At 69.5% G+C, this 57,354-nt stretch carries 50 protein-coding genes (1 of these 50 cut by a window edge); 26 read left to right on the forward strand and 24 right to left on the reverse strand.

Going from position 1 to position 57,354, the window contains the following annotated elements:
* From J8M50_RS38835 to J8M50_RS38870, 8 genes are all read left to right on the forward strand, one after another.
* On the forward strand, positions 1-2,395 hold the 3' portion of the coding sequence (locus tag J8M50_RS38835) for a beta-galactosidase (RefSeq protein ID WP_010358082.1). Its footprint begins 149 nt before the window's first position; 2,395 of the gene's 2,544 nt are visible here — the last part of the coding sequence; its start codon lies beyond the left edge, outside the window; its stop codon occupies positions 2,393-2,395.
* Between the two features lie 14 nt (positions 2,396-2,409).
* Positions 2,410-3,633: an ROK family transcriptional regulator gene (locus J8M50_RS38840; RefSeq protein ID WP_100216880.1), complete on the forward strand. Its 1,224-nt coding sequence runs from the start codon at positions 2,410-2,412 to the stop codon at positions 3,631-3,633.
* A gap of 210 nt (positions 3,634-3,843) precedes the next feature.
* Positions 3,844-5,025, forward strand: a complete 1,182-nt coding sequence (locus tag J8M50_RS38845; protein WP_010358085.1) for an ATP-binding protein — start codon at positions 3,844-3,846, stop codon at positions 5,023-5,025.
* Entirely contained in the window at positions 5,022-5,423 is a 402-nt protein-coding gene (locus J8M50_RS38850) for a roadblock/LC7 domain-containing protein (RefSeq protein ID WP_010358086.1), read from the forward strand. Before J8M50_RS38845 ends, J8M50_RS38850 begins: the two co-directional genes overlap by 4 nt.
* The gene (locus tag J8M50_RS38855; protein WP_010358088.1) at positions 5,420-5,797 is read left to right on the forward strand and encodes a DUF742 domain-containing protein; all 378 of its coding nucleotides are present in this window, start codon (positions 5,420-5,422) and stop codon (positions 5,795-5,797) included. Before J8M50_RS38850 ends, J8M50_RS38855 begins: the two co-directional genes overlap by 4 nt.
* A complete protein-coding gene (locus J8M50_RS38860; RefSeq protein WP_010358089.1) occupies positions 5,772-6,365 on the forward strand; it encodes a GTP-binding protein in 594 nt (197 codons plus the stop codon). The genes J8M50_RS38855 and J8M50_RS38860 overlap by 26 nt, the downstream gene beginning before the upstream one ends.
* 112 nt (positions 6,366-6,477) lie before the next feature.
* Positions 6,478-7,824 carry a cytochrome P450 gene (locus J8M50_RS38865; protein WP_075692633.1) on the forward strand — a complete coding sequence of 449 codons (1,347 nt, stop codon included), beginning with the start codon at positions 6,478-6,480 and terminating at the stop codon, positions 7,822-7,824.
* A 306-nt stretch (positions 7,825-8,130) separates the two neighbouring features.
* On the forward strand, positions 8,131-9,279 hold the full coding sequence (locus tag J8M50_RS38870) for a tryptophan dimethylallyltransferase family protein (RefSeq protein WP_010358092.1): 1,149 nt from the start codon (positions 8,131-8,133) through the stop codon (positions 9,277-9,279).
* 100 nt (positions 9,280-9,379) lie between these two features.
* Here J8M50_RS38870 and J8M50_RS38875 read toward each other — a convergent pair whose 3' ends face one another.
* The 7 genes from J8M50_RS38875 to J8M50_RS38905 form a co-directional block, all read right to left on the reverse strand.
* Positions 9,380-10,663 carry a flavin-containing monooxygenase gene (locus tag J8M50_RS38875; protein WP_010358093.1) on the reverse strand — a complete coding sequence of 428 codons (1,284 nt, stop codon included), beginning with the start codon at positions 10,661-10,663 and terminating at the stop codon, positions 9,380-9,382.
* Between the two features lie 150 nt (positions 10,664-10,813).
* Positions 10,814-11,491, reverse strand: a complete 678-nt coding sequence (locus J8M50_RS38880) for a GntR family transcriptional regulator (RefSeq protein ID WP_029184404.1) — start codon at positions 11,489-11,491, stop codon at positions 10,814-10,816.
* Positions 11,488-12,489 (reverse strand): proline racemase family protein, encoded by a 1,002-nt coding sequence (locus J8M50_RS38885; protein ID WP_010358096.1) that lies wholly within the window; start codon positions 12,487-12,489, stop codon positions 11,488-11,490. Before J8M50_RS38885 ends, J8M50_RS38880 begins: the two co-directional genes overlap by 4 nt.
* Positions 12,490-12,692: 203 nt before the next feature.
* Positions 12,693-13,598, reverse strand: coding sequence for a dihydrodipicolinate synthase family protein (locus J8M50_RS38890; protein WP_010358098.1), 906 nt, complete (start codon positions 13,596-13,598; stop codon positions 12,693-12,695).
* A 244-nt stretch (positions 13,599-13,842) separates the two neighbouring features.
* The gene (locus tag J8M50_RS38895) at positions 13,843-15,207 is read right to left on the reverse strand and encodes an FAD/NAD(P)-dependent oxidoreductase (RefSeq protein WP_010358099.1); all 1,365 of its coding nucleotides are present in this window, start codon (positions 15,205-15,207) and stop codon (positions 13,843-13,845) included.
* The gene (locus tag J8M50_RS38900) at positions 15,200-15,496 is read right to left on the reverse strand and encodes a (2Fe-2S)-binding protein (protein WP_010358101.1); all 297 of its coding nucleotides are present in this window, start codon (positions 15,494-15,496) and stop codon (positions 15,200-15,202) included. Before J8M50_RS38900 ends, J8M50_RS38895 begins: the two co-directional genes overlap by 8 nt.
* The gene (locus J8M50_RS38905) at positions 15,493-16,647 is read right to left on the reverse strand and encodes an NAD(P)/FAD-dependent oxidoreductase (RefSeq protein WP_010358102.1); all 1,155 of its coding nucleotides are present in this window, start codon (positions 16,645-16,647) and stop codon (positions 15,493-15,495) included. The genes J8M50_RS38900 and J8M50_RS38905 overlap by 4 nt, the downstream gene beginning before the upstream one ends.
* Positions 16,648-16,762: 115 nt before the next feature.
* Between J8M50_RS38905 and J8M50_RS50295 the strand changes: the two genes are divergently transcribed.
* From J8M50_RS50295 to J8M50_RS38930, 5 genes are all read left to right on the forward strand, one after another.
* Positions 16,763-17,863, forward strand: a complete 1,101-nt coding sequence (locus J8M50_RS50295) for a TniQ family protein (RefSeq protein ID WP_075660965.1) — start codon at positions 16,763-16,765, stop codon at positions 17,861-17,863.
* Positions 17,853-18,620, forward strand: a complete 768-nt coding sequence (locus tag J8M50_RS38915; RefSeq protein ID WP_010358103.1) for a TnsA-like heteromeric transposase endonuclease subunit — start codon at positions 17,853-17,855, stop codon at positions 18,618-18,620. Before J8M50_RS50295 ends, J8M50_RS38915 begins: the two co-directional genes overlap by 11 nt.
* A complete protein-coding gene (locus tag J8M50_RS38920; RefSeq protein ID WP_010358104.1) occupies positions 18,610-20,766 on the forward strand; it encodes a TnsB C-terminal domain-containing protein in 2,157 nt (718 codons plus the stop codon). The genes J8M50_RS38915 and J8M50_RS38920 overlap by 11 nt, the downstream gene beginning before the upstream one ends.
* Entirely contained in the window at positions 20,766-21,956 is a 1,191-nt protein-coding gene (locus J8M50_RS38925; RefSeq protein ID WP_010358105.1) for a TniB family NTP-binding protein, read from the forward strand. The genes J8M50_RS38920 and J8M50_RS38925 overlap by 1 nt, the downstream gene beginning before the upstream one ends.
* Before the next feature lie 84 nt (positions 21,957-22,040).
* Positions 22,041-23,150, forward strand: a complete 1,110-nt coding sequence (locus tag J8M50_RS38930; protein ID WP_078481240.1) for a TniQ family protein — start codon at positions 22,041-22,043, stop codon at positions 23,148-23,150.
* Between the two features lie 372 nt (positions 23,151-23,522).
* Here the strand turns inward: J8M50_RS38930 and J8M50_RS38935 are convergent, their stop codons facing one another.
* Positions 23,523-25,022 carry a DUF6221 family protein gene (locus J8M50_RS38935; protein ID WP_075692628.1) on the reverse strand — a complete coding sequence of 500 codons (1,500 nt, stop codon included), beginning with the start codon at positions 25,020-25,022 and terminating at the stop codon, positions 23,523-23,525.
* A gap of 877 nt (positions 25,023-25,899) precedes the next feature.
* Positions 25,900-26,496 carry a TetR/AcrR family transcriptional regulator gene (locus J8M50_RS38940; protein ID WP_010358113.1) on the reverse strand — a complete coding sequence of 199 codons (597 nt, stop codon included), beginning with the start codon at positions 26,494-26,496 and terminating at the stop codon, positions 25,900-25,902.
* Between the two features lie 415 nt (positions 26,497-26,911).
* Between J8M50_RS38940 and J8M50_RS38945 the strand changes: the two genes are divergently transcribed.
* On the forward strand, positions 26,912-27,988 hold the full coding sequence (locus tag J8M50_RS38945) for a lipocalin-like domain-containing protein (protein WP_010358114.1): 1,077 nt from the start codon (positions 26,912-26,914) through the stop codon (positions 27,986-27,988).
* Between the two features lie 83 nt (positions 27,989-28,071).
* Here J8M50_RS38945 and J8M50_RS38950 read toward each other — a convergent pair whose 3' ends face one another.
* The 3 genes from J8M50_RS38950 to J8M50_RS38960 are packed head-to-tail and all read right to left on the reverse strand — an operon-like array spanning position 28,072 to position 30,613.
* Positions 28,072-28,719, reverse strand: coding sequence for a 3-oxoacid CoA-transferase subunit B (locus tag J8M50_RS38950; RefSeq protein ID WP_010358115.1), 648 nt, complete (start codon positions 28,717-28,719; stop codon positions 28,072-28,074).
* Entirely contained in the window at positions 28,716-29,411 is a 696-nt protein-coding gene (locus J8M50_RS38955) for a 3-oxoacid CoA-transferase subunit A (RefSeq protein ID WP_010358117.1), read from the reverse strand. The genes J8M50_RS38950 and J8M50_RS38955 overlap by 4 nt, the downstream gene beginning before the upstream one ends.
* Positions 29,408-30,613 (reverse strand): thiolase family protein, encoded by a 1,206-nt coding sequence (locus J8M50_RS38960; protein ID WP_010358118.1) that lies wholly within the window; start codon positions 30,611-30,613, stop codon positions 29,408-29,410. Before J8M50_RS38960 ends, J8M50_RS38955 begins: the two co-directional genes overlap by 4 nt.
* Before the next feature lie 71 nt (positions 30,614-30,684).
* Between J8M50_RS38960 and J8M50_RS38965 the strand changes: the two genes are divergently transcribed.
* A complete protein-coding gene (locus J8M50_RS38965) occupies positions 30,685-31,566 on the forward strand; it encodes a LysR substrate-binding domain-containing protein (RefSeq protein ID WP_075660962.1) in 882 nt (293 codons plus the stop codon).
* A 49-nt stretch (positions 31,567-31,615) separates the two neighbouring features.
* Here the strand turns inward: J8M50_RS38965 and J8M50_RS38970 are convergent, their stop codons facing one another.
* Both J8M50_RS38970 and J8M50_RS38975 read right to left on the reverse strand, forming a co-directional pair.
* Positions 31,616-32,038 (reverse strand): GlcG/HbpS family heme-binding protein, encoded by a 423-nt coding sequence (locus J8M50_RS38970; RefSeq protein WP_010356455.1) that lies wholly within the window; start codon positions 32,036-32,038, stop codon positions 31,616-31,618.
* A gap of 118 nt (positions 32,039-32,156) precedes the next feature.
* On the reverse strand, positions 32,157-32,798 hold the full coding sequence (locus tag J8M50_RS38975) for a TetR/AcrR family transcriptional regulator (RefSeq protein WP_010356454.1): 642 nt from the start codon (positions 32,796-32,798) through the stop codon (positions 32,157-32,159).
* A 210-nt stretch (positions 32,799-33,008) separates the two neighbouring features.
* Between J8M50_RS38975 and J8M50_RS38980 the strand changes: the two genes are divergently transcribed.
* The 7 genes from J8M50_RS38980 to J8M50_RS39010 all read left to right on the forward strand — a co-directional run bounded on the left by J8M50_RS38980 (position 33,009) and on the right by J8M50_RS39010 (position 40,191).
* A complete protein-coding gene (locus J8M50_RS38980; RefSeq protein ID WP_010356453.1) occupies positions 33,009-34,313 on the forward strand; it encodes a Rieske 2Fe-2S domain-containing protein in 1,305 nt (434 codons plus the stop codon).
* A gap of 9 nt (positions 34,314-34,322) precedes the next feature.
* Positions 34,323-35,288: a PDR/VanB family oxidoreductase gene (locus J8M50_RS38985; protein WP_010356452.1), complete on the forward strand. Its 966-nt coding sequence runs from the start codon at positions 34,323-34,325 to the stop codon at positions 35,286-35,288.
* A gap of 32 nt (positions 35,289-35,320) precedes the next feature.
* Complete coding sequence (locus J8M50_RS38990) at positions 35,321-35,707, forward strand: nuclear transport factor 2 family protein (RefSeq protein WP_010356451.1); 387 nt, start codon at positions 35,321-35,323, stop codon at positions 35,705-35,707.
* Positions 35,708-35,850: 143 nt separating this feature from the next.
* Complete coding sequence (locus J8M50_RS38995) at positions 35,851-37,341, forward strand: aldehyde dehydrogenase (protein ID WP_010356450.1); 1,491 nt, start codon at positions 35,851-35,853, stop codon at positions 37,339-37,341.
* 236 nt (positions 37,342-37,577) lie between these two features.
* Entirely contained in the window at positions 37,578-38,174 is a 597-nt protein-coding gene (locus tag J8M50_RS39000) for a nuclear transport factor 2 family protein (RefSeq protein WP_010356449.1), read from the forward strand.
* A complete protein-coding gene (locus tag J8M50_RS39005; RefSeq protein ID WP_010356448.1) occupies positions 38,174-39,241 on the forward strand; it encodes a maleylacetate reductase in 1,068 nt (355 codons plus the stop codon). The genes J8M50_RS39000 and J8M50_RS39005 overlap by 1 nt, the downstream gene beginning before the upstream one ends.
* An 11-nt stretch (positions 39,242-39,252) precedes the next feature.
* Complete coding sequence (locus J8M50_RS39010; RefSeq protein WP_010356447.1) at positions 39,253-40,191, forward strand: hydroxyquinol 1,2-dioxygenase; 939 nt, start codon at positions 39,253-39,255, stop codon at positions 40,189-40,191.
* Positions 40,192-40,258: 67 nt separating this feature from the next.
* Here J8M50_RS39010 and J8M50_RS39015 read toward each other — a convergent pair whose 3' ends face one another.
* The 5 genes from J8M50_RS39015 to J8M50_RS39035 form a co-directional block, all read right to left on the reverse strand.
* The gene (locus J8M50_RS39015; protein ID WP_010356446.1) at positions 40,259-40,807 is read right to left on the reverse strand and encodes a VOC family protein; all 549 of its coding nucleotides are present in this window, start codon (positions 40,805-40,807) and stop codon (positions 40,259-40,261) included.
* A gap of 14 nt (positions 40,808-40,821) precedes the next feature.
* Entirely contained in the window at positions 40,822-41,640 is an 819-nt protein-coding gene (locus J8M50_RS39020) for an SDR family NAD(P)-dependent oxidoreductase (protein WP_010356445.1), read from the reverse strand.
* 32 nt (positions 41,641-41,672) lie between these two features.
* Complete coding sequence (locus J8M50_RS39025) at positions 41,673-43,370, reverse strand: thiamine pyrophosphate-binding protein (protein WP_040837363.1); 1,698 nt, start codon at positions 43,368-43,370, stop codon at positions 41,673-41,675.
* A gap of 197 nt (positions 43,371-43,567) precedes the next feature.
* Positions 43,568-44,668: an NAD(P)-dependent alcohol dehydrogenase gene (locus J8M50_RS39030; RefSeq protein WP_010356443.1), complete on the reverse strand. Its 1,101-nt coding sequence runs from the start codon at positions 44,666-44,668 to the stop codon at positions 43,568-43,570.
* Positions 44,665-45,855, reverse strand: a complete 1,191-nt coding sequence (locus tag J8M50_RS39035; protein ID WP_029184219.1) for an FAD-dependent monooxygenase — start codon at positions 45,853-45,855, stop codon at positions 44,665-44,667. Before J8M50_RS39035 ends, J8M50_RS39030 begins: the two co-directional genes overlap by 4 nt.
* Positions 45,856-45,956: 101 nt before the next feature.
* Between J8M50_RS39035 and J8M50_RS39040 the strand changes: the two genes are divergently transcribed.
* A complete protein-coding gene (locus J8M50_RS39040) occupies positions 45,957-46,736 on the forward strand; it encodes an IclR family transcriptional regulator (protein WP_010356441.1) in 780 nt (259 codons plus the stop codon).
* A 28-nt stretch (positions 46,737-46,764) separates the two neighbouring features.
* Here the strand turns inward: J8M50_RS39040 and J8M50_RS39045 are convergent, their stop codons facing one another.
* The 3 genes from J8M50_RS39045 to J8M50_RS39055 form a co-directional block, all read right to left on the reverse strand.
* Positions 46,765-47,184 carry a nuclear transport factor 2 family protein gene (locus J8M50_RS39045; protein ID WP_010356440.1) on the reverse strand — a complete coding sequence of 140 codons (420 nt, stop codon included), beginning with the start codon at positions 47,182-47,184 and terminating at the stop codon, positions 46,765-46,767.
* 158 nt (positions 47,185-47,342) lie between these two features.
* Positions 47,343-49,052, reverse strand: coding sequence for an MFS transporter (locus J8M50_RS39050; protein ID WP_010356439.1), 1,710 nt, complete (start codon positions 49,050-49,052; stop codon positions 47,343-47,345).
* Positions 49,053-50,034: 982 nt separating this feature from the next.
* Positions 50,035-50,379: a winged helix-turn-helix transcriptional regulator gene (locus J8M50_RS39055; RefSeq protein ID WP_010356437.1), complete on the reverse strand. Its 345-nt coding sequence runs from the start codon at positions 50,377-50,379 to the stop codon at positions 50,035-50,037.
* Between the two features lie 133 nt (positions 50,380-50,512).
* Here J8M50_RS39055 and J8M50_RS39060 point away from each other — a divergent pair, with 133 nt between their 5' ends.
* Both J8M50_RS39060 and J8M50_RS39065 read left to right on the forward strand, forming a co-directional pair.
* Positions 50,513-51,415 (forward strand): NmrA family NAD(P)-binding protein, encoded by a 903-nt coding sequence (locus tag J8M50_RS39060; protein ID WP_010356436.1) that lies wholly within the window; start codon positions 50,513-50,515, stop codon positions 51,413-51,415.
* An 85-nt stretch (positions 51,416-51,500) separates the two neighbouring features.
* Positions 51,501-52,325, forward strand: a complete 825-nt coding sequence (locus tag J8M50_RS39065) for an SDR family NAD(P)-dependent oxidoreductase (protein WP_010356434.1) — start codon at positions 51,501-51,503, stop codon at positions 52,323-52,325.
* 244 nt (positions 52,326-52,569) lie between these two features.
* Here the strand turns inward: J8M50_RS39065 and J8M50_RS39070 are convergent, their stop codons facing one another.
* Both J8M50_RS39070 and J8M50_RS39075 read right to left on the reverse strand, forming a co-directional pair.
* Positions 52,570-53,001 (reverse strand): cupin domain-containing protein, encoded by a 432-nt coding sequence (locus J8M50_RS39070; RefSeq protein WP_029184218.1) that lies wholly within the window; start codon positions 52,999-53,001, stop codon positions 52,570-52,572.
* Between the two features lie 44 nt (positions 53,002-53,045).
* Complete coding sequence (locus J8M50_RS39075; RefSeq protein WP_040837360.1) at positions 53,046-54,236, reverse strand: amidohydrolase family protein; 1,191 nt, start codon at positions 54,234-54,236, stop codon at positions 53,046-53,048.
* A 695-nt stretch (positions 54,237-54,931) separates the two neighbouring features.
* Here J8M50_RS39075 and J8M50_RS39080 point away from each other — a divergent pair.
* Positions 54,932-57,229: a LuxR C-terminal-related transcriptional regulator gene (locus J8M50_RS39080; RefSeq protein ID WP_223786392.1), complete on the forward strand. Its 2,298-nt coding sequence runs from the start codon at positions 54,932-54,934 to the stop codon at positions 57,227-57,229.
* Positions 57,230-57,354: the final 125 nt, after the last annotated feature.

Consider the following 57,354-nt stretch of genomic DNA (forward strand, 5'->3'; position numbering starts at 1 on the left):
CGTCTACCTCCCGTGGAACTTCCACGAACTCGCCCCGGGCGACTGGTCGTTCGAGGGCCGTCGCGACGTCGCCGCGTTCCTCGACCTCGCCCACCAGCAGGGCCTGTACGTCATCGCCCGCCCCGGTCCCTACATCTGCTCGGAGTGGGACGGCGGCGCCCTGCCCGCCTGGCTGGGCCTGGAACCGGAGTTGAGGGTCCGTCAGAACGAGCCGCGCTATCTGGAGCAGGTCACCGCTTGGTTCGACCGGGTGCTGCCCCTGCTGGCCGAGCGTCAACTCTCGGCGGGCGGACCGGTCATCATGGTGCAGCTGGAGAACGAGCTGGACTTCTTCGACTGCGAGGACCGGGAAGGGTACGTAACCTCCCTGCGGGACACGGCACTTCGGCACGGCATCACCGTCCCGCTGATCGCCTGCTCCGGGCAGGGCGACATCGCGGGCGCCACCGGCGACGTCGAAGGGGTCGTACCGGCCTGCAACTTCTACCCCGACGACGACTCCCCGGACATCGAGCCCGAAGTCCGGCACTACGCCGACCTGTTGGCCACGAGAGACGTCCCGCTCCTCGTCACCGAGACCAACCGCCGCCACCGCACCCTGCGCCGGCTCCTCGCGAGCGGGGCCAAGCTGATCGCGCCGTATCTCCAGGCGTCCGGCTGGAACTTCGGCTACACCCCGTCCACCGGGAACTGGGGCAGCCCCGGCAACTTCATGAGCCACGGCTACGACTTCGGCGGCTACGTCTCCTCGACCGGCGTAGAACGACCCGAGTTCACCGAGGCGAAGCTCCTCGCGCGGGTCCTCGACACCTGGGGCGACCGGCTGGCCCTCGCGACGCCGGGGGCCCAACTCCCGGACGTCCACTGCGACTTCGCGACCAGTTCGACGGCCGCCACGCTGGACCTGCCGGGTGGCGGGCACCTCGTCGCCGTACCGCATCTGGGGACGACGCAGGGTACGGCCGTCGTCGGCGGCACCCCCGTCGCCGTCGCCCCCGACTCGTGCCCCCTGATGGCCGTCGGCGTACCCCTGGAACCCTGGGGGCTCGACGCCACCCTGACCCTCGCCTCGGCGGACCTCGTCGCGGCCGGGGAAGGCACCCTGGTGTTCGCCTCCACGGTCCCGGTGACCGTCGTCATCGGTGAAGCCCACGTCGTCGTCCCCGTCCCGGGGCGGACGCCGGTTGCGGGAGCGACGGTCGTCGTGCTGCCGCCGGACGAGGCGGTGCGGGTGCGCGAGGTCGGTGCGGACGGTGCCGTCGGCCTCGCCGACGCCGTACCCGCACCGGTCGTGGAAGAGCCGGCCGGTGTGGAGGAGGTGCGGGTGCGGACGGAGTCGGCGCCCGAGAAGGCGGCCGGGGTGCACGCGCTGCCGCCCGCGCTGGAGGCGCTCGGCGTGTACCGGGGGCGCGGCGCCTACCGGGCCGTCACCGACCTGACCGGCGTCGACGAACTGCTCCTGACCGGGGCCGCCGACATCGTGGACCTGACCGTCGCGGGGCGCGCCCACCCCACGCTCACCGGGTTCGGGGCCGCCCGCTCCATCGGCGTACGGGACGTGACGGGCACCGTCGCCGTCGAGGCCGTCGTCGAGATCTGGGGGCACGCCAACTTCGACGACGCCCGGCTGCCCGCGCTCCGGCTCGGCGCGCTGCGGGGGCTCGGGCGGCTGTGGAAGGTCCGGGATGCGGCCGACGTGTCCGCGGTGTGGACGGTCGACGGCCACTGGGCGGGCGGGCCCGCGCCGCTGCGGACGCTCGGCGGCTGGAGCAGTACGCGCGTCGGAGTGCCGGTCACCTATACCCGTACGGTGCACGCCGCGACCGATGCCGCGTTGCAGGTGCAAGGGGTCGTGGAGCCGCTCGTGGCGAGCGTCGACGGGGGTGAGCCGCAGGTCCTCAACGCCGAGAACCCGTGGCTGCTGCTGTCCCCCGGCACCCATGTCGTCGCCCTGACCTGGCCGCATCACCCGAGCGGCCCCGGGCTGCGGGCGCGGCTGCTCGGCCTGGACGCCGTGCGGGAGTGGTCCTGCGCCGTGCAGGACGACGTCCTGCTCACGGAGTTCGCGGGGACGCGGGGGCTCGCGGAGGTCGTGCGGCTGCCGCTGGCGCTGAAGCCGGGGGAGGAGAGGTGGATCGACCTCGATCTCCCGGACGACACAGGGCGGTTGATCCGCCTCGACGCCTCGCAGGTACGGGTCACCGGGTGGGCCGGCGGGGAGTGCCTCGGGCGGGTCTGGGCCGGGGAGCGGCCCGCGTTCTCCGGCGGGAACCCGGACGTGCTGTGGGTGCCGCGCGGCTGGCCGGGACCCGTCACCCTGCTCGCGCGGGGAATGGAGGGGCGTGGCGAGCCGGAGATCCGTACCCTGACGCTGGAGCCGGCGACAAGAGAATGAACGAGGGGGAGCGCGTGGCGCGGCACACGGCACGGGACCTGCGCGGCGAGAACCGTTTCGCGGTGCTGCACGCTCTGTTCGACCTCGGCCCCTCCTCCCGCCAGGAGCTGGCCCGGCACACCGGGCTGAGCCAGGCCACCGTCACGACCCTGGTCGGCGAGTTCCTGGCGGAGGGCGTCCTCGTCATCGCGGCGAGGGAGCGCGGCGGGGTCGGCCGCCCGTACGAGCGGCTCGCCATCGACCCCGACCGGGGGCGGATCGTCGGCGTCGACGTCGCCGAGACGTACGTCGTCGCCACGGTCTACGACCTCACCCTGGGCGTCCTCGGCCAGGGCGAGGTGGCGCTCGACGAGCACGAGAACGCGCAGGGGTACGTCGTCGACGGCATCGTCTCCGCGATCGGGATCGCCGTCGACGCGGGGGGCGTCGGACGGGAGCGGATCGTCGGCGTCGGGGTGAGCATGCCGGGCCATGTCCACCCCGAGACGGGCGTCTCGGTGTTCGCCCCGAACTGGGACTGGCACGACGTACGGATCGAGGAACTCCTCGCCGCCCGGCTGGAGTTGCCCGTCCACGTCGACAACCCGCTGAAGGCGGTCGCGCTGTCCGAGATGTGGTTCGGGGTGGGGCGCAGCGTCGACAGCATGGCCGTCGTCAACCTCGGCACGGGCGTCGGCGCCGGTATCGCCCTGGGCGGCTCGCTGATCCGGGGCACCACCAACAACGCGGGGGAGTGGGGGCACACGCTCCTGGAGCTGGACGGCCGCCCCTGCCGCTGCGGGCGGCGCGGCTGCGTCGAGGCGTACGTCGGGGCCGCCGGGCTTGAGGCGACGCTCGCCGCGATCGCGCCGGACCACCCGGCGCTGCGGCGCAGGGGGCAGCGGGACTTCGTGGTCGCCGTCGCCGACGGGCTCGCGGCGGGCGACCCCGTCGTGGAGGAACTCCTCGCGCGCACCGCGCACTATCTGGCCGCGGCGCTCGGGGACCTGGTCAATCTGCTGAACGTGCCGACGGTCACGCTCACCGGCTGGATGTCCCGCGCGCTGGCCGACCGGCTGGTTCCGGCCGTCCGTGAGGAGCTGCCCCGGCACGTCCTGCCGGGCTCGCTCCCGGGGCTGACGGTCCAGGCGTCGCCGGTGCCGGGGAACGCCGTCGCGCTGGGCATGGCCGCGTTCACGCTGGAGCGGTTCCTGGAACGGCTGGGGCTGGCGAGCCCAGCCCGCGCACGGGTTCAGTAGGGCATTGGCCGCCCCCAACTGACTGACCGTCAATGTCTGTTCAGGGCCCGGGATTGGCGATCCTTGACCGGTTCTCGCGGTGATACGATCACGGCGCTTGCAGAGCGGGCGGATGGGTGCACGACGATGCCCCCGGTGCGGGCGGTCTGCCGGTCCACCCGCGTTGACGGGAATTCAGCTACTGGCCGTCAGTCGCCTGAAGAGAGTCTTATGACGCATTACATAGAGAAACCGGCCTTCTGGGCTCTCCTCGCATTGCTGGCCTTGTTGGCCCTCGCGATCGCCCTCGTCGTCCGCCTGCGCCGGGCGGCCCGCGAATTGAGGCAGGAGGTCACCGGTCTCAAGACGCACTACGCCGAACTGGAGAACCAGTACACGGAATCCGTCGAAGCCGCCCAGGAAAGGGCGGAAGAAGCGACGAAGACGGTACTGAAATCCGCCATGCGCACCCTCCAGGGCCTCGCCCTGGAACAGCAGCTGATCGTCTCCCGGCTCCAGAACAAATACGGTGACTCGGTCATGCTCCAGGACCTCCTGGAGATCGACCACACCAACTCCCAGTTCGGCCGCCGAGCCCAGTCCATCGCGGTGCTCTGCGACGGCTGGCTCGGACGGCAGCGCGACGTCGCCTCCGTCTACGACGTCGTCCGCAGCGCCCAGGGACGCGTCCGGCACTACCGCCGCATCGAGATCCTCTCGCAGGTCGACTTCGGCATCACCAGCCGCGCCGTCGAACCCGTGGCGCTCGCCCTCGCCGAGATCCTCGACAACGCCACCAGCTATTCCAGCCCGGACACGGTCGTCGAGATCAACATCCGCACCGTGCCCAAGGGCATCTGCATCGTCGTCGACGACGCCGGTGTCGGCATGAACGACGAGGAACGCGTCAAGGCGGAGAAACTCCTCTCCAGCGAACGCGTCACCGGCGTCTCCGCGCTCGGAAATCCCCCGCAGTTCGGCTTCGCGGTCATCGGCGTGCTCAGCGAGCGCTTCGGCTTCGAGGTGTCCGTCGACTCCTCCTCCCCGTACGGCGGCGTCCGCGCCGTCCTGCTCCTGCCGCACGACCTCCTCACCGGCGCGCCCCAGCAGAAGGAGCCCGCGCCGGTCGTCACCACGGTCAGCGCGCCCGAGTACGCCGCGCCCGAGGCGACGCCGCTCGCCGCCGCCACGACCTCCGACGGCCTGCCCAAGCGGCGCCGCAAGCGGCCGATGGCGATCGTGCCGGGCAGCGGCTCCACGGAGACCGCCGCCCCGGGCCGGTCCCGCTCCGGCGCCGAGACCGCCGCGATCATGGGCGCCTTCCAGCGCGGCACCCAGTCCGGCCGCAGTGACGGGGCGGACCAGACGAGCAGCACAAGAGGTGCGAGCAGCGAAGGGCATGATGTCTCGTGAACGCCGATCTGTCATGGATGCTTGACAGCGCCCTGGAGATTCCCGGGGCCCTGCACGCCGTCCTGATCTCCGCCGACGGGCTCCTGATGGCCCGCACCAAGGAGTTCGACAAGGACAACGCGGACCGGGTGGCCGCCGCGATGAGCGGTGTCCAGTCGCTCAGCCGTTCGCTCGCGTTCTTCTGTGAGGACCGCTCCCAGCAGTGGCGCCAGACCCTCGTGGAGTTCGACGGCGGCTGGGTCTTCCTCATCTCCGCCGGGGAGGGCGCCTACCTGGGCGTCTCCGCGACGCCCGAGGTCGACATGCAGGACATCACGTTCCGTATGCAGCAGCTCGTCGGCCAGCTCGGCAAGGCGCTCACCACGCCGCCGCGCGAGAACATCGGCGTCCAGGCATGAGCGGATACGGCGAATTCGAGCCCCAGACGCCGGAGTTAGTGCGACCGTACGTCATCACCAGGGGACGCGTACTGCCCGACGAGGGCCAGCTCTCGCTCATCACCCTGGTCACGGCCGCCCCCGGCGACCGGCGCCGCCCGACCCGGCTCACCCCCGAGGAGCAGAGCCTCCTCGACCTCTGCGACGCCGGCTACCTGTCGGTCGCCGAGATCGCCGGCCACACCCAACTGCCCCTGGGCGTCGTGAAGATCCTCCTCGCCGCACTCGTCGAGGCCGGTCATCTCGTCACCCGTCCGCCCGTCCAGCGGGCTCCCCTCGCCGACCGGGAAATCCTGGAGGAGGTGCTGAATGGTCTCCGCGCAAAGTTTGGATGAGACGGCGTACGTCCGCGGCGGCGAGCAGCAGACGGCCGTCAAGATCCTCGTGGTCGGCCACTTCGCGGTGGGCAAGACCACGTTCATCGGGGCGATCTCCGAGATCGAACCGCTGACCACCGAGGAGACGATGACCCGGGCCGCCGAGTCCGTCGACGACCTCAAGGGTGTCCAGGGCAAGACCACCACCACGGTCGCCATGGACTTCGGCCGCCTCACCATCAGCGACCGCGTCGTGCTCTACCTGTTCGGCACCCCCGGACAGCAGCGCTTCGTCCAGATGTGGGAGGACATGGCACGCGGCGCCCTCGGCGCCCTCGTCCTCGTCGACCCCGAGCGGCTCGCCGACTCCTTCGAAGTCATCGACCTCATCGAGCAGTTCGGCCTCGACTACGCCATCGCCGTCAACCACTTCGACGGGACGCCCCCGCGTGACGAGTCGGCCCTGCGCGAGGCGCTCGACCTGCTGGACGACACCCCGATCGTGACCTGTGACGCGCGCGACGAGAAATCCTCGGCCGAGGCGCTGATCAGGCTGGTCGAGTTCCTGATGGCACGCTCCCACTGACACCCACTCTTCTGACGCGGGACCAACGGGGGTCCCGCCGCGGCGAGTTGCCCGGCGTATGCCGTAACACGTTCACCGAACCTGTTCACTCGAAGAGGCAGACCAAGCAGACATGGACGACGACCGATCCACCACCCCGGTGCCCCCGCCCGGGTGCCCGGCGCACAACTCGGGCGGCCGAGTGCCGCTGTACGGTCCGGAGTTCGCGGCGGACCCCCAGGCGTACTACACCTACATGCGCCACTACGGACCGACCGCGCCGGTGGAACTCGCCCCCGGCGTCGAGGCCACCCTCGTCACCGACTACGCCACCGCGCTCCAACTCCTCCAGGACACCGGCTCGTTCCGCAAGGACGCGCGCCGCTGGCGGGACTTCAACGAGGGCAAGGTGGCCCCGGACAGCCCGGTCGCCCCGCTGCTCGTGTACCGGCCCAACGTCATGTTCAGTGACGGCGCCGACCATCTGAGGCTCCGTCAGGCCGTCGCGGACAGCCTCGCCCGGATCGACTCCCGCAAGCTCGCCCAGAGCATCGAGCGGATCTCCGGCTACCTCCTCTCCCAGTTCTCCACGCGCGGTTCGGCCGACCTCCTCGGCGACTACGCCAAGCAGCTCCCGCTGTTCGTCTTCAACGAACTCTTCGGCTGCCCCGCCGACATCGGCGACCGCGTCCTGTTCGGCATCTCGGGCATGTTCGACGGGGTCAACGCGGAGAAAAGCGCCGAGGTCCTCTTCCAGGCCATCGGCGAACTCGTCGTCCTCAAGCGCTCCCGGCCCGGCGAGGACGTCACCACCTGGCTGATGCGCCATCAGTCGGCGCTCACCGACGAGGAGATGGTCCACCAGCTCGCCCTCCTCCTCGGCGCCGGCATCGAACCGCTGCGCAACCTCATCGGCAACACCCTGCACCGGCTCCTCACCCACGACCGGTACGGCGGGGGCGGCGGACTCATCGAGGAGGCGATGGACGACACCCTGTGGGAGAACCCCCCGATATCGAACTTCGCCGCCCACTACCCCTCCGCCGACCTGGAGTTCGCCGGCCACAAGGCCACCGAGGGCGACCTCATGCTCGTCAGCTTCGTCGCCGCCAACACCGGCCCCGCGCTGACCGCCGCCCGGCAGGCCGGCAGCAACCGCGCCCACCTCTCCTGGAGCGCGGGACCGCACGCCTGCCCCTCGAAGGACCCCGCGCGGCACATCGCCGTCGCCGCCATCGAGAACCTCCTCAACCAGCTCCCCGACGTCGAACTCGCCGTCCCCGAGGGCAGCTTGACCTGGCGTCCGGGTCCCTTCCACCGGGCGCTCGCCGCGCTGCCCGCGCGCTTCACGCCGGTCAAGACCGTGCACAAGCCCGCGCCGCAGCCGCGTACGCAGGCCCCGGCGCCCAGCGTCGACGCCGGGCGCAGGCCCGAACGCGGGGGTGTGTGGAGCCAGTTCCTCAACTGGCTCACCAAGTGATTCACACAACATCCACAGGGTTTTCCGTAATCGCATGAAGGTTCGTCACCGGGGGTAGTGAGCAACGCGGTATCCGTGTTGCTCATGAGACGAAGGAGGTGTCATGAACCTCAGGTTCCACGACACCACTGCGCTTCGGCGCCCCGTACGGCAAGCCCGCAGCGGGCCGTACATAACCGGGGGGCGGTCGCACGCCCCCACCCCGACGGACCAACTCCACAGCCGCGACCACGAGATACCCGCCCCACAGGGCGGGTATCTTCATGCCCAAGCTCTTTTCCGGGCCGTGCTCCCGGAGGTGGCGTGATGACCGCCACCGCGCCCAGGGTTGGCGACGGCGCGCCCACGCTCGGGGCCCTCACCGTCGGCCAGTTGCTCCGCCTCTGCGACATCTCGGGGCTCGCCCCCGCCGACGCCGAGCGCTACGCCGCCGTCCTGCTCACCGCCCTCGGACCCGTCGCCGAACGGCCGTTGGACCTGCCGCCACCCACCCGCACCTTCCTCTCCGACGACCACACCCCCGTCGAGTTCTCCCTCGCCCATCTCCCCGGCGAGCCGCCCGCCCTGCGCGTCCTGGTCGAACCCGGCTGCCTGGAACCGGACTTGGCGGGCAACGGCCGTACCGGGCTCGCCGTCGTCCACGAACTCGCCCGCGCCTGGAACTTCTCCACCGTCCAACTCGACGCGCTCACCGACCTGTTCCTCCCCGACGACCCCCACGGGCCGCTCGCTCTGTGGATCGCCCTCGAACTGCGGCCCGGCGGCGTCCCGGCCGTCAAGGTCTATCTCAACCCCTCCGCCTCGGGGCCCGCGCGAGCCGCCGCGACCGTCCGTGAGGCACTCCAACGCCTGGGCCACCCCGAGGCGTTCGACTCGTTGCCCGACGCCGACGGCTACCCGTTCCTCGCCCTCGACCTCGGGGACTGGGACACACCCCGGGCGAAGGTCTACCTCCGGCACGACGACCTCACCGCCGCCCGCGCCGGAACCCTCTCCAGGACCGTACCCGGGCCGTCCGCCGGGGAGGTCGAGGAGTTCCTTACGCTCGCGGGGGGCTTCGACGAGGCTTCGGGCGATGCTCGTCTACACGTGCCACTGGCCGGGCGGCCCGGTCTGACCTGCCACGCCTTCACCGAGAACCGGACGGGGCGGCCGAGCGGGTTCACCCTTCATGTCCCGGTCCGTGACTACGTCCGTCACGACGGGGACGCCCTCGGCCGTGCGGCCCGCGCGCTGCGGCGGCACGGTATGGATCCGGCGGGGCTGCGCCGGGCGATGGGGGCGCTCACCTCGCGGCGGCCCGAGGACGGTGCCGGGCTCATCGCCTATCTGGCGCTCGTCCATCAGCAGGGGCGGCCTACGCGGATCACCACGTATCTCTCGGCGGAGGCGTACGAGGTGCGGGCGCCGCTGGTGCGGGTGCCTGCGCATGGCAGGGTTCTGTCTGATATGTGAGGTGTCATGAGCATGGCATGAATGCCGAGGGGGGTGGGGGGACTCCCCTCGGAGCGTGGGGTGTGGGGTTTTGGGGTTGTGAGGTGTAGGGCGGCCTGTCTTACTCGGCGCGCAGTTCCTCCAGGTACTGAGCCACGCCGACCTGCGTCGACGAGCCTTCCGTCTGGCCGTACTGGCCCGCGATCCCGGCGAGGTAGTCCGCGATCTCCTTGCGCATGACCTCGGGGGCCGGGAGGGACGCCTCGCCCGTGAGGATGCGGGCGATCCAGCGGGCCTGCGCCTCGACGAGGCGGGTGATGGAGCCCAGTGGACGGACCATGCCGGCGAAGTACAGGCCCGGTCGGTCGGCCGCGACGACCCGCTTGTACAGCTCCACCGCGCCGCCCGGCCCTCTCGGGCAACCGGCGGGCAGGTACGGGAAGTCCATGCGGTAACCGGTGCAGTAGACGATCGTGTCGGCGGCCACGGAGGTGCCGTCGGTGAACACGACCCGGTCGCCGTCGATACGGTCGATCGCCGGTTTCGCGGTCACCTCGCCGTGCCGGATCCGGCTGAGGATCTCGTCGGAGATCGTGACCGCCGACGCGAACAGCGGGTGGTCGGGCTCGGGGAGGCCGTAGTCGGAGATCTTGCCGTGCACGACGAGCAACGCCTGTTCGATCAGGCGCCGTTGCTCCTCCAGGGACATCGCCGTCCACCACGGCGCGTCCGCGATCTCGTCCAGGGACATGCCGAAGAGCTGCTTCGGCAGCACGTGCAGGCCACGGCGTACCGACATCACCGTGTGCTCGGCGTGCCGGGACAGGTCGGCGGCGATGTCCACGGCCGAGGCGCCGAGGCCGACGACCACGACCCTGCGGCCGGTGAAGTCGCTGCCGTCGCGGTAGTCCAGGGCGTGCAGAATCGTTCCGTCGAAGGTGTCGGCGCCGTCGGGGAGGGCCGGCATCACCGGCTGCGTGTTGTGGCCCGAGGCGACGATGACGTGGGCGAAGCCGCGGGTGGCGGTGCCGTCCGGGCCCTTGCTGACGACGGTCCACGAACCGTCGTCCTCCTGGCGCACCGACTCGACCGTGGTGTCCAGCTCGATGTGGTCCAGCAGGCCGGCCCACTCGGCGAACGACCGCAGGTATGCGGCGACTTGGCTGTGCCGGGGGTACAGGGGGTACGAGTCCGGCATCGGGAAATCGGCGTAACCGGTGAGCTGCCTGGCCGTGTTGAGGTGCAGTGACAGGTAACCGGGGCCGCGCTCACCGGCGTCGGGCTGGCGCCACAGGCCGCCGACGTCCGGGGCCTTCTCCAGGCAGACGAACTCGACGCCGTGCTCCTTGAGTTGCCGCGCCGTCGCCAGTCCCGACAGGCCTGCGCCGATCAGGCATACTCGCATGCTGATTTCCCCACTTCCCGCACAGGAACGGCACGATCCTTTCGCTCAACGGGGATTGACATGCCCGGGCGGCACTTGTGTCACGCGTGTCACGTCAGCGACAAGGATCACAGGAGGCGGTCTTGTGCATGGGCGGAAGGCGGGGGTGTCCTATCTCCGTGCCGTCGCCCACAACCCCCGTACGTGGCCCAGGTGTTGGGTCATGATCGTGCGGACGGCCTCCTCGTCGCGGGCCAACAGGGCGTCTACCAGGGCGAGATGCTCGGCTGCGGACGCGGGGAGGTGGCCGGAGGCGGCGAGTGCTTCGAGGCCGTACAGGCGGGAGCGGCTCCGCAGGTCGCGGACCACCTCCACCAGGTGCGTGTTGCCGGCGAGAGCGAGCAGGTCCAGGTGGAAGCGGGTGTCCGCCTCGACGTATGCGACGAGGTCGCCGGCTGCCGATGCGGTGACGATCTCCTGAGCTAGGGGGCGTAGGGCTTCCAGGGACGCCGGGTCCGCCGTCTTCGTGAGACCCACCACCGTAGGGATCTCGATCAGTGCCCTGATCTGCGTGTACTCGTCGAGTTGTATGTCGGAGACTTCGGTGACCCGGAAGCCCTTGTTCGGGACCGCGTCGACCAGGCCCTCCTTCGCGAGCTCCAGCATCGCCTCGCGTACTGGGGTTACCGATACGCCGAACCGTGCCGCGATTCCTGGCGCCGAGTACACCTCACCGGGGCGGAGTTGGCCCGCGATCAGTGCGGCTCGTAGTGCGTCCACGACCTTCTGTCGGTAGCTGCTGCGTCGCCCCAGCGTGGGGAGGTTCTCCGGCACAGGGTTCTCGGTCACAGGACGAACCCCGCCGGGAAGGGGTCTGTCGGGTCCAGCAGGTACTGTGCCGTCGCCGTGATCCAGGCGCGGCCGGTGAAACTCGGGAGTACGGCGGGGAGTCCGGCCACCTCCGTCGTACCGAGGAGGCGGCCCGTGAAGCTGGTGCCGATGAAGGACTCGTTCACGAACTCGGTGTGCAGGGGGAGTTCGCCGCGCGCGTGGAGCTGCGCCATGCGCGCGCTCGTGCCCGTACCGCAGGGGGAGCGGTCGAACCAGCCGGGGTGGATCGCCATCGCGTGCCGCGAGTGACGGGCCGTCGAACCCGGCGCGATCAGGTGGACGTGATGGCAGCCCCGGATCGACGGATCCTCCGGATGCACCGGCTCCTCCTCGGAGTTGATCGCCTCCATCAACTCCAGCCCCGCGCGCAGGATGTCGTCCTTGCGGGCGCGATCGAACGGCAGCCCGAACTCGTCCAGCGGCAGGATCGCGTAGAAGTTGCCGCCGTACGCCAGGTCGTACGTCACCGTACGGCCGTTGCCGAGCGTGATCTTGCGGTCCAGGGCGACCGCGTACGACGGGACGTTCCGCAGCGTCACCGCCTTCGCCGCGCCGCCCTCCACCTCGACCTCGGCGACCACCACTCCGGCCGGGGTGTCCAGGCGGATCGTCGTGACCGGTTCCGTCACCTCCACCATGCCGGTCTCCACGAGGACGGTTGCCACGCCGATCGTGCCGTGTCCGCACATCGGGAGGTAGCCGGAGACCTCGATGTAGACCACGCCCCAGTCGCAGTCCGGGCGGGTCGGGGGCTGGAGGATCGCGCCGCTCATCGCCGCGTGGCCGCGCGGCTCGTTCATCAGCAACTGCTTGATGTCGTCGCGGTGTTCGCGGAAGTAGAGGCGCCGCTCGTTCATCGTGGCGCCGGGGATGGTGCCGATGCCGCCGGTGATCACTCGGGTGGGCATGCCCTCGGTGTGCGAGTCGACGGCGTGGAGGACCAGTTTGCTGCGCATGGCCGGGGGCCTTTCCGTGGGGTGGGGGAGGCGGGGTGGTGCGCGGGGTTGATGCGGGCGGGCGGGAGGTGGGGGTGGGTGTGTGAGGTCGATGTGGGTGTGCGGGAAGCAGGAGTGGCGCGCGGGGTCGGTGGTCGCGCGCCAATCTCCCGGCCGCTTCCGCGAGTTGGCCAAGTCGCCGGTGGGGTACGGGAGTTCGCGTGTCACGCGAGTCCGGCTGCCACCGCCTTCTCCGTCGCCGACCGTACGGCCGTCTCCTGCTCCGGCAGCAACGGGACGCGGGGCGGGCGGCATTGGCCTCCGTGGCGGCCCACGATGTCCATCGACAGCTTGATCGCCTGGACGAACTCGACGCGGGAGTCCCAGCGGAGCAGCGGGTGCAACTGGCGGTACAGCGGGAGCGCCGTGGTGAGGTCGCCGGCCACCGCCGCGCGGTACAACTCGACCGACGCGCGCGGCAATGCGTTCGGGTAGCCGGCGACCCAGCCCTTCGCCCCGGCCACGGCCAGCTCCAGCAGGACGTCGTCCGCGCCGATCAACAGGTCAAGGTCCGGGGCGAGTTCGGCCAGGCGGTAGGCCCGGCGGACGTCGCCGGAGAACTCCTTCACGCCCTGGATGTAGCCCTCGCCGTGGAGTTGGGCGAGGAGTTCCGGCACCAGGTCGACCTTGGTGTCGATGGGGTTGTTGTAGGCCACGACCGGCAGTCCCGCTTTCGCGACCTCGGCGTAGTGGCCGAGCACCGCGCGCTCGTCGGCGCGGTACGCGTTCGGCGGCAGCAGCATCACCGCGCCGCAGCCCGCCTCGGCCGCGCGCTCGGCCCAACGCCGGGACTCCGCCGCGCCGTACGCGGCCACGCCGGGCATGACCCGGTCGCCGCCGATCGCCGCGACGGCCGTCTCCATGACCTTGGTGCGCTCTTCGGGGGTGAGGACCTGGTACTCACCGAGGGAGCCGTTCGGGACGACGCCGTCGCAGCCGTTGGCGATGAGCCAGGTGCAGTGGTCGGCGTACTTGTCGTAGTCGACGGAGAGGTCGTCGTTGAGGGGGAGGGCGGTGGCGACGAGGACGCCGTGCCAGGGGCGGGTGCGAGGGGTGGGGGGCGTGGGCATGGGGGCCTCCGGGGCAGATGAGGGGGTGGTTGGTGGGTGGGGGTGCGGGTGGCGGGGCGAGGGCGGGGGTCGTGTCGGGGAGGTGGGCCGTGCGGGGGTGCGGTGTGACAGGGGGAGTGTCACGTGCTCGGCCGTTCTCGCCGGGTGGTGCGGCGTGCGGGTTGCCGTTCTCGCCGGGGGCGCGTCCGGATCGCCGTTTCTGCGGGGCGGGCGCCGTGAGGGCCGCCGCTTCGCCGGGGGCGTGTCATGTGTCGTCGGCCTCCGCGTCCTCCTCCGCCAGTACCCCAAGCGGTACGGGGCGGGCCAGCAGGCGTCGGCCGGGGACGGGTGCGCAGCCCGCGATGCCGGCCACCCCCGGCTCGCACATCCGGCCCTGGCACCAGCCCATTCCGACCCGGGTCAGCAGCTTCACGGTGCGCAGGTCGCCCGCGCCGTGAACGTTCACGGCAACGCGCACGGCGCCGGCGGTGACCTCCTCGCAGCGGCACACGACCGTGTCGTCCGTGACCTGGTCCGGCCAGTGGGCGGGCGGGGCATAGGCGCCGTCGAGCGCCGCGAAGAATGTGCGCAGGCGGGTCCGGGTCCGGGCGGCCGGCGCCCAGGCGGTGGGGTCGGGGTCGGTTCCGTGGAGGCGTGCTGCGGCCGAGCGGCCCGCGATGTGGCCCTCCGCGAGGGAGAGGGCCGCGCCGCCGATGCCGGTGGCCTCTCCGGCGGCCCAGACGCCGGGGACGTCGGTGCGCTGCTCGGCATCGACGCGTACGGCGGGGCCGTCGAGGGTGCAGCCGAGGCCGTCGGCGAGGTCGGTGTGAGGGAGGAGGCCGTGGCTGACGGCGAGGGTGTCGCAGGGGAGGGTGCGGTTCGACCGGCCGTCGGTGACGGTCACGGCCTCCAGGCGGTCGGTGCCGTGCGCCTCCAGGACGGTGTGACGCATCATCACCTTCGTTCTTTGGCGCAGGAGTTGAGCCGCGTACCCGGCCCCCTCGGCGAGCTTGGCCGGCTCCCGGACGAGGGCACCCGTACGCCGTACGAAGGCCCGGGGGTCGGCCGAGTCGACCAGTGCGACGACCCGCGTACCCGCCGACGAGAGCCCGGTCGCGACCGGCAGGAGCAGGGGGCCGGTGCCCGCGACGACGGCGGTGCGGCCGGGGACGACGAGGGCGCCCTTGAGCATGGCCTGGGCGCCGCCCGCGGTGAGGATGCCGGGGAGGGTCCAGCCGGGGAAGGGGAGGACCTTCTCGTATCCGCCGGTCGCGAGCAGGACGCCGTCGGCGCGTACCGCGACGGAGTGTTGTTGCTCGGGGCCGAGGAGCGCGTGCACGGTGAAACCCGCCGACTCCCGTTCCACGCACCAGACATGATGATCCGTCAATTGCGCGATGCCGTGGGTTTCGAGGCCCGCGCGCAGGCGTTGCCAGGTGCGCCACTGGTGGTGCAGCGCCTGGGGGCGGCGAGCGCCGAGAGCAGGCGCGGGCTGGCGGTAGAACTGGCCGCCGGGCCCCTGACCGGCGTCGACGAGCGTGACACGTACGCCGCGTGCGGCGGCGGCCAGCGCGGCGGCGAGGCCCGCCGGTCCCGCGCCGATCACCGCGAGGTGGGGAGGTTCAGTCATGGCCCGTTCCTGACTGGGTGCGGACGTCCGAGCCGGGTTCGGCGGGGATGAGGCAAGCGCGTTGGTTGGGGCGGCCGTTGACGGTGACGAGGCAGTCGTAGCAGCCCCCGATTCCGCAGAAGACGCCGCGTGCCGTGCCGCTGTCCCGGGTGGTGCGCCAGGACGTGATACCCGCCGTCCACAGGGCGGCGGCCACTGTCTGACCGGGCAGTGCCTCGATGGGGCGGCCGTCGAAGGTGAGGGTGAAGACGGGGCCGGGGCGGGCGCGGACCAGCTTCAGGGGGTTCACGTGGTGGCCTCCTCGGTGAAACGGTCCGGGCGGAACGGGGTCAGGTCGAGATCGGGCCGTTGTCCGCCCAGGAGTTGGGCGAGGAGGTGGCCGGTGCCGGTCGCGAGGCCGATGCCCGCGCCCTCGTGACCGCAGGCGTGGTAGAGGCCGGGGGCTCTCAAGTCGGCGCCGATGGCCGGGAGATGGTCGGGGAGGTAGGGGCGGAAGCCCAAGTAGGTACGCATCGCCCGGACTTGGGCGAGGAACGGGAACAGCCGGGTGGCGCCCGCCGCGAGGGACCGTACGACGGGCAGGGTGAACGAGCGGTCGAAGCCCACGCGTTCACGGCTCGCGCCGATCAGGACGGGACCGGCTGCGGTGCCCTCCACGACCGGCGAGGTCTGGAGCGCCGCCGAGTCGCTGGCGACGTCCGCGACGTAGTCGGCGGCGTACACCTTGTGCCGGATCCGGCGCGGCAACGCCTCGGTGACCAGCACGAATCCGCGCCGGGGGAGGACCGGGAGGTGGACCCCGGCGAGCGCGGCGACCTCGCCGCCCCAGGTGCCGGCCGCGTTCACGACGGCCGGTGCGTGCAGGTCGCCCCGGTCGGTGCGTACGCCGCGTACGGCGCCGTCGGGCGCGCGCAGGATCTCGGTGACGGTCCGGCCGGTCTCGACGCGGGCCCCCGATGCCCGTAGCAGGTGGGCGGTGGCGAGGGTCGGCATGACCTGGGCGTCCTGCGGGTACAGCACCCCGCCCGCGAGACCGGGCGCCAAGTAGGGCTCCAGGGAAGGGAGTTCGTCCGAGGAGACGTGGGTTGCCGTCACCCCGGCCGCGCGCTGCGCCTCGGCCAGTTCCGTGAGGGCCGTGAGGCTCTCGGGCGTGGACGCGACGACCAGGCCGCCCTTCGGTTCGTACTCGTAGGCGGGGCCGTGCTCTTGTGCCAGGTCGGTCCACAACCGGGCGGAGAGCAGGGCGAGTTCGAGTTCCGGTCCGGGCTCCTTGTCGGAGACGAGGAGGTTCCCCTCGCCCGCGCCGGTCGTACCGCCGGCCACCGGGCCCCGGTCCACCACGACGACGTCGAGTCCGGCACGGGCGGCGTACAGCGCGCAGGCGGCGCCGACCATGCCGGCACCCACGACCACGACATCACAGCTGGACTGCTTGGTCACGACAGTAATATGTCACACACTATTCAGGACCGAAATACCCCGAAGGTCAGAGTCGCGGATGAGAGTGAATACGTCAAAATGTTAGTGATGCAGGTCACTCTCAGGAGGTGGGAGCATGCTGCCACGGCGATTAGCGCTGGTCACAGCTCCGCGGGCGGATGAAGCGTTCGCGTCGTGGGTGGATCGGATGGCTCGCGTCAACAGATGTCCACTGGCCGAGGTAGCCGATCTGATGGGACTCCACCTTCGGGGTCTGTATGTGAATGCGCGGCCCCCTGTGTTCGGGGTCCAATGCGATGCGGCGGTCCGGCAGACCGTGTACGCGGCGACGGGTGTCCCTGGCGGCATGGTGGACACGATGCACCTGTCGGTTTTCGAGGGTGGGCCGCTGAGCGTGGCTGCGGTGCTCTCCGCGGCTAAGGCACACTGGCCGTCGGCAGCCCGGGAGTGGGTGGAGGTGTACGGCAGCCGCGCCTGTCCGCAGTGTCTGCTGGCGTCGGGTGGAGTGTGGCAGCTGTCGTGTGCGGCGGTGTGCCCCAAGCATCAGGTGATGCTGCTGGATCGGTGTCCAGCGTGCGGTTGGGTACTGCGATGGGGTGGGGACCGACCTCGGGTCATGCCGGCGCAGTGGGTCCGGTCGCCGACTCGCTGCGCGAATGCCGTTCGCGGGAAACCGTGCTCGCAGTGGCTGCCCGCGATTCGCGTGCGCCAGGCAGACAAACGGACTGTCGCCGCGCAGCGGCGATGGCTGGACACCGCGTACAACCGGGCCTGCCCCGCGCTGGGGGGCGTGAACGTGTCGGCAGGAGAGTGGTTCGCGGCGTTCCGAGCATGCGTGATCTTGTTACGCCTCGGACTGCCCCAGATCCTAGAGCGTCTACCGAACGTGCCTGACTGGTGCTGTCGCGCCCTTCTGGATGAACGCATCGAGCGCGATGTGTACCGGAACCAGTTTGGCTGGGGTCCCGCTTCGGCCGAAGCCGCAGCAGCATTTCTCACGGTGGTGACCCCTCTTCTGGCCGCAGCTGACATGCGGAGGCTGGCTCGGCGGTTGGCACCGTTGGTGCGGACGGCGGTTGAAGAAGGCTGCTGGACGGCCCGGCCGTTGGCGCGGCTCCCGGTGCCGGAGGTCTTCGCGGAGGCAGTGGCGGCGCAGGTGCCGGTGGGACGTTCGGCCAAGGGTCCGCGCGGAGGAGGTGCTCGCGGTGAGCGGTGATACGGAGGCACCGGAGCCATCCGTTCGGGACATCGACATGGTGCGGGTACGGTACGCCGATTCCGCCGGGCACCAGCATCTGGTGCGGCTGGAGGAGGCTGCTGACGTGCCGTTCGAGGACGGCAGGATGGTGCGGGCCATTCCCAGTCACCGAGATCAGGGGCATATGCCGGGCCAGTACTGGGTGGCGAAATGGGGTGACTTCGCCGAATACGAAAGCGTGCTGGAGTCGAGGTGGCTGACGCTGCTGGACTTCGACCCGCAAGTGACCGCATTCGTCACGCAGCCCTTGGAGTTCGTCGCGATCGACGCCCGCGGGGCCTGGCAGCACACACCAGACGTCTTCGTACGCCACCGTGACGGCAGCGTGTTGCTGCTGGACGTGAAGAACCCCGAACTGCGTGACGATCCGGACGTGCTGCTGCAGGAGGAGCGCACCCGGCGTACCTGCGAGCGACTGGACTGGGACTACGCGATGGTTTCGGAGCCGAGCGAGCAGCGTTGGGTGAACGTCGATCTGCTGTCCAGTGCCCGGCGCCCGCTGCATCTGGGTGCGGATCTGGTGCCACGCCTACTCGAACTGGCCCGTGAGCCGGTGGAGATCGGGGAGCTCATTCGGTTCATGGAATACCCGGATCTGGCACGCGCGGTGCTGTATCACCTGATGTGGCATCAGCGGATCGTCACCGATCTGGATCGCCCGTTGCGAGACACAACGCTGGTGAAGACCGCAGCGGAGGCGCAACATGACGTTTGACGGCGCGGTGCGACTGCAGCGTGGATCCAAGGTGTGGCTGGACGACGAGTTGTACACCGTGACAGGGGTGACCGACGACGGTGTGCGACTGCGTTCGGAGAGCGGTTCGTGGACCGTGATCGGCGTGGGACACCTTCTCGCAGACCCGACCTTCCGTCCCTACGAAGGCGACGCGAACCCGGAAGGCGAGGACGCTGCCGAGCACGACCCCGCGGAAAGGAAACTGTGGCTGGACGCCGCCGCCTTGTTCGACAAGCTGAGCGACAAGCAGTTGGGGGAACTGCAACGCGCCCAAGAGCACCTTCTGGAAATGACGACTGGTTTTCGCAGTGGAGATCCAGAAAACGCCGCGCCCGGAGAACCCAGGCCGGAATATGCCCCTGACGTGTCGCTGGCCCAGCGGGTACAGAGCAAAGCGCGGGAGCTGGGCTACAGCGAGCAGCAGATCTGGCGGCGTCTGCGGAAATGGCGGGACGAAGGCCCGTGGGGCCTCGTGGACCGGCGCAGTCATCGGCCGTCGGATCCCCTGGCTGGAGCGGATCCACGGTTGATCGACGCGATCGTCGCCCAATACCACGTGACCGAGGCGGTCGACTCGACCGGCAGTCTGAACCGGCTGCGCCGCCGAGTGGAGCGCCGCCTGGTTGACGCCCATGGGCCGGGCACGGTGAAGGTGCCGGTGCCCAAGACGTTCAACCGGTACGTCGCCGCTCTCCTCCCCGGCCGCTACACCACGGGGCAGGCCACGACGCGGCAGTCTGTGGAGAACCGGCCAGGCGGCCATTACCGGCCGATCACCGCCAGTCGTCCCGGTGAACTGATGATGATCGACACCAGCTGGCTGGACGTACGTGCCTATGACCCGGTCGAAGACGTCGTCTTTTCGGTGGAACTGACCATCGCGATCGACGTGTGCACCCGCAGCCTGCTGGGATGGCGTCTGGTGCCCAAGGGAACGAAGGGCGTGGATGCGGGACTCGTGATCGCGGACGCGATGATGCCGGAACCGATGCGGCCCGGATGGCCGGACGGGCTGCGACACCGCATGCTGCGCCTGCCGTGCGAGCCTAAGCTCACGCTGGACGAGCGGTTCGCGGCCGCCGCAGCCCGCCCGGTGGTGTTCCCCGAGAGGATCGTGATCGACCACGGCAAGGCGTTCGCCTCTCAGGCGGTGAAAAACGTGTGCCGCCGCTACGGGATCACCATCCAGGACACCCGTAAGTACCGGCCCACCGATAAGCCACAGGTCGAGGCCGCTTTCAAGACGATCAGAAGCCAGTTCTCCGAACACATCGCCGGCTACAAGGGCAACCACGTGGTGCACCGCGGCCGGGATGTCGACTCGACCGCCCGGTGGACGATCGAGGAACTGGAGGAGTTCTTCGCGGAGTACGTCGTCTCCGTCTACCAGCGCCGCCGGCACACAGGGCTGGTGCTGCCAGGGTTCCCGGAGATCACTCTGTCTCCGAACGACGCCTACCGACTGGCGGTGCACCGCTGCGGCTTCATCGCCGCCCCGCGCGATCCCAATCTGTTCCTGGAGCTGCTGCCGATCCACTGGTGTGGCATTCACGACCGCCGTATCCAGAAGGACTACCTGCACTACAGCGCGCCCATCACGGGCACCTACAACGAGTCCAAGTCCCCCTACGCGCACGCCATGGGCGCCTGGCCTGTCCGCTACGACCCACGAGACGTGACCCAGGTCTACCTCCATGACCCTTACACCGGAATCTGGCACACGCTGCGCTGGACACACGCGTTGACCGGGCTCGAGCCGTTCACAGACATCACTCTGCGCCAGGTCAAGCAGGAACTACGTGAACGAGGCCGCGCCCCACAGGACCAGGAGGCCGTAATGGACGCGTTGTTGGACCTGCAGAACCGCACGGACGCCGCCGAGGCGTCCACCGCACGCTCCCGCAGGGCCCGGGCCCGTGACGCCCAGCGAGCCAGGGCGGCGGCGCGAGACAAAGCTCGCACTGCACTGGTCGATTCCGCCGCCGACGTCCCTGTAAAGGATTCCCATCTGAAAGCCGTGCCGCCACTGCCCGCAGACGACGAGGAAGAGGTCACGATCGACTTCGACGCCCTGCCGTCGTACGAAGTGTGGGGCGGCCGTCCGGGGAAGGACGACACACCGTGATGGCCCCGCGACCGGAGGATTCCAAAAGCCTGCACCCGGGCCTGGCCGAACCGCGCACCAACGAGGACTGGTTCGACTACATGTTCTACGAGCCACCGTCCAGCCCCTACCTCCCGCCGTACGACACCTACCTGGCGATGGACAAGGAGGATCCTGAACGGCGTCGTCTCAACCGCAGTCGCAACCGGTATCACAGCGCGTTGGTCCTGGCCTGGACTCCTGCCGTTCAACACTTCGAATCGGAGATCATGGAACTGCTCGATGCCAACGAGGAGGCTCCGCCCGGCGCACGGCCCGGACTGCTCATCGACGGTCCGCCCACGGTCGGCAAGTCCACTCTGGTCAAGATGATCGGCCGGAAGTTCGAACAGGGACTTCGCAGGGACTTCCCCGAACGGTTTGCCCCAGAGCGGCTGGGGGTCTACGTCCCTGTCGTCTATATCTCCCTCACGGACCAGGTCACCCCCAAGCAGATCTCCCTCGCGATCGCCCGCTACCTGAGCGTCTCGACCAGCGGCACCAAGGACGCCGTCGATGATCGTGTCCTGAGCGCGCTCACGGCGTGCGGTACGCAGCTGCTCATCTTCGACGACCTGCATTTCCTGGACTGTGCCCACAAGGAAGGGCGTGCTTCCAATGACCACATCAAGTTCCTCGCCAACCATGCCCCCTGCACGATCATCGGCACCGGCGTCGACCTGGAGGAGAGCCCTCTACTCAGCGAGGGAGGTCCTACTGGACCCGTCAAGCGGAACCCCCGCGTCAAGTCTCCGCCGCGCAAGGGTCCCAGAACCCAGACAGCAGGCCGGTTCAGCCGCCAGGAACTCGCGCCCTTCGCCCTGGACAGCAAAACCGAAATCCTGCAGTGGGTTGGCGTCGTCAACTCCCTGGAGAGCGCACTGTGCTTGTACCGGCACAAAAAGAACAGCCTGACCCGTCGGCACTGGCGCTATCTTTTCGATCGCACCGACGGCAGCATCGCCGGTCTGCACGCTCTCCTCCGCCGCAGCGCCGTACGCGCCGTCACACAGGGAACCGAGGCCGTCACGCGAGAGGTCATGGACTCCATCGTCCTGTCGTACGCCCACGAACGCGCCTACGCCAAGGTCGTCGAACTGCAGTCACGCCCGTCGGTGAAGAACAGGAACAAACCGGACAAGAAGCCGACCGCAGCAGACGGAAGTGCCTGAGGAGCCGTCAGCACCTGACGTGCACCTGGTACAGGGCACTGGCATGCTCTGCGTGTGCCCCCGTCGTTGCGTCGCCTTGCGCTGGTGCCGGACCCGTACCCCGGTGAGTCCCTGCTCAGCTGGGTCGACGCGCTCGCAGGGCTCAACCGGATCAGCCGTCTGCAAGCCCTGCGTTTCGCGGCCTTCGTCCGTCCCGGTAGCTCCGCGTACCGCCCCAGCTTGCGCTTCGTCGCCCATCTGCCAACGGATGTGATGGCCCGTGTGCAGGTCACCACTGGGCTGTCCGCCGCGCAGCTGCATCGGATAACCCTCATGCACTACGCCGATGGTGTTCTGCCATCGCCGCCTTCCTCCACGCACCGACGGACTATCGCCATGTGGCTGCACCGCCTACAGCTCGCGCAGCCTGTCAGTTCGCGCGCGTGCCCGCCCTGTTTGCGGGAGAGCGGTGGGCGTTGGCTGCTGCGCTGGCGTCTGATCTGGTCTTTCGCTTGCGTACGCCACCGCGTTTTCCTGCTCAGCGTCTGCCGCGGCTGCGGCAATGGTCTGCACCAGGTGCTTCCTGGTCCGGGAAGCCCTGTGATGTGCGGCCAGTCCGACTGGAAGCGTCCGGGATACGTCTGCCGGCACTCCATCTGGCGCATGCGGCCTCCCCGGCTGTCCGACACGCACCTCCTCGAATTCCAGCGCCGCCTCGACGATCTCATCGACCATCCCCACCGTCCGGGCAGCATGGACATCCTGCGCACGCTGCACCTGGCGCTGGAGGACATCCGCGGCGGCTATGACTTCGCCCCATCGCTACCGGACACCGATGCCGTGCTCCATCGGCGGTGGCACGGCCACGGCGGCGTCTTGTCGTATCTGGACGATCCTCTGCTCACCGCAGCCCTCATCAAGATCGCCACGCTGGGCGGCATCGGTACGTCCCGAACAGCCCGCGCTCAGATCGACATGGTCTCGTGGTCGACCGACGGCTTCCCTCGGACCACCGGCGTATCGCCGGTCAATCGCTTCGGCGGAACGTGCCGAGCCATCGCCTGCCTGGCCTGGGTACCGCCCGGACAGGGCGTCGTAGCTCGTGCGAAGGACGGACCGTTGATTCTGTGCCCCGCGCACGTCGATCACGCCACGTCGGACAGATACAACCCCCTGCCCCCTGCCGTCGCCGAAGCCTTCTCCCCACGGCCGTGACTCGCTGAAGTCCAATCCGGGTCGTACGCGCGGTGCGGGCGGCGATGCATACGAGGACGGAGAGTGCGGAGACACGTCGTTGGACGTGGACAGCTTTCTCGTCCTCTGAAGGGATTGCCGGGATCTCCGGCATCCGGAACCCACACACTTTGGCCCCCATACGGCTCGTTACGACCTTTGCGCCCCCAACGGCCGAGCAGGGCCCAGATGAATTGCAACCGCCTGAATGTCGCCCAACCCGGCAGCCTCAGCTCCTGCAGCGTCGCCGCACGTGACAGCCTCAAGGTCGCCGCCAGCGTATCGACCCAGCTGAGGAACGACTCCCCGGCGAAGGGAATCGGGACGACGCCGAGCCGCCGGACTCGCTCCTGGTCAGCCACGGTCCACCATGTCTCCGCTCGTCCTGCTCGCCGTGTACTCCACGATGGGGTTCGCGGGGCTCTCCACGATGGGGTTCGCGGGGCTCTCACCCCGTCGTGGCAGCCACGCTGGTCGAAAGTCCGGGTGGGCGGAGTAGGGCAACAGCAGGCACCGTACGGCGTACCTCAGCGCCTTCCCCTCAATGGTTCGTGGATCGGTGTCCGCGCAGGCGTCCAGGATCAGCCGCTGGGATTCGATCCCCAGCACTCGCAGTTCGTGGTTTCCCTTTTGGAGGCGCTGTTCCTCATCACGGAGCCGGGCGTCGAGGAATCGTAGTCGTGGGTCGGTGCTCGTGATCGGCCCGGAGCGTTCCCGCGAACGTGCCCGGACGGTGAACTGATCCGCGTGCTGTGGACAGTGCGTGCCTCCGTCGGACGCGTCGTTCACTGTCGCGCCGTGCCCCGCCGGAACCCAGGTCCCGCAGCCAGGGTGGTGGCAGTATCCGCCGAAGCGGTTCGCCGGCAGTTGGAATTCGCCATGGCGTAGCGGGAGTCTTGGCTGGGGAGGGCCCCAGTTCGGCCGGGCCTTCACCTGTTCTGCCGCCCCGCTGTCCGTTGAGCCGAGCCCGGCCTCGGTTGCGACTTTCAGGGCGGCGGCCACGATCAATGGCCGAGGCTGCCAGCGGAAGCCGTCGGGTGCGTGGTCACTGTCCCACGCCTGGTGAACGACCTTGTCGGTATGAGGAAGGCGCACCGGCCGCTCCGCATCCCACGCATCCTGCATCGAGCGGTACAACGCTCCGAAAAGCTCGTGAATCTGTGCCTGCGTCAGATCTTCCGAACCCTCCAGAAGGCGGTCGATCCGCTGCTGGCAGTCGAGAAGCTGGAGGTCATGGACCGGCTTGGTAGGCATTCGGCGGATGTCACGGCCGCAAGGCCTACTCGGCTTATAACGTCCCCAGCCCGGCGCGGGGCCGGGACAGATCCAGGACTGCGGAGCTCCAGGCCGCGGGGGATGAAGTCCAGCGTCACAACCCCGGCATTCCGAGATCAGGTAAAGCCGATGCTCCACGCATGCGAAGGACCAAACCAGCCGCCATTTCAGGAGCCATCGGGCGCCGTTCTCCCTCAGACATACCGGACAGGCGTTGGAACGCTGGCGCAACACCATCCGCTGCCAATATCTCCAGCCGGCCAGGGCGTCCTGCCCTTCCGCGTCAGGTTGTGGAAGCGGATCCAGGGCCCCTCCTGCATAGCGAGCAAGCGTTATACCCCGCACCTGCTCCTCCGTCAGCCCAGTGGTGAGCCAGACGGATCGGACGACGGCGTCGCTGACGTGGTGGCCGAAAGCGTCCGACACCGAAGAGCCATTGGCCATGCCCGTCATCCGCAGTGCCATGAGTCGGGAAACCTGGTTGAGTCGCGCGAGCGCGTCCACCCAGCTCAGCAGCGACTCACCGGAATACGGCTCGGGCACCAGTGCAAGCCTGCGCAAGGGGCTTCGGACGTTCATGATCTCCTCTCCGCGTTTCCCCAGGGTGCACAGACACTCCCGGAAAGCGGGGACTCCAACCCTTTGAGGCGAGTCGCCCATGGCACTGCCAATCATCGCCAGACCGGTGCGGGACTGTCCGGACCGGACAGTCCCGACGACGCCTATGTCACGCCTATGCCCTATCGGAGACCAGTGGATTTCGCCCACCGCCGCGGGCGCACGCACACCATGTCCACCGGGACCCATCACGCAAGCGTGATCCATTCATTGACCCAGGCCGAGAAACTCGGGCCCTGGATCGGGGTCGTGGTGTGCTTGGAGCGGACTTCGTTGAACGAGCGGGCCCAGCCCGCGTCGAATGGGCCCGTGACATGCACGCAGTGAAGATCATGACGCCGAAGGGCACGGCGATGGTCACGGCTCGGTCCGAGGGCGACGTCGACCAGTCCGTTGCAAGGCCCGGCGGATGTCCCGTCCGGCGACTTCGGTGACCCTGCGGCCGCGGCCGCAGGAATCGGTGACAACGTGGGAGCCGGATCCCCCGACTGCTCCGAACAGCACGTTTCTGCTCCTCGTCGACTGCCCGATCACGTCCGGAAGTTCGACACCTTGGGCGCCGACAAGGCACTGCGTACGGATATCGATCAGAACAGCGCGTCGTAGCCCCGGAACGCCACGGGCCTGCCGACGCACGACTTCCCCTTGTCCTGAGCGGCTCGCGCGTGGCTGACGTTCGAGCGGAGCGCCGAGCTGACAGGAGCGAACCCGCCCCGCGCATCAGTCCGCGGCGGGAACAGCGGACCGACCAGGGCGGACGGCGACGTCGGCACAAGGCGCCGGGGCGATCAGCTCACCGATCGCCCCACGCACGGTTCCCCGTCTCGTGCCCAGCGGGTCACTGGCGTCTTGCTGCCAGCAGGCCGTCCACCACCAGTCCGGCCAGGGCCTCCGCCCTGGCGTGACGGTCCGCCTGCTGCATGTGTTCCGGGCGCCCCAGGCGCCGGGCGAGAGGTTCCTGGACCAGCCCTGACACGGGAGCGATGATGGCGAAGACCACAACGTCCAGTGGAACCCGCGCCATGCCACCGGAGGCCATCAGCCTCTCGATGCTGGGCGCGACGAGGGCGAGCGTCGGCTCGATGTAACGCTGGTAGAGGTAGTCCAGCCGCTCAGTGTCCTGTGCGGACTCGTCCGCCATCAGCATGGCGAGGTACGGCCGGCCGACGCTGACGCGGTAGAACTCCATGACGAACCGCCGCACCACGTTCTCGTCGTCACTCCCAGGGACGGGCGGCACCATGCCCTCGAGTTGGGCCCCGAGCGCAGCGTCCACCACGGCCCGCCAGTATGCCGCCTTGGAGCCGTAGCGGTCGTTGATGAAGGTGGGGCCGACCCCGAGCCGACGGGCGAGCTCCCGCGCCGACGCGCGGTCGTATCCGAGCGTCGCGAAGGCCTCCAGGCCCCGCTGCAGGACGTCCCGCTCGGTGGGCACCGCGGCGGAATCCGCCCTGGGGCGGCCCGGGCGTCGGGTGGTACTCGGCTGGTCTCCCAAGCATCCTCCTCAGTCGGCTGTACGGGCGCGTGCCCGCCAGTCGCACCAGCGTAGCCGTCCCGATCTTCACGCTTGAGCACCGTCAATGGGCCAGCAACCTCCCCGGATCCGACACCGAGGTTCCCGCCTGGACCGCGCTTGACACAGAGCGAGCAGGAGGTAATCCTACAGGTGTTGGATTTAATCCGGGTCGCTCACGGAGGGCCCGCACAGAGCCGCCCGCGCCGTCGGGCGGAGCATCCATTTACCCACCACGCAGATTCCCATCAACCCGGCATCGCGACCCCGGATAGTACGAAACCGTTTCGTACGCAATGGGCTCGCGCCAGTACAGGGAACGGCACAAGGAGCCATCATGCGTAAAACCACCGTCGGTGCGGCCGCTGTCGCATCCGCGCTCATCGCCTCGATCACCCTCGCCGCGGGAGGGACAGCCACCGCGACGACCGCCGACTCGACCGCGGCGCACCCCATCGCCGCCCAGAAGGGGCTGTCCCAGACCAGCATCCCGACCCTCGTCGATCCTGCCGCGGGCCTCACCTACGACCCCGACCAGCCCAACCAGTCATGGTACCTGACCGCGCACGTGACCGCGGGGGGCCACCGGTACGGCTTCCTGGTCCACTACCTCAACGCCAACTTCGGCACGCAGGGCAGCGCCATCTCGAAGGTGTCGGTGATCAACGAGGAGACGGGCTGGTACACGAAGTCGGAGACCCCCCTCCCCCTCGGAACGGGTCTGTCCGACAAGCAGGGGGTGGACATCCACACCGACAACGTCACCTGGACCGGCGATGCCAAGGAGATGAAGCTGCGCGCCAAGGTCCCCGAGGGGACCATCGACGTCACGCTGCGCCCTCGCGGAAACGTTCTCTACAACCTGGGGACGGGATACTTCCCCATGTTCGGTGACGCGAAATACTCGAACTACGAGTACGCCCTGCCCACGGTGGACACCTCCGGGACACTGACCCTCAACGGCCGCGCCGAGAAGGTCCGCGGGCAGTCCTGGCTGGACCGCCAGTGGGGACCTCTGCCGGATCTCACCACGGGTCGCGCCTCCTGGTCCTGGATGAACCTCAACCTGTCCAACGGCGACAAGGTCAGCGTCTGGAACCAGCAGTACGACGGCAAGAAGAACAACTTCGCGACCATCCTGAAGCCCGACGGCACCCAGACCCTCACCGAGGCGACCCTCACGCCCGACGAATCCACCCGCTGGACCAGTCCGGCCAGCGGCAAGAGCTACCCCACGCGCTGGAAGGTCACCATCCCCGGCGAGCACGCCAAGCTGAACGTCGAGGTCTACGCCGAGGATCAGGAACTGCTGGTCCCGGGCCCCGGCTATGAAGGCAGCGCCAAGGTCACCGGCACCTACGACCACCGCCCGGTCACCGGCACCACGTACGTCGAAATCACCAGCGGCAAGTAGCGCCGACTCGTCGATGGCCTCGGCGCCGCCCTTGCAGGGGAGGCGCCGAGGCCATAGGCAGGTACCCGGCTACGCGGAAAACGCTAAGGCAGCGTGATGCCGAGTCGCTCGGCGAGTTCGACGGCGCTGACGCCGTACGTCTCGCGGATCCGTACACCCTCGGGGCCGACGTCGAAGACGCCGTGGTCCGTGTAGACGCGGCTGACGCAGCCGACGCCGGTGAGCGGGTAGGTGCACCGCGGCACGAGCTTGGGCTCACCGGTGCGGGTGAAGAGCGTCATCATCACGTAGACGTCCTTGGCGCCGATGGCGAGGTCCATGGCGCCCCCGACGGCCGGGATGTCCTCGGGCCTGCCGGTGGTCCAGTTGGCGAGATCGCCGTCGAAGGCCACCTGGTAGGCGCCGAGGACGCAGACGTCGAGGTGTCCGCCGCGCATCATGGCGAAGGAGTCGGCGTGGTGGAAGTAGGCCGCTCCCGGCAGCTCGGTCACCGGGACCTTGCCGGCGTTGGTCAGGTCGGGGTCGACCGCGTCGCCCTCGGCCTTCGGGCCCATGTTGAGCATGCCGTTCTCGGTGTGCAGCACCACCCCGGAGCCGTCTGGCAGATGGTCGGCGATCTTGGTGGGCTGCCCGATGCCGAGGTTGACGAAGGAGCCGGCCGGGATGTCGCGTGCGATCACGGCGGCCAGTTCGTCCATCGACAGACGATGATCGGTGGGTGTGGTGGTCATCGCGCCCCTTGGACCGTGTAGTGACGGGCCTCGACCTGGACGATCCGGTCGACGTAGATGGACGGGGTGACGACGGCCTCGGGGTCGAGCTTGCCCGGCTCGACGACCTGGTCGACCTGGACGATGGTCGTCGTCGCGGCCGTGGCCATGACCGGTCCGAAGTTGCGGGCGGTCTTCCGGTAGACGAGGTTGCCCAGCGTGTCGGCGACGTGCGCGCCGATCAGCGCGTAGTCGCCCTTGATGGGGCATTCCAGCAGGTACTTCCGGCCGTCGATCTCACGCTCTTCCTTGCCCTCGGCGAGCGGTGTGCCGACCGCGGTCGGGCAGTAGAAGGCGCCGATCCCGGCACCGGCCGCGCGCATCCGCTCGGCGAGGTTGCCCTGCGGCACCACCTCCAACTCGATCCTCCCCTCGCGGTAGAGGCCGTCGAAGACCCACGAGTCGGCCTGGCGCGGGAAGGAGCACAACACCTTGCGCACCCGCCCCGCGGCGAGCAGCGCGGCCAGCCCGACATCGCCGTTGCCCGCGTTGTTGGACACGATCGTCAGGTCCTTCGCGCCCTGCCGGATGAGCGCGTCGATCAGATCGAACGGCATCCCGGCCAGCCCGAAGCCGCCGACCAGAACGGTCGCCCCGTCCTCGATGCCCGCGACCGCCGCGTCAGCGCTCTGGACGATCTCCGCCCTGCTCATCGGTCCGACCCCGTGACGTCGCAGCTCTCCAGGACGACGGCCAGCCCCTGGCCGACCCCGATGCAGATCGCGGCGACGCCGTAGCGCTGCCCCGTCTCGCGCAGCACCTTGGCCAGCGTGGCGAGGACGCGGCCGCCTGAGGCGCCCAGCGGGTGCCCGATCGCGATGGCGCCGCCCTTCTGGTTGACGATGCCCGGGTCCACCTTCCACGCGTCGACACAGGCGAGTGACTGGACGGCGAAGGCCTCATTGAGTTCGACCGCGCCCACCTGGTCCCAGCCGATCCCGGCCCGGGCCAGCGCACGGTTCGCGGCCTCGACCGGGGCGTAGCCGAAGGCCTGCGGCTCCAGCGCCATCACCCCGCGGCCCGCGATACGGGCGATCGGTTCGGACCCGATCGCGGACGCGGCCTTCTCGCTGCCCAACAGCACCGCGGAGGCGCCGTCGTTGAGCGGGCTGGCGTTGCCCGCGGTGATGGTGCCGCCCTGCTCCGCCGTACGGAAGACCGGCTTGAGCCCCGCCAGCACCTCGGGTGTGGATCCGGGCCGGATGCCCTCGTCGCGGGCCAGGTCGACACCCTCGACCGGTACCACCAGGTCGTCGTAGAAGCCCGACTCCCAGGCGGCGTGGGCGAGTTGGTGGGAACGGGCGGCGAACTCGTCCTGCCGCTCGCGGGAGATCCCGAAGCGGTCCTGGAGCTGCTCGTTGGACTCGCCGAGGCTTACCGTCCACTCCTTCGGCATCCGTGGGTTGACCAGCCGCCAGCCGAGGGTGGTGGAGACGGCCGTGACGTCCCCGGCCGGGAAGGGCTTCGCCGACTTCGGCAGCACCCACGGCGCACGCGTCATCGACTCGACGCCGCCGGTGAGCACCACCTCGGCGTCCCCGGACTCGATGATGCGGCTGGCCGTCATCGCCGCGTCGAGGCTCGATCCGCACAGCCGGTTGATGGTGGTGCCGGGGACGCTCACCGGGAGGCCGGCCAGGAGTGCGACCAAGCGGCCGACGTTGCGGTTCTCCTCACCGGCGCCGTTGGCGTTGCCCCACACCACGTCGTCGATGGCGGCGGGGTCGAAGCGGGGCACCCGGGCGAGCGTCGAGGCGATCGCGGCAGCGGCGAGGTCGTCGGGGCGGACGCCTGCCAAGGCGCCGTTGAAGCGGCCGAACGGCGTCCGGGTCGCGGCGTACAGGAAAGCACTCATGGCAACGACGCTAGCCACGGGCCGCGATATTCTGAAGTACGCATATCCGAGCCGATTGATATGGACGACATATGGATCTCCGCCATCTCCGGTACTTCGTGGCGGTGGCCGAGGAGCGGCACTTCGGTCGTGCGGCCGAGCGGCTTCACATGGCCCAGCCTCCGCTCTCCCAGCAGATCCGGCAGCTGGAGGCGGAGCTCGGCGTCGAGTTGCTGCACCGCACGACACGGCGCGTGGATCTGACCGAGGCCGGCCGGGCCTACCTGGAGCGGGCGCGCGGGGTCCTCGCCGACGTCGACGAGGCCGGCCATCACGCACGGCTCGTCGCCGCCGGCTCGGTCGGGCACCTCGCGATCGGGTGCGTGGGCTCGGCGACGTACAGCCTGCTGCCCGCGCTCTCACGCCGGCTCACGGCGGAACTGCCCGGCGTCGACTTCTCCTTCCGCGGCGAGATGCTCGCACCCGACCAGGTCGAGGCGTTGCGCACCGGCGCGATCGACGTCGCGCTGCTCAGACCACCGGCGGCCGACCTGTCCCTCACGGTCCACACCCTGCGGCGGGACCGGCTCGTCGTAGCCGTTCCGGTCGAGCATCCCCTCGCGCGCCGGAAGAGGCTCCGCGTCGCGGACCTCGCCGGTGAAGACCTGATCGTGCACTCGGCCGACCGCCGGTCGGTGATGTACGACGTCGTACTGGGCCTTATGCGCGACGCGGGCGTGGAGCCGCACATCCGCCACGAGGTCGGCGAAACGTCGACGCTGGTCACGCTCGTGGCCGGCGGCCTCGGCGTCGCAGTCGTGCCGGAGCCAGTGATCGCGCTCGCGCTCGACGGCGTCGTCTACCGGCCGCTGACCGGGGCCGACGCACGCGTGGAACTGGCCGTCGCCCACCGAGCCGACCGCACCGAGCCGCACCTGGCGCGCACTGTGGGGATCATCCGGGCGGCGATCTGAGAGACGGGGACCGTGACCCCTCCTCGTGCGCGGCCTACCAGGAAACGGCCTACGCGACGATCTTCGCCACGGAGTCACGAGCCTGGTTCGCGATCCGGTCGTCCGTGGTGTCGTCCGCCCCGCCCACTCCGATGGCGCCGATGACCTCCCCGTCGGCCGTCACGATCGGCACGCCGCCGGCGACCGGCAGAAGGTTGGCGTCGACCAGGTGGGGAGGCGCCACCCGCATCTGCGGGGACGCGGCGAAGGCCGCGAACTTGGCGGTCGGGACACCGCTCACTGCCGAGGTGTACGCCTTGCGTCGCGCGGTCTCCACTCCGAGCAGGCCGACGCCGTCGTCACTGAGCAGAACCTTGGTGACACCGCTTCGGTTGACCACGACAGCGCACACCTTGTGCCCCTCGGCCCTGCCTGCTTCCAGAGCGGCGAGTGCGGCGCCATGGGCGATCTCGTAGCTGAGCGGCTCTCGCATGGGCGGTTCCTTCCCTGGCGGCCGCATGGTCGAGCGGCCGTCTTCCGTGGCGGAAGCCCAGTATGTCGCCGCCGACCTCGAATGTGAAGTGGTACTCGCATTCACATCATGTCGCAACTCACCGCACCGGCATGCCGAGCAGGTACAAGCAGGCGACGTTCACCAGTTCGTCTGTGAGCTGACGCCACGTCAGTGGCCGGTCGGACTCGAAGAGATCGCCGTACAGCACACGGTTCTGGCAGGTCCCGTAGATCAGGCGGTAGACGACGTCCAGGCGCCGTTCCGGTTCCGGCGCGTCGATCATCGGCAAGATCGGCTCCAGGAAGCGACGGAAGACGCGGTCGGCGTCGATGGCGGCCTCCGAGCCGACCCGGGCCACCGCGGGGTCGGTCGCACCTGCGGCCAGGAAGACGCGCATCAGCCGCTCGTGCGCCTGGTAGGTCTCGGTAAGGCCGGTTACCGCCGAGGTGACCAGCGCGGTCGGGTCCGTGCTCAGCGGGGCGAAGCGGCGGATGATGTCGGCGCGGAACTCCTCGATCATGTCGTGCTGCAGCGCCGCGATCAGGCGGTCCTTGTCACCGAACCGCCGGTAGACGCTGCCCACCGAGACGCCCGCCCGGGAGGCGACGGCCGCGACGGTGAGCGCCTCGGTACCGCCCTGTTCGAGGAGGGCCGTACCCGCCTCCAGGATCCGCTGCTGGGTCAGCCGACTGCGGGCCTGCTGCGCCGGTGGCAGATCGAGTGACGGTTCGGTACTCACCGTCCCAGCCTATACACGGTCGGCATCCACCCCGGCGGCATACCTCCCGGCCCACTCGCGAACACGGCTCTTGACGTCCACGAGACGTAATGCGAATGTGAATCCACAATCCCATTCGAGGACCGCACACCACGGTGCCCTCGCAGGTGATCCGCCATACCTCTGCACGCGCTACGCGTTGTGCGCCCGAGCCGCACGGGAGTCAGCACGATGACCACCACTTCAGAGATCGACACCGGCACGGCCTACGGCCGCCCGAAGCCCTCGTACAACGCCCGCCTGCGCGAGGTCGGGCCCGGTACGCCCATGGGCGAGGCACTGCGCCGCTACTGGCACCCCGTCGCCAGCTCGGAGACGCTCGTCGCCGGCGCCCTGCCGCAGAAGACCCGCGTCCTGGGCGAGGACCTGGTCGTCTTCCGGGACGGGCAGGGCAACCCGGGCGTCGTGATCGAGCGCTGCACGCACCGTGGCGCCAGCCTCTTCTACGGCCGCGTCGAGGACGACGGCATCCGCTGCTGTTACCACGGCTGGAAGTTCGACGTCCAGGGCCGCTGTATCGAGCAGGCCTGCGAGCCGGCCCTCGGTCGCCGACGCGACGCCGCCCGTCAGCCCTGGTACCCCGTCGCGGAGCGCTACGGCCTGGTCTTCGTCTACATGGGCCCGCCCGAGCTCAAGCCGGAACTCCCGCGCTACGACGCGCTGGAGAACCTCGCCGAGGACGAGAGGTACTTCGCGAGCTGGCCCGTCCCGCACGCAGCGGTCCTGGGTATGCCGGCGGACTTCAGCTGGCTCAACATCTACGAGAACTCCGCCGACCCGACCCACGTCACCTGGCTGCACTCCACGCACAGCGGCTACCAGATGCTGGGCACCGGCACCTTCGGCTACCCCGAGAACTTCTTCGACCCGGCCACCATCACGGACCGCCTGACGTACGAGCGCACCGACCACGGCGTCAAGTACACCCAGCGGTTCGAGATGGAGGGTGAGGACGGAGAGGTCACCGAGTACGGCTTCGCGGTCGAGCAGCATCTGCCCAATGTCTTCGGCCTGCCGGACTACGTGAAGGTGATCCCGGACGGACGCCCCGACCAGCTGCTGTGGGTCGTGCCCTCGGACGACACCAGCCACCGGCTCTTCTTCTCCATCCGTACGAACGACCCCGAGCGCATGGTCCACTTCGTCATCGGCATCACACAGAACGGCAAGCAGAACCACGAGCTGACCGACGAGGAGCGCCAGAGGTTCCCCGGTGACACGGAGGCGCAGGGCTCTCAGGGAGCGATCACCCTGGACTCCGTGGAGACCCTGGCCACCGGGGACCGCGGTGTCGTCATGCTGCGTCGGATGCTGCTGACGATGGCTGACGACGTAGAGGCCGGACGGGACCCGATCAACATCATCCGGGACGCGTCCGAGGTCCACCACACCCAGTCCGGCCTGTTCACCATCGGCAAACCCCCGGCGGACGACGCCGATGTCAACGCCGACGCCGACGCCGCGGCTGGAATCTGAGCGAGCACCATGAGCAACGAGTGGCTCGACACCATCGTGATCGCCCGACACGAAGCGACCGCGCGGATCGTGGTGCTCGACCTGATCAGTCCCGACGGAACCGAGCTCCCGGAGTTCGCCGCCGGCGCCCATGTCGACGTCCTCCTGGACGGTGGCGGCACCGCCGGACTGGTCCGTCAGTATTCGCTGTGCGGGCCGCCGCACGACCGCACCCGGTACCAGCTGGCCGTGCTGGCCGAGACGGCGTCGCGCGGTGGTTCCCTCGGGATGCACCGGCTCCGCGCGGGTGACCGGCTGCGGATCTCGCGTCCGCGCAACAGGTTCGGAGTCTCGGACAAGGCCCGTCGCCATCTGCTGGTGGCAGGCGGTATCGGTGTCACTCCCCTGCTGGCCATGGCGCACGTGCTCCAGGTCACGGGCGCCGAGTACGAGTTCCACTACTGCGCCCGCAGTCGCGCGGACGCGGCGTTCCTCGACGAGTTGGAACGCAACCCCCGTGTACGGCTGCACTTCGACGACGGCCCAAACGACCAGCGGTTCAGCGCCGGCGACCTCGGCCCGCCCGACCCCGGCACGGCGGTCTACGTGTGCGGGCCCGGAGGCTTCATGGACTTCGTGATCTCCTCCGCGCAGGGAGCGGGATGGCCCGCCGAAGCGATCCACAAGGAACGCTTCGCGCCCGTGCAGGACACCGAAGCGCACACGGAGGGCAGCGCGTTCACGGTGCGGCTCGCCAAGTCCGGCGGTGAGTACGAGGTCAAGGACGGCGAGAGCGTCCTGGACGTCCTGCTCTCGGGGGGCGTCGACGCCCCCTACTCCTGCCAGCAGGGGATCTGCGGCGAATGCATCGTGCGCGTACTCGCGGGAGAACCCGACCACCGCGACGACATCCTGACCGACCGTGAACGCGCCGACGGCATGTTCACTACCTGCTCGTCCCGAGCACACTCACCGATTCTGGAGTTGGACCTGTGACAACCGCATCCACCACATCCAGCCCATCCACCGTGCGCAGCAAGGCAGTTCAGGCGGTCGAGCAGGCGGAGGCCGCCTGGCTCCTGGCGCTCACCGAGGGCGAGGAGGCCATGACCGCCCTCATGCTCGACGACAGCCGGGCGGTCCACGGCCCCGTGGGGAAGATCGACGACGCCAGGACCTTCGCCCACTTCACCTGGACTCGCCGCCGCCACGTCTTCGCGAGGGCCGAGGAGCTCAGCATCACCGTGCGCGGCAACACCGCGATCACGACGTGTCTCCAGGAGATGCACATCGTCTTCGACGAGAACCTCCCGCCGTTCCCGGTGCAGGAGGCCGTGACGCGCGTGTGGGAGGAGACCTCCGGGGGCTGGCGCCTGGCACACATGCACCAGGCCAAGCGCATGCCGCCGGTCTGACATCCCGCAGGGCGGGCGGCCGTGTCCTCACCGCTCTGTTCGATGAACGGACAAGAGGGTTCGGGACAGGCCGTCGGCCGAAGAGAGTTCGACATGCAGGTTTCGTGCGGCAGTGAGCCGCTGTCGTGGAGATGAGGCAACACATGTCAGCCACTGAGATCGAGGCGCCCCCGTCCGGCGCGGTCCGGACCAGCGACCTCCTCATCGCGGGCGAGCGCGTCGCGGCCCGGGACGGCCGCTACTACGAGACGACCGAGGCCCTGACCGGCGAGCCGATCGCACGGGTCGCCGCGGCCTCCGTCGAGGACGTGGGCCTCGCGGTGGAAGCCGCGGCCGGCGCCCTCGCGGAGTGGTCGGGTCTTCCGCCGGCCGCCCGGCGCGCGGTCCTGGAGCGTGCGGCCGTCCTGCTCGGCGAGCGCACCGAGGAGATAGTCGCCACGATGAGCCGCGAGATGGGCGCCACCCTGCCGTGGTGCGGCTTCAACGTGCATGTCGCCAAGGGCATGCTGGTCGAGGCGGCGGCCCAGGCCTACGCGGCCGTCGGCGAGGTCATCCCGTCGGACGTGCCCGGCCTCACCGCCCTCGGCGTACGTCAGCCGGTCGGTGTCGTCGTCGGCATCGCACCGTGGAACGCCCCGCTGATCCTCGGCGTGCGCGCCATTGTGTGGCCGCTGGTGTGGGGCAACACCGTGGTGCTGAAGTCCTCCGAGCAGACGCCGCTCACCCAGGCAGCCATCGTCCAGGTGCTGCACGACGCCGGCGTGCCCGCCGGAGCGGTCAACCTCATCAGCAACGCACCCGCGGACGGTCCGGCCGTCGTCGAGGCACTGATCGCCCACCCCGCCGTGACCCGCGTGAACTTCACCGGATCCAGCAAGGTGGGCCGTGTCATCGGCGAGCTCGGCGGTCGCCACCTGACACGCGTGGTCCTCGAACTCGGCGGCAAGGCACCCTTCCTGGTGCTTCCCGACGCGGATCTGGAGGAGGCCGCCGCCGCGGCCAGCTTCGGCGCCTTCATGAACCAGGGTGAGATCTGTATGTCGACCGAGCGCGTCATCGTCAACAGGGCCGTCGCCGACGAACTCTCCTCCCGCCTGGCCGAGCGTGCCGCCAAGCTGGTCGTCGGCCCCCCGAGCGACCCCGGCTCACAGATCGGCCCCCTGGTCCACACGGCAGCCCGTGACCATGTCGTCGCGCTGATCGAGGACGCGCGTGACAAGGGTGCGCAGGTCCTGACCGGGGGTACGGCCGACGGTCTGTTCGTGAAGCCCACCGTGCTGCGCGGTGTCACACCGGACATGCGCATCTACAGCGAGGAGTCCTTCGGCCCGGTCGTCTCGATCATCGAGGTGGACTCCACCGACGAAGCCGTCTCGGTCGCCAACGACACCGAGTACGGCCTCTCCGCCGCTGTCTTCGGCAAGGACGCGGCCGCGGCACTCGACGTGGCCCGCCGGATCAGGTCCGGCATCTGCCACATCAACGGCGCCACCGTGCACGACGAGCCACAGATGCCCTTCGGCGGGGTCGGCGCCAGCGGCTGGGGCCGCTTCGGCTCCCGCGCCGCGCTGGAGGAGTTCACGGAGCTGCGCTGGATCACCATCCAGTCCGGATCCCGCCACTACCCGATCTGATGACACAAGGACGCGGGTGGGGCGCACGTGACTGCCGTACACCCCACCCGCGGCCTCCGCACCCCCGGATGTGGTTCCTCGCTGCGGCTTTCAGTCCCGCGCTGTGAGCCGCATGGCCGGCGGACGCCCGAGAGACGCAAGCCTCCCGACAACTCGACCGGGAACTGGAGGAGTTCTTCCGGTCCCTCTGACGAAACCCCCTGTACCGGGATCTCCGCCCCTCCAAGGAGTCAGCGATGTCGCAGAGCGACAAGGACCGCCACGAGATCCGGCAGCTCGTCGAGAACTGGGCGCTGTGGCGCGACGCCGGGGACTGGGACCGCTTCGCCACGGTCTGGCATCCGCGCGACGGCTGGATGAGCGCCACCTGGTTCCAGGGCAGCGCCACCGACTTCATCGAGGCCAGTCGTGAGGGCTTCGAGAACGGAGTCAGCATCCTCCATTTCCTCGGCGGTCACACCGCGGACATCAGCGGTGACCGGGCCATCGCCCAGACCAAGATGACCATCAACCAGCGCGCCGGCATCGACGACGTGGAGGTCGACGTCGTCTGCACCGGCCGCTTCTACGACTTCCTCGCACGCCACCAGGGGCACTGGACCCTCGTACGCCGACAGCCCATCTACGAGAAGGACCGGCTCGACGTCGTCGACCCCGCTGCCTCACTCACGCTGGACCCCGACCTCCTCGACCGGTTCCCGACCGGCTACCGGCACCTCGCCTACCTTCAGACCAAGGCCGGTTTCATGGTCAAGCAAGGACTCCCCGGCCTCACCGGCCCGGCAGTCGAGCAGCTCTACTCGGAAGGCAAGCAGTGGCTGACGGAAGCCTGATGCGGTTCACCCACGAAACCCTTCCCCAACGGGTCGTGTTCGCGGCTCAGGGATCGCCGGCCGCGGTGGCGGCGGAGGTCGAGGCACTCGGCGGGACCAAGGTCATGCTGATCGCGTCGGACCGCGAGCAGGAACTGGCCGACCCGATCGACAAGGAGATCCCGGTCGTCCTGCGTCACGAGGAGGTCGTGATGCACGTACCGGTCGAGGTCGCGGAGCGAGCCCGTCGGGCCGCGGCCGACGTGGGCGTGGACATCCTCGTCAGCGTCGGGGGCGGCTCGACGACGGGCCTGGCCAAGGCCGTGGCGATGACCACCGGCCTGCCGATCGTCGCGGTACCCACCACCTACGCGGGCTCCGAGGCGACCAACGTGTGGGGCCTGACCGAGGGCGAGACCAAGACCACCGGTGTGGACGACAAGGTGCTGCCCGCCTCGGTGGTGTACGACGCCGCACTGCTGACCACACTGCCCGGCGGGATGACCGTGGCCAGCGGCCTCAACGCGATGGCCCACTGCGTCGACTCGATGTGGGGGCCCCGAGCCGACCCGATCGACCGCGCGCTGGCCCAGGAGGGCATCCGCGCGCTGGCGACCGGCCTGCCCGTGGTCGCGGTGGACTCGACGAGCGTCCAGGGCATCGAGCAGACCCTGTACGGCGCCTACCTCGCCGCCGTCGCGTTCGCCTCGGCCGGCTCCGGCATGCACCACAAGATCTGCCATGTCCTCGGCGGCATGTTCAACCTCCCCCACGCCCAGACCCACGCGGTCGTCCTGCCTTACGTACTGGCCTTCAACGCCCCGCAAGCGCCGGAGGCGGAGGCCCGGATCGCCCAGGCCCTCGGCACGGGCTCCGGCACCCCCACGGCGAGCACCGGGCTCGCCGCCCTGCGCGAGGTGCTCGGCGCGCCGCGGGCTCTGCGCGACTACGGCATGCCCGAGGACGGCATCGCCAAAGCGCTGGCGCCGATCATCAAGGCGATCCCGGCCAACAACCCCACTCCGGTCACCCACGCGAACCTGACCCTGCTGCTGCGGGCCGCGTGGGCAGGCGAACCGATCAGCTGAAAGAGGCTGCCATGGCTACCTACGTCAACCCCGACTCGGCCCGGGCCGACGACGTCGGCACGATCCACCGCGAGGTGTCGCCGGAGCAACAGACAGTCGAGCAGCGGCTGGTGGACAATGTCATCGCCTCTTTCGGCACCTGCGAGGACGCACGACTGAAGGAACTCATGGTCGGCCTGGTCAAGCACCTGCACTCCTTCATCCGTGAGGTCCGGCTGACCGAGGACGAGTGGGGACAGGCGATCGGCTTCCTCACCCGGGCCGGCCACATCACCGACGACGTACGGCAGGAGTTCATCCTGCTGTCCGACACCCTCGGCGCGAGCATGCAGACGATCAACGTCAACAACCAGGCCTACAAGGGCGCCACGGAGGCGACCGTGTTCGGACCGTTCTTCGTCGATGACGCCCCACGGATCGAACTCGGCGAGGACATGGCCTTCGGCGCCCCCGGCGAGCCCTGCTGGGTCGAGGGAACCGTCACCGACACCGACGGCACCCCGCTCGCCGGCGCGCGGATCGAGGTCTGGGAGGCCGACGAGGACGGGCTCTACGACGTGCAGTACGACGCCGGAAAGCGCGCGGGCCGGGCGCACCTGTACTCCGCCGCCGACGGCACCTACCGCTTCTGGGGCCTCACGCCGACGCCGTACCCCATCCCGAACGACGGACCCGTCGGCAAGATGCTCGACGCGGTCGGCCGCTCACCGCTGCGCGCCGCCCACCTGCACTTCATGGTCTCCCACAAGGGCGCGCGCACGCTGGTGACGCACATCTTCCCCGAGGGCGACCCGATCGGTTTCAAGGACACCGTCTTCGGCGTGAAGGACTCCCTGATCAAGCGGTTCGAGCGGCGGCCCGCCGGCACAGCGACGCCCGACGGCCGTGTCGTCGACGGCACGTGGAGCCGGGTGCGCTTCGACATCGTCCTCGCTCCCACGGGTGTGTGACCCCGACACGTGACGGAACGGAGGGGCGGTCCGGTAGGACCGCCCCTCCGTCGTGATGGCCGCATGGTCAGTTCGGCAGCAACTCCGCGAAGTCGCGTACCGGTCGCGAGCCGTCCCAGTCGACGGATGCCCGCCAGACAGAGGTGAACATCTGCCGCGTGATCTCGTTGTCCTGGACCAGCTCGATCATCCCCGGGGCGCCTTCGCCACCGTCCAGGAAGAAGACGTCGCCACCCGGGGCCACATCGTGGAAGTGGACCGTCGCCCCGCTCGCCTCGCGCTGTTCGACGTCCGCCGTGACGTCCGGCATGATCTTGGCGACGTGGTGGAAGCCGTAGCCGTGGCGTTCGTAGGCGTCCTTGTAGATGGAAGGCTCGTCGTCGAGGGTCTGGACGAGCTCGATCATCATGTGTCCCGAGAAGGCGAGCGCGAGGGTGAACTCGGCCTTCCCGGGCTCGCCCCGGTAGGTGGAACCCGCGCCGCCGATCCTCTCGTTCACGAACCAGGGGCCGACGCCGAGTCGGTCGGTCCACCAGCGCATGGCGGCCGTGAGGTCGGGGACGGCGTACGCGAACTGGACGACGGCGTCGGTCGGCTGGCCGAAGGGAAACTCCACAGTGGTCGTCCTCGCTAGGCCGTAGGGCGGATGAAGCTGGTGATGCCGCCGTCCACCACGAGGGAGGCACCAGTGATGTAGCCGGCTTCGGACGAGGCCAGGAAGAGCACGGCGTCGGCGAGTTCGTCCGGTTCACCCTCGCGGAGCATGGGAGTACTGAGCCTGATCCGCTCCCGGAAGGCGTCCGCTCCGCCGGGCGCCAGGCCCGTCGTACGGGAGGCGATGTCGGTGTTCATGCCGGCCGGAATGACGATGTTGACGCGGACACCGTCGGCGACGACCTCGGCGGCGAGAATGCGCGTCAAGTGCTCCAGTGCGGCTTTGCTGGCTCCGTAGGCGGCGGTTCCGGCACTGGCCCTTCGGCCGGCCGCCGAGCCGCAGAAGACGACAGCCCCGCCGGGTGCGAGCAAGGGCCTGAGCCCCTGCATGAGGAAGAACGAGCCCTTGACGTTGGTGTCGAACACCCTGTCCCAGGTGGCTTCGTCCATGTCGTCGAGGCGCTTCATGCCGGCGTGCCCCGCGTTGATGTAGGCGGCGTCCACATGGTCGACCTCTCCGGTGACCTCGGCGAGAGCGGCCTTGATGCCCGTCACCGAGGAGAGGTCGGCCGCGACGGTGATCGTGTCGCCACCGATGAGTCCGCTCGCGATCTTCAGCTGGTCCAGGTCCCGCGCGATGATGACCACGCGCGCGCCCTCGCGCGCGAAGGCCTGTGCGGCTGCCAGGCCCAGTCCTCTGCTGCCGCCGGTGACGAGGCAGGTCTTCCCGAGGAACCGCTGCCGGCGGTCCCCGACGGCGGGGTCGCGGGGTTCGGTGTCAGTCGTGGCGTTCATGGTTCTCCTTCATGGGGGTCAGGAGTGGCGGTTCACGCGTCGATGTCGACGCCGCCGAACGGAGCTCCGCCGTTCAGGACGCGCTCCTCCGGCGGGATGGGCGCGAGACTCACGCGTACGTCGATGCAGGTCGGTCGGCGGGCCGCGAGGGCAGCCTCGATCGCGGGGCGCAGCTGGTCCAGGTCGGTGACGTCGACACCGTCCGCGCCGAGAGCTCGTGCCACGCCGCTGTAGGAGCCGTTCTCCAGGCGGTTGTTGGTGACGCGGTCCTGCCCGAAGAAAAACTGCTGGGTGTGCAGGGTGGCGCCCCAGGCCCGGTTGTTCAGCACGATCACGACGACCGGGAGTCCCGCCCGGACGAGGGAGTCGAACTCGGCGAGGCTGTAGCCGACAGCACCGTCACCGGTGACGAGGATCGTCGCCTTGTCGGGATGCGCGTACTGCGCCCCCAGCGCCACACCGAAGTTGCTGCCCATCGCACTGAGGTAGCCGTGTCCGAGGTAGTGGGCCAGCGGCGCGAGCGCGATCGTCTCGGAGAGCCACAGCTCGGTAAGGGCGCCGTCGACGACGACGGTGGCCTGGTCGGGGACGCTCTCGGCGATCGTACGGACCGCGAGGTACGGGTGGATCGCGGCATCCTCGTGCTGGTCGGTCTCGTCGGCGAGCGCGGACCGCCGGGTGATGGAGATGTCCCGCAGGGCCGTGAGCCAGTCCTCGCGCCCCGAAGGCACGCCGCTGTCGCCCAGTCGCTCGTTCAGGAGGCCGATCGTGCCGACCGGGTCGGCCTGGACGCCGAGTTCGACGTCCTGCAGACGGCCGAGCTCACGGCCGTCCGGGTCGATCTGGAAGATCCGCGCGCTCTTCGGGAGCAGTCGTCCGGTGCCGAACTGGGTGGCCATTCCGAAGCGCAGCCCGAGCATCAGGACCAGGTCGGGACGCTCGTCCTCGGGGACGGTGGCCAGGGTCTGGAGGAGGCCGACGTGCTGGGCGGAGCCGGCGATCGCTCCGAGGCCCTCCCAGTCGGAGAAGAGGGGTACTCCGGTACGGGCGGCGAACTCGTGCAACTGTGCCCGCGCCTCGGCGGTGACGAAGGACTTCCCGACCAACGCGACCGGGCGCCGGGCGGTGCCGAGCGCCTCGATGATGCGGTCGACGGCACCGACGGGGGAGACGCCGGTGCCGTCGACCTCGACGCGGTGGTCGTCGACATCGTCGACGTCCACCGACTGGCGGAGGACGTCCCAGGGAATGTCCAGGAGCACGGGGCCCTTGGGCTCCGACTGCGCGATACGGATCGCCTGGGCGACCAGACGCGGGATCAGCTCGGTACGGGTGACGCGGTGCGCGAACTTGGTCACCGGGGCCGCCATGGCGACCTGGTCGAACCCGGCCTGCTGGTCGTTGACCTCGTCCATCTCCAGCGGGGCCGAGCCCGCGATGTAGAGGACCGGGGTCCGGTCCAGATAGGCGTTGGCGACCGAGGTCAGGACGTTGGTGAAGCCACCCCCGGCCGTGACAACGGCGACGCCCAGCTGCCCGGTGACCCGCGCGTATCCCTCGGCCGCGTGGCCGGCGTTCATCTCGTGCCGCACGTCGACGACCCGCAGCTTGGCGTCCAGGGCGTCCTGGAGGATGCCGTCGATGTGCGCTCCGGGCAGACCGAAGGCCACGTCGACCCCGGCTCGCCGCAGCGTTCTGACGACGAGCCCACTACCGGTTGCGGTTGCCATGCGATGGTCCGCCTCTCTGGACGTACTAGGGGTTTCGACAAGGGGGCGTTGAGGCCGGGCCGCGTCTCGGGCCGCCCGTGCCGCAGTCTGGGTGGGGTCGTGGGGTACGACAATGGCGGTGTTCGTTGGACGGCCAATGTCTTGATCGTCATCGCCTGGTCGTGACCCCGCCGACCGGGCTGTTCGCGGTAGTGATCTCAGATTTCGGACATCCTGAGCACGGCTTTGATCACCCGCCCGGACCCGGTCTCCGTCCACGCGCGGGCGAAGTCGCTGAACGGGAACTCCTCGATCATCCGGTCGAAGGGGAACCGGCCCGCCCGCCAGTACTCGACGAGTTGGGGGATCAGCGCGTGGGGGTTTGCCGAGCCGCCGATGATCCCTTGGAGCTTTCGACCTCCGGCGAGGAGAAACCCGGTCTCCGGGATCCATTCGCCCGCGGGTGCCGCCACGTAGCCGAGGGTGCCCTCGACAGCGAGGCACGTCGTCGCGGTCGCGTAGACGGACGGTGCGTCCGCGGTGACGTACGCGAAGTCGAAGCCGTCGGGGTCGATGTCTCGCAGTGTCTGTTCGGCACCTGGGCCGCCCAGCACGGTGTCCGTCGCGCCCAACTCCCGGGCGAGGTCGAGCCGGGGCCGGTTGATGTCGACGGCGACGATGTGCCGGGCACCCGCGAGACGGGCCGCCATGATGGCCGCGAGCCCCACGCCTCCGGTGCCGAACACCGCGATCGACTGTCCGGGGCGGAGCCGGAACGATTCCAGGACCGAACCCGCCCCCGTGATGACACCGCAGCCGAGCGGTCCCATCAGGTGCAGCGGGATGTCCTTCGGCAGGAGGACCGCGCTTCGTGCGGGCGCGAGTGCGTGCGTCGCGAAGGAGGACTGCCCGAAGAACATCGCCGCGATCCGGTCACCGTCCTGGGTGATCGGTGAGCTGCCGTCGAGTCGCGCGCCGCCGAAGGCGACTCGCATCGCCTCACGACAGTAGGTGGGCCGCGCGTCGAGACAGCGGGGACACGCACCGCAGGAGTTGCCCGAGAGCACCACGTGGTCACCGGGCACGAGGCGCGTCACCCCCGCCCCGACCGCCTCCACGACGCCCGCGCCCTCGTGCCCGAGCACGATGGGGCGAGGAACGGGAACCCCACGGCCGTTGTGCGCATTGATGTCGGTGTGGCAGATGCCGGTCGCCACGACCCGCACCAGGACCTCGTCCGGCCTCGGGTCACCGAGGTCGACCTGCTCCAGCCCGGGAACCGTCCGGCTCTCACGTGAGACCGCCGCGGTGATCTTCATGAGACGGCGACCTCCGGGTCGTACTCGTAGATCCAGCCGTTCTCCCTGAGCGGGTCGGCCTGCGAGTACCGAAGGTCGCGTGCCCGCTGATCGGGGCCGTCCGGCAGGTGGTTGATGTGCGACCTTCCGTGCGAGACCTCCTGGACGAGGGCCGTGCGGCGCCGACGCAGTTCCTCGTAGCGGGCCAGGGCCGCGATCGGGTTGTCCGGGTCCGCCGTGAGGCACAGGGCAAGAACGGCGCCGTCCTCGATCGCCTGGGCCGCGCCCTGGGCGAAGAACGGGAACATGGGGTGGGCTGCGTCGCCCAGCAGGGTCGCGTTGCCGCGGTTCCAGCGGTCGAGGGGCTCACGGTCGAGCAACGCCCAACGCCCCGGCGTCTCGGCCGACTTGATCAGTTCCACCAGCCGGGGATCCCAGCCGGCGAACTCGTCAAGCAGATCCTGGACCGTCGCGGTGGCCGTCCAGGACTCCACGCTGTCGGCGCCGGCCGGTGCGAAGGCGACGAGGTTGACGTAGTCCTCGCCGGAGACCGGATAGTGCACAAGGTGGTGGTCGGGGCCGATCCAGAGGGTCTGGGCTCGCCGCTTGGCGAAGTCGGGTGCCTTGTGCGCCGGTACGAGGGCCCGGAAGGCGCAGATGCCCGACTCCCGTGCCTGGGTCGGGCCTACGATGGCGCCGCGCACTCGGGAGTGGACCCCGTCGGCGCCGACGAGGATGTCCGGGCGGACCGTCTCTCCGTCCTCGAACCGCAGAACGGCCTGGTCGCCCTCGAACTCGACCGACACACAGCGTTTGCCGAGGTGGATGGAGCGAGCGGGGACGGCCGACCTCAGCGCCTCCAGCAGGTCGGCGCGGTGGGCGGCGTAGGTGTGCTCGCCGTACAGGCGGATACACCCCTCCTCCAGGTTCTCCGCGGACAGGACGGCGCCGTTCTCCCAGCGTCGGAACTCCCAGCCGATCTCCATGCGGACCGCGCGCTTGATGAAGCGGTCCAGGACGCCGAGACGTCGCAGCAGGCGGGCGGCGTTGGGCGCGATCACCAGGCCGGCGCCGACCTCGGTCAGGGCGGACGCCTGCTCGTAGATGTCACTGTCGAAGCCCTGGTCGCGCAGGAACGCCGCGGCGGCGAGGCCTCCGATGCCACCACCGAGGATCGCGATCTTGGGGCCGTCTTGTCTGCTCATCATGCTCCTAGCGTTCGGCACTCTGACCATTCGAAGAACCTCTTCATCCGTTCAACGAACAGAGAGGTAGGGTGAGCGGGGTCACGAACGATGGAGGAGAGCCCATGCCTCGCGCGAACGAGCCCGGCCGGACCGTCAGCTCCCGGCTGTGGGACCTACTGTTCGCCTTCGACCCCGACCGCACCGAGCTGAGCCTCGCCGACCTGGTCAGGCGCACCGGCATGCCGCACGCCACCGCGCGGCGCCTCACGCTCGAACTCGTGGAGGCCGGTGCGTTGGAGCGCACCAGCGACAACCGCTTCGCGATCGGCCTGCGGCTGTGGCGTCTCGGTACGCTCGCACCCCGCGCCGAGACGCTCCGCAGCGCCGCCCAGCCGTTCGTCGAGGACCTGTACACCGCTCTGCGCCAGCATGTGCAGCTGGCCGTCCTCCAGGGCGACCAGGCCGTGATCATCGAACGCCTCTCGGCGGTCAACGCCGTCGAGCTCACCTCGCAGGTCGGCGGGCATCTGCCGCTGCACTGTTCAGGTGTCGGCAAGGTGCTGCTGAGCCACAGCAGTCCGGAGTTCATCGACGAGGTGCTGGCGGGCAGACTTCGGCGCTTCACTCCCCGGACGATCGTCGACCCGGCCGAACTCCGTCGCGAACTGGCGTCCTGTCGCTCGACCGGAACGGTTGTCGTCAAGGAGGAGCTCAGCGAAGGGGCCGAGTCGGTCGCGACACGCATCGTCGACGGCCGCGGCCAGGTCGTCGCGGCACTGTCCGTCGTGGTGGCTGCGGGCTCGATCAAACTGCAGGCGGCCGTTCCCTCGCTGGTCGCGAGCGGACTGGGGCTGTCCCGGAGTCTCGGCTGGCGGCCCGGCATTCCCATTCGTACGTCATGACCTCGCGAGCGGCGGGGAAACCGGGGTGTCATACCGCAGGTTGCCGCCGGGAGAGCTGCATGTGGCCGAGTCGCCATCCCTCGGCGGTGGCGAACCACACCCGGGTGGCCACCGCCTGCACCAGGAACGGCGGCAGGTCGGCCACGCGCAGGATGCTCATCTTCTGAAAGCACGTCACGACGGCCCGCCCCTCTCGCTCGCGGCACGTCACCTCGCTGGTCTCGGCTTCGAGGGTGGTTCCCATCGACGCGTTGTAGGTGAGGAAGCGCTCGCGGTCGTGGACGTTCCCGACCGGGCCGTGAACGATCACGCAGTCGGGGAGCATGAGCGCACGCTGCTCCTCGTCCCCTTTCGTGATCGCGACGAGCCACGCCGCCTCCGCCTGGGAGACCGTGTCCGGCCCGCGGAGGTTGTCCTTGCTGCCCGGCGCCGACTGTGTAGTGGTCATGGTCCGACTCCTGTCCGAGTGGGTTGTGTGATCGTTTGTGCGGGGTACGGCGTCGCCCGCCGCGGTGTTCCTCCTGGGGAGGAGCCATCGCGGCGGGCGCCCCGGCGTTCCTGGCCGGCCTGCTGCCTCGGTCCGGAACCCGCCGGTTCGTCGAGCGGTCAGTCGTCGAGGGTGTGCGGGTCGTCGTCGAGATGCGTCTCTGCCGGACCACCGCGCCCGCTCGCGAGAATGAGTGCTGCGGCCACGAGAGCGGCCACGCCGCCCAGCACGTACGCGTGGGAGTAACTGTTGCTGAGGGCGTCGAACGCGACATCCTTGAGCGGGTTGAAGGGGATGACCTGACCGTCCGGGGAAGTGACGGTCGCCGGAACCGAGTTGGCGCCGAGCGGTCCCGAGGCAACGGCATGCACCGCGGCCTCCAGCTGCGCTTTCTGGTCCGCGGGGGCGTTGGCCGGAGCGGCCTGGAAAGCCTCGTACGCCTTGCTCAGGCCGGGGTTGTTGGCCACCTCGCGGGCCATCTCCTTGGCGGCCTGGCCCAGTGCGACAGCGCCCGCGATCGCGGGGCCGAAGGCGAACCCGAGGTCCCGGAAGGTGCTCGTGGCACCGCTCGCCATCCCGGCGAGGTGGTTGGGCAGCGCGTTGACCGCGACCGCGCTCATGGCGGCGAAGGCGAGTCCCGAGCCGGTGCCCGCGAGGATCAGCGGCCCGACGATGGAACCCAGCGCCCGGTCGCTCGCCGGAACCCCGGCGAACCACAGCCCGCCGACCCCGATGAGGATCAGGCCCGCGAAGAGAACCCACCGGGGGTTGTAGCGCTCAAGCAGCTTCGACGTGAGAGGCAGCAGCACCAGGCCGATGCCTCCGAAGAAGAGGTAGGCGATGGAGCTCTTCAGCGGGCTGAATCCCTGGACGGTGGTGAGGCGGATGCTGGTGGAGTACATGATCGCGAGGAAGCCGAACATGCCGACCAGGGTGACCACCGAGTTGACGGCGAACGCCCGGTTCTTGAAGGCGCTCAGGAGAAGGAGCGGCTGGGCGACACGGCCCTCCACGAAGACGAACAGCACGAGGAAGACGCCCGCGGCGATGAACGCGATGACGATCTGCGGGCTCCCCCAGCCGCTCTCGGGGCCCTGGATCACCGCGTACAGCAGAGCGAACAGACCGAGCGCGGCGGTGATTTGCCCCGGCCAGTCCAGGGAGCGCCCCTGGGGCGCATCGGAGTTCTGGGCGAGGGCCATCGACAGCAGCGCGCTGACCGCGGCGATGACCAGGACACCCACGTAGGCCCAGCGCCAGTTCCCGGTCCCGTCCCAGCCGGTGTGGATCTTTGCGGCGACGCCTGCCAGCAGAGGGCCGAGGAAGCCGCCGATCGAGAGCGCTGCCGCCCACACCGCCACGCCACGCGCGCGGGTGGCGGTGGTGTGCGTGCCGGCCGCCACCATGGCGAGGCTCGTCGGGAAGATGGCCGCGGCCCCGATACCGCTGAGGAGTTGGCCGATGATCAGCATCGTCACCCGGGTGTCCGTCGACGACCCCTCACCCGGCACCAGGACCGCGACCGCCGAGCCCACGACGATGAGCGCGGCTCCCCAGACGAGCAGACGCTTACGGCCGAACAGGTCACCGAACACGCCGAAGCCAAGTTCCAGCGCGGCGACGGGGATGAAGAAGGCGTCGACGATCCACGTCAACTGAGCCGAGGACGGCGCGAGATCCTGCTGGATCAGCCCGGTGATGAGCGAGGGGACGGAAAGGGCCATCTGCGAGAGGCACACGGCGAGCACCACCGCGGCCAGCGTGCCCGGCCTCAGGGTGTATCTGCCACTCTCCCCGCTCGCCTCGGCGGGTGAATCGATCTGGACCATGGACGACTCCTTGCGCGCGACGTCGCGCGCTGCTGTCGGAACCGGCGTTCACCGCCGGACCTTGCTGGGGGTGCTTCTGTACGGCCGTGCGGCGACACCGCTGCCGAACCGCCCCGGGGCCTGCGCGGACCGCCTCCGCGTGGCTCTGCGACCAACCTGATTCAGGTCGCTCGGCGTGGTGACCGACCCGTGCCGAGCAGCGACAAGATAGGAAGCGACCCCGTCACGCTCAATGGACATGTTCATCAGACGAACAGAACACCCCTGGCGGCGATCTCTGCATGCACCATTCATGAGTGATCGCCTAACCGAGGCTGTCCGCCGCTTTGAGGCCGCGCGCCGTCCCGGTTCAGTTCAAGCGCCGACAGGAAAGACGAGCCATGGCTGGACCTGACGGGCAAGAAAGCCGTCGTGACGGGGGGCAGCATCGACATCGGGCCGGTGATCACCCGCAGGCTCGCGTCGGAGGTGGCAGACATCGCGGTCGCGGACGTCGATCCGGCCGACGCTTCTACAGCAACAAGGTCGACATCTCGGACCATGGCGCATCCACGTATTCGCAGCACGTGTCCGCTGCGAACTCGGCGCGACCGACAACTTGGTGAACAACGCCGCCGTCGTGCTGCTGGCCGACATCGAACACGGGGCCTTCGACCAGTGGCGTCGCAGGTTCGCCGCCAACGCTGACGGCGCTTTCCTGGCCTCCATGGCGTTCCTGCCGGACCTGGAAGCCTCCGGAGCTGATCGCCAGACATCACGTCATCGGACTACTGGACCGCGACAACCGTTGCCGGCCGATGCCTCGGGCGTCGTGGCGTCCCTCGTTTCCGACGACGCCGCGTTCATCACAGGGCAGCTCATCCTCGCGGACGGCGGCAGCACCCGCCGCTATGACCGGCAGTCACCGACGCTTCGTCACAGCAGACGGAGGGGGGCGAGGTGCGGTTGTGTTGCGAGTCGCCGGTCACCTCGACCGCACCCGTCAGTCAAGGTGATCGCCCGCCCACACGGCGATCTGTTCGAGGATCGGAAGCAGCGCCTCCCCAGCGGGCGTGAGGCCGTACTGGACGCCGGGCGGCCGCGTATCGGTGACGCGCCGTTCGACCAACCCGGCCTCTGCCAGCTCGGCGAGCCGGTCCGACAGCACCGAATCGCTGATCGCACCGATCCTCCGGCGAAGTTCGGCAAAGCCGATCGGCCCCCTGCCCACCATCGCGATGACCAGACCGTTCCACCGCTTGCCGAGCAGGCCGAACGCCCGGCCCAGCGCAGCCTCGCATCTGGATGCGTCGTGTCCGAGGTGTCCGAGGTGTTCCGCCTTCGCCATGTGGCGGAGTTTACCTACCGCATCCATCGCACAAGCTGCTAGGTTTTTCCTAGCACCTAGTATTTGAAAAGTTCCTTGCCGGGTGTTGCGTGCCTTTGACGAACATCGCCATCCCGAACCATGGAGAGACACCATGAGCACCAAAGTCATCGCAGTTGTGGGCGCCAGCGGACACCTGGGCGGTCTCATCGCCGACGAAGTCCTCGCACAGTCGGACGCGCAACTGCGGCTGCTCGTGCGGCCTGAGAGCCGGGCCAAGGTCGCCGACCTGGAGAGCCGCGGCGCTCAGATCGTGGAAGGAGTATTCGGAGCGGTCAGCGACGACACGCTGGCCGCGTTCACCGCCGGCGCGACCACCGTGGTCTCGGCCGTACAGGGCGGCCCCGACGTCATCGTCGACGGGCAGGCGGCGCTGCTGCGGGCGGCCCGTTCCGCAGGCGTGCGACGTCTCATTCCCTCGACCTTCACTCTGGACCTGTTCAAGCTGCGACCCGGGCGGATCGTGGCAGCCGACTGGCGCCGCCAGTTCGCGGAGTTGGCCGACACCGAGTGCGGCGAGGTGGAAGTAGTTCACGTACTCTGCGGTAGCTTCCTCGCCCGCGACGTGTTGTTCGACTTCCACCGCATCATCGACCCGGTGGAGCGGACCGCGTACGTCTGGGGCGACGGCGAACAGCCGGTCGACTACACCACCTGGGACGACACCGCCCGATACACAGCTGCGGCGGCCCTCGACGACAACTCCATCGGCCGAGTCCTTCCGATAGCCGGCGACCGAGTCGACTTCCGTGGTCTGGTCGCGGCCTACGAGAAGGCCACCGGTACGGAGCTGCGCGTCGAGCGTCTCGGATCGCTGGCGGACCTCGACGACCGCATCACCGAACTTCAGGCCGGTGGCCCCGGCAACTTCCTGGAGTTCCTCAAGCTGATGTACCTCCGGGCGAACCTGGCGGGCGAAGGCAAGCTCGACGCACTGGCGAACGACCGCTACCCCTCGATCCGGCCGACCACCGTCGAGCAGTACCTCACCGTCTGAGACGTTCGGCTGTCACAGACCCGGCAACCGCAGCGAAGCCTGACTTCCTTCCCCCACCCCCCACCCCCCACGCAGAGGAAAGATCATGAACAAGGTCTGGTTCATCACGGGCACTTCGAAGGGATTCGGGCGCGAGTTCGCACGCGCCGCGCTGGAACGCGGTGATCGGGTCGCGGCCACCGCTCGCGACACGGCCGCGGTGCGCGACCTCGCCGACCGATTCGGCGACGCCCTGCTGCCCATACGCGTCGATGTCACCGACCGCACCCAGGTATTCGAGGCGGTCACCGCCACCACGGAGCGGTTCGGCCGGATCGACGTGGTGGTAAACAACGCCGGATACGGCCTGTACGGCGCCGTGGAGGAGCTCAGCGTTCAGGAGCTGCGCGACCAACTGGAAACCAACCTGTTCGGCGTGCTCCACGTCACGCAGGCGGTCCTGCCGATCCTGCGCGAGCAGGGTAGCGGCCACATCTTCCAGATCTCGTCGGTCGGTGGGATCCTCACCGCGGGCGGCATGGGCGCCTACAGCACCTCCAAGTGGGCGTTGGAAGCCCTCAGCGAAGCACTCGCCGAGGAAGTAGCGCCGTTCGGTATCAAGGTCACCCTGATCGAGCCCGGTGCTTTTGCCACCAATATTCACCATGCGCCGGTTTCCGTTGCGCGTCCACTGGCCGCCTACGAACCCCTGCGTGCGTCGCTGGCCGACATGGTGGGCACGCTCGTCCAATCGGCCGCCCGACCCGAGGGTGCCGCTGCCGCACTCCTCCTGCTCTCCGATATGGAGCAGCCCCCGCTGCGCGTACTCTTCGGCGAGGCGCCCACCCAGCAGGTTCCCGCCGCATACCAGAGGCGTCTGGAGACTTGGGCCGAATGGGCGCACCTGTCCAAGGCCGCTGACGGAAACTAGGGTGCGTACTACGTCGTGATCAATCTGCGAGGTCTGTCTGCGCGGCAAGGACTGCGCCGGCAGACCTCTGCGGGTGACGCGAGTGCAACTGACGGATATGGGTTGGGAGTTCATCGGGCCGCACCTGCTTCATCGACCTGCTCATGTGCCTGTTCGACCCGGCCTCAGCTCTGGAGGAGCAGCCCACCAAGCAGAGCTGGCACTGACACTCAGGTCATCGGCCGACTCCAAGGGGTACGTCAGGTCACTGGAAGTCGCACCCGGGGTTGGACGCGTCCACCGTGAGCGAGGTGCCGGCCGAGTCGACGTACAGCGCGTCGAGGACGACCGGGGTGCTGCCCAGGTTGCGGCCGATGTGGACGTGCTCCGGTCCGGCCGGTTCGGTGATGGTGTCACCCGAGGAGTACACGCCGTCGGTCGCGCAGTCCGCGTCCGAGTGGGTCAGCGTGCCCTCCAGCACGATCCCGTGCACCGTCCCGGGGTGGTAGTGCCATCCGGTCGTACCGCCGGGGCTGATCGTGATCCGCTTCAGTGTGTACGTCGTGCCGTCAACCGTCGCTTCATAGAGGGTGGTTGACGAGACTCCCGAACTCGGCGTGGCGTGGGCCACCCCCGGTACCAGGACGAGGGGTAGGGCCGATATGCCTATGAAGGCTGCCCGGCAGGTCGTGCGCATCTGTGCTGCGGTCCTTTCGTAGCGTGCGGAGTCGGGTGCGGATGTCAGCGGACCCGGTGGCCTGCTCGGTACACCGCGCGGACGTCGGTGACGGCGGCGATGTCTTCGAGGGGTGAGCTGCCGAGCACCAGGAGGTCGGCATCGGCCCGGGGACGCAGCACTCCCTTGCTCCCCGCCCGGCCCACCGCCTCGGCCGCTTCGGACGTCGCGGCCCGCAGCACACCGCGGGCGGGCATTCCCAGTTCGGCGAGGTGTGTCAGCGCGTGCGGGTAGATGCCGTGCGGTTTCCCGGGACCGACGCCGGCGTCGGTCCCGGGAACGACCCGGGCGCCCGAGGCAATGATCTTGCTCATGACCTCGATGATGGCGGCGAAGCGAGCGGCGATGGCCGGAACGGGCACCGGCATCCCGGGCAGCATCCCCACCGTCATGCTGACGAACGTCCCTCGTCGTACGACCTCGTCCAGCACCTCCTGGCGCAGTTCGACGCCTTCGGGAGTGAGGAACGAGAAGTGCTCGACGGTGTCGAAGCCCGCCTCGACCACGTCCGTGACCGCCTGGACGGCATGTGCGTGGGCGGCCGCGCGAAGCCCGTGCCGATGCGCCTCGTCGGCGATCAGCCGCAGGTCGGACCGCTCATACTGCTGATGCAGCGAATGGGAACCGGGGGTCACGTTGCCGCCGCTGGCCATCACCTTCACCAACTCGCAGCCACGCTCGGCACGTTCTCGTACAGCCGCCCGGAGCGCATCGGAGCCCTCGGCCTCGCCGCCGAGAAAGTGGCAGTGACCGCCGCGGGTGGTTATCGGCGGGCCCGCGGCGACGATCTCGGGGCGTTCCGTGGGCGACATCTGCTCACGCAGCGCGAGAGAGAGATAGTCACGGTCGCCGACGTCCCGGACGGTGGTGACGCCGTCCCGAAGTGTGGTCACCGCCGCCGCACGCGCGGTCTTCAGTACGGTCTCGCGGTCGTCGGACGACACATGGGCCACGGCATCCTCGGTGCCGTCCCAGCACAGATGCACATGGGCGTCGATCAGTCCGGGAAGCAGCCAGCCGTCCGGCCCGAAGTCCGTCACCACAGCGTGCTCAGGCGCCGCCGCTCCCGTGAAGTCGACGTCACGGATCACACCGTCCTCGACGAGGACCATGCCCGGTCCGCTGACGTCGACGCCGTCGAAGACGTGTCCTGCACGTAGCGCCTGCAACTCGCTGCGCATCACTTGCATCTCCATGCGAAGGAAAAGTGGGGGGATGGCGGTCGACGCCCGCCGTACCGAAGGGAGGCCCATTGCACGCGCACGCCGTGTGGGCAAGTCCAACTATCGCCACTGAGTAGTGCCTTGGGGAACGAGAGATCATCTATGGCGGGTATAGACCGGACCGATACCGTACTGGCCGCTCGGGCTGTGCGCTCCCCCGCCAAGTCGGCAGCGACGAGTCGGCCGGCCTCGGCCGCAGTCCGCCGGAACCAGATATGCGCAAGGTCGTCCGGGCCGGATGCGACACGGAGCGCAGCACCTTCCTGGGGGCGGCACTGAGGTCCTGGGCCTCGTCGACGACGTGTGGCTGTAGCGGTGACGCAGGTCGCGCATCGCGGAGCTGTCGTCGTCGAGGTGGGCCAGGTCGCCGCCGCCGATGTCCGCCTTGTGCTCGGCCCGGATCTGGATCCTGCGGGCACGTCGCCGAGCGTTTACGCCCTTCGCGTCGGCAGGGTGTCCCGCCCCGATTCGCGCTGGGCGGGCGCCGCCGGGGGAAGCCGGACCTCGGCGCTTGAGCGGCACCAGAGAGAGCACCGGCTCTTCTCAACGATCAGCACCCGACTCGCCGCACCACCCAACCCTCACGGCAGTCTGATTTATCATATTTAGGTCACGATAGAGAGCCGTCCGCTCGGCCCACGCGGACGGCACTGACAAGGACGGTGTCGGTGCCTGGCGTGATCTCGGAAGCGGGAAATCTACCCGCGGCCTTCACCACTTTCGTAGGCCGTCGGCGCGACATCGTCGAGATCCGCCGCCTCCTCGGCTCGGCGCGACTGCTGACGCTCACCGGGGTGGGCGGGGTGGGCAAGACGCGGCTGGCGCTGGCAGTGGCCGCGATGTGCGGTAAGGCCTTCGCGGACGGGTGTTGGCTGGTGGATCTGGCGCCGTTGCGGGATCCGTCGGCGGTCGCGGGCGCGGTGGCGACCGCGCTGGGGGTGCCGGACTTGGGCGCCAGGCCCGTCCTGAACGACCTCGCGAGGCATCTGGCCGGGCGTCGGGTACTGATCGTGCTGGACAATTGCGAGCATCTGGTCGACGCCTGCGCCGAACTGGCTGACAGGCTGCTGTCGGCCTCCGCCGAACTACGGATCCTGGCGACGAGCCGCAAGACACTGGGCATCGCGGGCGAGCACGTCGTCACCGTACCGCCGCTGTCCGTGCCGGACGAGGCGGTCGAGCTCCTACGGGACCGGGCCACCGCCGTCCGGCCGGACTTCCGGATCACCGACGCGAACTGGGCCGGGATCCGCCGGCTCTGCGCCGACCTGGAGGGGTTGCCTCTGGCGATCGAGCTGGCCGCGTCCAGGTTGCGCACCCTCACCGTCGACCAGGCGGTGGACCGGCTGGAGGAGGACCGGTTCAAGCTGCTCACGGGCAGGAACCAGGCCGCCCATCCGCAGCAGCGCACCCTACGCGCGCTGATCGACTGGAGCTACGACCTGTGCTGTCCCTCCGAGCGGCTGCTGTGGAACCGGCTGTCGGTCTTTGCCTCCGGTTTCGGCCTGGACGCCGCCGAGGGCGTCTGCTCGGGCGAGGGCATCGCCCGGGACGAGGTGCTCGACCTGCTGGACCGGCTGGTCGCCCAGTCCGTCGTCCTGGCCACCGAGCACGAGGGCCTGCCGCGCTACCGGCTGCTGGAGACCATCCGCCAGTACGGCAGACAACGGCTCGCCGCGTCCGGCGAGGAGCAGCGGCTGTTGCTGCGACACCGCGACTTCTTCCTTGCCCTGGCCGAGCGGATCGCCGACGGCTGGTACGGCCCCGGCCAGGAGGCGGCCCTGGCCCGGCTCCGCGCCGAACACGGCAATATGCGGGCCGCGCTGGACTGCGGCGGCGACCCGCAGGCCACTCTCGCACTGGCCGCCGCGCTGCGCTTCCACTGGTGCGCCGACGCGCTCCTCGGCGAGGGGCGCCGACAGCTCGAACGGGCGCTCGCGGCCGCGCCCGAGCCCACCCCGGCCCGGGCCAGGGCACTGTGGGTCGCCGCCTGGGTAGCGCTGCTGCAGGGCGACCACCCGGCGGCCGAGCGGTGGCTGGACGAGGCGGAGGAGCTCGGCGAGCAGTCGAACGACTTGGTGGTGCGTGCGACCGTCCTGTCTTTCCGCGGCACGCTGGCCTTGAACAAGGGGCGACGGAAGGAGGCCGAGTCGCTGTTCGAGGACGCGCTCGCCACCCCGACGACGCTGGGCGAGGAGCCCGAGGCGGTTTTCGTGCTGTTCCAACTGGTCGCCGCCCAAACACATCCGAAGGACCAGCGCGCGGCAGAGACCGGCCGGCGCGCGATCGCGATCTCCCAGGCGCACGGTGAGCGGTGGGCCCGCGCGCACGCGCTGTGGGCACTGAGCCTGGACGCCTGGCTGCACGACGATCTGGAGGCGGCCATGGCCCTGGTCCGGGGCGCCCTGGAGATCGAGAGAGGCTTCGGCGACTACGTCTCGACGGCGCTGATGCTCGAACTGCTCGCCTGGATCACCGCCTCCCACGGCGACCACGAGCGGGCGGCACGGCTGCTGGGCGCGGTGCGCCCCCTGTGGCAGGACATCGGCACCACCATCCTGACCTTCGGCCCGCTCCTGGGTGTGCTGCACAGCCGCTGTGAGGAGGCGGTCGTACGGGCCCTGGGTCCGGAGGCGTACGAGAAGGCTCTCACGGAGAGCGGTCGCCGCCACGACAGCCCCGCCCGGGTCATCGCCTATGCCCTGGGCGGCGACAACGGCGACACGGGCGAGAGCGGTGCCGAAACGGCCACCCCGGCCGACGCCGTGACCCCGCTGACGCCCCGGGAGCGGGAAGTGGCCGCGCTGGTGGCTCAGGGCATGAACAACCGGGTGATCGCCGCGATGCTCGTGCTGTCGCCACGCACCGTCGAGGGACATGTCGAGAACATCCGGGCCAAGCTCGGCTTCGGCGGCCGTGCCCAGATCGCGGCCTGGTGGGCGGCGAACCAGGCGCCCACTCCATAGGTCGAACAGGGACGAATGATGATGAACGGGGCGTTCATCCCGTAACCCGTTCGGCGACCGGCGGACCAGGCACACGGGAGCTGCCACAGGAATCGCATGGGAACCACATCAGAACCCCCGTAGAT

Source organism: Streptomyces acidiscabies (assembly GCF_020010905.1).
In the GTDB taxonomy this organism is placed as follows: domain Bacteria; phylum Actinomycetota; class Actinomycetes; order Streptomycetales; family Streptomycetaceae; genus Streptomyces; species Streptomyces acidiscabies.

What these genes read in the sequence shown, in the direction of transcription:
- J8M50_RS38845 (WP_010358085.1), top strand. Translation starts at nt 3,844, where the DNA reads ATGACGCATTACATAGAGAAACCGGCCTTCTGGGCTCTCCTCGCATTG.
- J8M50_RS38855 (WP_010358088.1), top strand. Translation starts at nt 5,420, where the DNA reads ATGAGCGGATACGGCGAATTCGAGCCCCAGACGCCGGAGTTAGTGCGA.
- J8M50_RS38860 (WP_010358089.1), top strand. Translation starts at nt 5,772, where the DNA reads ATGGTCTCCGCGCAAAGTTTGGATGAGACGGCGTACGTCCGCGGCGGC.
- J8M50_RS38865 (WP_075692633.1), top strand. Translation starts at nt 6,478, where the DNA reads ATGGACGACGACCGATCCACCACCCCGGTGCCCCCGCCCGGGTGCCCG.
- J8M50_RS38870 (WP_010358092.1), top strand. Translation starts at nt 8,131, where the DNA reads ATGACCGCCACCGCGCCCAGGGTTGGCGACGGCGCGCCCACGCTCGGG.
- J8M50_RS38875 (WP_010358093.1), bottom strand. Translation starts at nt 10,663, where the DNA reads ATGCGAGTATGCCTGATCGGCGCAGGCCTGTCGGGACTGGCGACGGCG.
- J8M50_RS38885 (WP_010358096.1), bottom strand. Translation starts at nt 12,489, where the DNA reads ATGCGCAGCAAACTGGTCCTCCACGCCGTCGACTCGCACACCGAGGGC.
- J8M50_RS38890 (WP_010358098.1), bottom strand. Translation starts at nt 13,598, where the DNA reads ATGCCCACGCCCCCCACCCCTCGCACCCGCCCCTGGCACGGCGTCCTC.
- J8M50_RS38895 (WP_010358099.1), bottom strand. Translation starts at nt 15,207, where the DNA reads ATGACTGAACCTCCCCACCTCGCGGTGATCGGCGCGGGACCGGCGGGC.
- J8M50_RS50295 (WP_075660965.1), top strand. Translation starts at nt 16,763, where the DNA reads ATGCTGCCACGGCGATTAGCGCTGGTCACAGCTCCGCGGGCGGATGAA.
- J8M50_RS38920 (WP_010358104.1), top strand. Translation starts at nt 18,610, where the DNA reads ATGACGTTTGACGGCGCGGTGCGACTGCAGCGTGGATCCAAGGTGTGG.
- J8M50_RS38925 (WP_010358105.1), top strand. Translation starts at nt 20,766, where the DNA reads ATGGCCCCGCGACCGGAGGATTCCAAAAGCCTGCACCCGGGCCTGGCC.
- J8M50_RS38935 (WP_075692628.1), bottom strand. Translation starts at nt 25,022, where the DNA reads ATGAACGTCCGAAGCCCCTTGCGCAGGCTTGCACTGGTGCCCGAGCCG.
- J8M50_RS38945 (WP_010358114.1), top strand. Translation starts at nt 26,912, where the DNA reads ATGCGTAAAACCACCGTCGGTGCGGCCGCTGTCGCATCCGCGCTCATC.
- J8M50_RS38950 (WP_010358115.1), bottom strand. Translation starts at nt 28,719, where the DNA reads ATGACCACCACACCCACCGATCATCGTCTGTCGATGGACGAACTGGCC.
- J8M50_RS38955 (WP_010358117.1), bottom strand. Translation starts at nt 29,411, where the DNA reads ATGAGCAGGGCGGAGATCGTCCAGAGCGCTGACGCGGCGGTCGCGGGC.
- J8M50_RS38960 (WP_010358118.1), bottom strand. Translation starts at nt 30,613, where the DNA reads ATGAGTGCTTTCCTGTACGCCGCGACCCGGACGCCGTTCGGCCGCTTC.
- J8M50_RS38965 (WP_075660962.1), top strand. Translation starts at nt 30,685, where the DNA reads ATGGATCTCCGCCATCTCCGGTACTTCGTGGCGGTGGCCGAGGAGCGG.
- J8M50_RS38970 (WP_010356455.1), bottom strand. Translation starts at nt 32,038, where the DNA reads ATGCGAGAGCCGCTCAGCTACGAGATCGCCCATGGCGCCGCACTCGCC.
- J8M50_RS38980 (WP_010356453.1), top strand. Translation starts at nt 33,009, where the DNA reads ATGACCACCACTTCAGAGATCGACACCGGCACGGCCTACGGCCGCCCG.
- J8M50_RS38985 (WP_010356452.1), top strand. Translation starts at nt 34,323, where the DNA reads ATGAGCAACGAGTGGCTCGACACCATCGTGATCGCCCGACACGAAGCG.
- J8M50_RS38995 (WP_010356450.1), top strand. Translation starts at nt 35,851, where the DNA reads ATGTCAGCCACTGAGATCGAGGCGCCCCCGTCCGGCGCGGTCCGGACC.
- J8M50_RS39000 (WP_010356449.1), top strand. Translation starts at nt 37,578, where the DNA reads ATGTCGCAGAGCGACAAGGACCGCCACGAGATCCGGCAGCTCGTCGAG.
- J8M50_RS39005 (WP_010356448.1), top strand. Translation starts at nt 38,174, where the DNA reads ATGCGGTTCACCCACGAAACCCTTCCCCAACGGGTCGTGTTCGCGGCT.
- J8M50_RS39010 (WP_010356447.1), top strand. Translation starts at nt 39,253, where the DNA reads ATGGCTACCTACGTCAACCCCGACTCGGCCCGGGCCGACGACGTCGGC.
- J8M50_RS39020 (WP_010356445.1), bottom strand. Translation starts at nt 41,640, where the DNA reads ATGAACGCCACGACTGACACCGAACCCCGCGACCCCGCCGTCGGGGAC.
- J8M50_RS39025 (WP_040837363.1), bottom strand. Translation starts at nt 43,370, where the DNA reads ATGGCAACCGCAACCGGTAGTGGGCTCGTCGTCAGAACGCTGCGGCGA.
- J8M50_RS39030 (WP_010356443.1), bottom strand. Translation starts at nt 44,668, where the DNA reads ATGAAGATCACCGCGGCGGTCTCACGTGAGAGCCGGACGGTTCCCGGG.
- J8M50_RS39035 (WP_029184219.1), bottom strand. Translation starts at nt 45,855, where the DNA reads ATGATGAGCAGACAAGACGGCCCCAAGATCGCGATCCTCGGTGGTGGC.
- J8M50_RS39040 (WP_010356441.1), top strand. Translation starts at nt 45,957, where the DNA reads ATGCCTCGCGCGAACGAGCCCGGCCGGACCGTCAGCTCCCGGCTGTGG.
- J8M50_RS39045 (WP_010356440.1), bottom strand. Translation starts at nt 47,184, where the DNA reads ATGACCACTACACAGTCGGCGCCGGGCAGCAAGGACAACCTCCGCGGG.
- J8M50_RS39050 (WP_010356439.1), bottom strand. Translation starts at nt 49,052, where the DNA reads ATGGTCCAGATCGATTCACCCGCCGAGGCGAGCGGGGAGAGTGGCAGA.
- J8M50_RS39055 (WP_010356437.1), bottom strand. Translation starts at nt 50,379, where the DNA reads ATGGCGAAGGCGGAACACCTCGGACACCTCGGACACGACGCATCCAGA.
- J8M50_RS39060 (WP_010356436.1), top strand. Translation starts at nt 50,513, where the DNA reads ATGAGCACCAAAGTCATCGCAGTTGTGGGCGCCAGCGGACACCTGGGC.
- J8M50_RS39065 (WP_010356434.1), top strand. Translation starts at nt 51,501, where the DNA reads ATGAACAAGGTCTGGTTCATCACGGGCACTTCGAAGGGATTCGGGCGC.
- J8M50_RS39070 (WP_029184218.1), bottom strand. Translation starts at nt 53,001, where the DNA reads ATGCGCACGACCTGCCGGGCAGCCTTCATAGGCATATCGGCCCTACCC.
- J8M50_RS39075 (WP_040837360.1), bottom strand. Translation starts at nt 54,236, where the DNA reads ATGGAGATGCAAGTGATGCGCAGCGAGTTGCAGGCGCTACGTGCAGGA.